Origin of the sequence: Nocardia sp. CA-128927, from assembly GCF_050955855.1 — a bacterium.
Classification (GTDB): Bacteria; Actinomycetota; Actinomycetes; order Mycobacteriales; family Mycobacteriaceae; genus Nocardia.
This window is the reverse complement of record NZ_CP192087.1, coordinates 2802074-2857442: the sequence shown is the minus strand read 5'-3', so window position 1 is coordinate 2857442 and position 55369 is coordinate 2802074. Positions and strand designations below refer to the sequence as shown.

Genomic DNA, 55369 nt, shown 5'->3' with positions numbered 1-55369 from the left:
AGCAAGCACCCCGAGCCCGATCACCGCCGCGATCGCCAGTGCGCCGAGCACAAACGGCGCGGCAAGTACACCGAGCGCGATCAGGCCCGCCACTGCGGCCAAGGTGACGACCGCGGCGAAGGCGCCGAACGCGAGCAGCGCGGGGCCGCCGAACACGGCGATCACGACCAGCGCGGCGAAGGCCAGCGCCGCGAGCGTGACCGCGCCACCGACGGCGAGGCTCGCGAGCGTGGCCAGCAGCACGGTCGCGAACGCGGCGATCACCACCACTGACGCCACCGCACCCGCGGCGACCACGATCGCCGCAACCACCGCGATGATGCCGATCACGATCAGGGCGGGCAATCCCGTCCAGCCGAGCGCCAAGAACACGATCGCTGCGGCAAGGGCAAGGACGCCGACCACGACCGCGACACCGAATGCGATGGCGGCAAGCGCAATGACCGTCGGCAACCCCAGCGCGAAGAGTGCCGCCAGCGCGGTGAACGTCACCGCGGCGATCACGATCAACGCGGCGAGGGCGAGCGCGGCCAGCGCGATCGTCTCCACCACGGCGAACACCGTCAGCGCGGTGACCGCGGCAAAGACCAACGCGCCGAGCGTGATCACGCCGACCAGACCGATCGCGGCAAGCGCGATCAAGGCGGGCAACCCGGTCCAGCCAAGCACCAGCACGACAACCAGTGCCGCGAAGGAGAGCACCGCGACCGTCGCCACACCGGCAAGTGCCAGCGCGGCCAGGGTCACCGTCCCGGCGAGGCCCAATCCGACCAGGCCGAGTACGGCCAGCGCGGGCAACGCGACGGCGGCCAGCGCGATACCGCCGAGCACCACCAGGACCGGCAGTGCAACGACAGCCAGCACGATGCCGACGACAATGAGCACGGGCACCGCGATCGCAACCAGCACGATGGCTCCGACCACCAGGGCCGCGATGATCACGGGCGCGGCCAGCAGGGCGATGGCGCCAATGGCCAAGGCGCCGACGATGCCCGCGATCACCACGGCGGCGATCACGGGTAGCGCCAGCAGCGGCAGGGCGGCATGCCGAGTGCTGAACAACCCGTCGTTGTTCAGCATGCTGCGGATCTCGGTCAGCACCGGCGCGAGGCCGGCGTGCAACGAGGCTGCCGGGTCCGCGATCAACTGCCGGATGCCTTCGGCCAAGCCCTGCAACGGATCTCCGTCACCTACGGTCTGGCCGAGCATCGGAGTCAGCAGATCACGCAGTGCTTGGGCCGGATCGGCGATGTCCTTGGGGAAGTCGAACAGCGTGCGTGCCTGGCTGATCAGGTCCTCGACGGGCGAAGCGATCGGGTCGCGGCGGGCGCCCGCCTGCTCGATCGCTTGATTGACAAACGAGAGCAGATCCTCGACGGGCTGACGCAGCGGTCCACTCGGGAAGGTCTTGTCGGCCCACCCGGCCAGTTGCCGCAGATCGACGCCGGTGCTGATGACCTGCTCGGCGACGGCGGCGATCTCGGTGACCGAGGACGGCACGAAGCCGATCGGACCCGCAGCGGCGGTGGCGCCGGGCACCGCGGCGGCGAGGGGCGCGCCGGCGGGCCGAGACTGGTCTGCGGGTGTGGCGGGTGGCGTCGTGAAGCCGCGGATCATCTCGCCCGCGCCTTCGGCCGGGGTCCCGGCGGTTACGTTGTCCAGGGCGTTCAGTGCCTGGTCGACCATGTTCTGTCCGGCCGGGCCGAGGTTCGTTGCGACGTCGCCGAGTTCAGGGACGGCCGCGGCGATGTCCGGGACAGCTCCGCCGAATTCCGTGACCGCACCGTTGACCGCGTCACCGAGACCGGGCACGGTCGAGTTCAAGCCGGGGATGAGCTCACCGGGGTTCGCCGGGATCGACGGGAATGCGGGTGCTTCGGCCGACGCCTCGCCGGTCGACACCATGGCAGTGGCCAGCGATGCGAACGCGGCCGCCGCGTAGAGGCCCTTGCGATTGCGTTTGACTACCTTGCGATGCTTCGCGGCGCTCTTGGTTGTTCGAGAACGTTCGTTGGCTACAGACATGGGGGAACCTTTCGATCGAACAGTGATGCAGCGAATACACAGCCGGATTCGGCTGGGAATGCTGAGCTCGCGCAGAGCTCTCCGAACGACGACGATTCGGGTGGGTCAGACCGGTCCGCTTTCGCCGGTCGCGCATACCGCTCGTGACCACCCGCCACTGGCTCCTACGGTGGTCCCGATCCGGGTGTGCATGACGCCGCCGATATCGCGGCAACGGATGTACGCGTGTTGCCCGACGCCTGCCCCTGGCTCACACGTGATCGTGAGCTGATTGGGCACCGCGTAATCGGAGGCGCAGCCGGCGGGAGGTGGGTCGGCCGAGGCCTCACCCGTAGCGAACACTGAACACACGATGGTCGATATGTAGATCGCAGCTAATGCTGCGCAGCTGGCGTTTCTGTTCATGCACCAAGGCTCGATTCAGCACATGGGCGAGTCAACAAACAAGTTCGGCAGTTTACACATCCTCGCAGTTAGAAGCCTTGAGACTACTAATCCGCCGCGGATTCTTCTTACGGGATATTGACGCGGACGACTCTTGACATCTCGATTCAGTGACACAGTTCACGCTTGCTGAAATCTACTCCAGCAATATTCCAGCTAACTCAATGCAGTCCGCTGTGCGCGCTCCTCGACTGCTGCCAAGCGGCTGCTACGAGTCCGGGCAGCCGTCCTCGAGCAGATCCCGCATCACATGCTCGCTGGTGCGCCGTCTGTGCCACGAGCACCTAGCCGATGTGTCCGTTGCTCAGGCCGAGTCGTTCGCCGATGTCGGCGATGCTCATGCCGTGGTCGTGGGCGTCTTCGATGGCGGTCTGGCGGATGCCGGAGAGTTCGGCGATGCGGAGTTGGTAGTGGGTGATGAGGTTGGCGGCGAGCTGGGCGCGGCGGATGGGGTGCGCCACGGAGCGGATCTCGTCGACGTCGTCGTCCAGTTGGAGGGGGTCGGGCGGGCTCACCGGCGACTGACCGACGACGAAGGTGCCGCGGCGCGGGACGGTTCGCACGAGTTGCTGATTGCTCAGCAGTTGGATTGCCTGTCGGATCACGGAACGCGATACGCCGTGCCGCTCGGACAGCTCAGCGTGGCTGGGTAGCTGAGCGTCGCCGGGGAGGGTCCCGTTGTGGATCCGTCGTGCGTAGTCGTCCGCGATGGTGACGTAAGCCGGTTCGGCCATCGCGTCGATCCCTTCGTCTGCGGTAACTGCGTTCGAGGGTACGGCGGCGGCTGCGATCGCGTCGGGGGCGATCCTGGGACCTGTTGCGTTTCAACGGTTCCTAGAGGTCGAGGTAGACCGGCGGGACGACGATGCGGCGCCACGGTAGCTCGGGAAGTTCCGCCAGTTGCTCCTTCCGGAATCCGAGCGGCACCCCATCCACGCAGGCGGTGTCCAGGTAGAGGCGTTCCAGCTGGTAGGTCCAGCCGAGCGAGGCGTCCGGGTGGCCGTCGGCCAGCAGCTTCCAGCTCAACGGGTCGCGGCGCAGGTGCCGGGCCAGTTCGGACGTTCGCAGGTCGGTGAGCAGCAGCGCCCACAACTCGTCATCGGTCATCGACGTGATGTCGGGTGCGCGTTCGCCATCCGCGAGCAGGACACCGACCAACCCGCGCATGGCGCCGTTCGCCAGCGCGTTCTCCCAGCTGCACAGATATCGCGCTTCGCCGTGCGCCAGTTCGGCCAGATAGCGAGCGGTGAATCGATCGGCGTGCACCGCGCCGTCGACCAGCCGCAGCTTCGCCAATGTCTCCGGCGGCGGTTCGGACAATCGAGCGTGCGCGCGACCGCTGCGCACGAACGACTCGAGATGATCAAGCTTGAGCGCTCCCGGCAGCCCGCACAGGACTGACACGCTGCTCGGCTCCTCCACCCGGAGCACAGCGTCCACATCCATGTCGTGCTCGGCCAGCAGCGGCGCCAGCCCACGGATCCGCTGCCGACCCAGTTCATGATGATTCAAACCGGCCACACCTTCGAAGGTGTGGCTGAACGGCAGATGCCCGATGTCGTGCAGCAACGCGGCCACCCGCCCCACCAGATCGTCCGGCGCGAAATGCACCGCCAGACTGAGCAATCCGAGACTGTGCTCGAGCCGGGTGTAGGTCTGATGCGTCGTCATCACCGCGGCACCGGCATGCGCGATGAACTGCAGCCGCCGTACCTCCCAGGTCCGCAGCAACTCCCGCTCCAACGGCGTCAGCCGAAAAGCCACGCCCCACATCGGATCCCGATACCAATCATCGCGACCCAGAATCCCGGCCACCGAGCAGGCGCCCCCAGTCAAACCAATTCCATTGCAACGCATGTCTCTAACCACCCCCGGGTCCGAAAACATTGGTACCGCACAATACTCTGCCAGACACAACCCCAGTTGGCCCTGACCGACTTGCTGCGCAAGCTGACTCAGACGTTGCCGTCCAACAGACGTTGAGTCAGCTGCCAGGACTATCCGCGGCCCGCCCACGCCAGTATTCGGCCTCGTCTCTTTCCCCACGTTCGGCAAGCAACGTGCTCAGGCCGTTCATCGCGGGAGGGTGATTTCCGTCGGCCGCCCAGCGGAACCAAGATTCGGCGTCGTCGGCCTCACCGCGTGCGACATGAATGATGGCCATGTTGGTCATCGCCTCGAGGTGCCCGGCGTAAGCGATTTGCCGGTACCAGAATTCGGCATCGTGTTTCTCGAATCGTCCGGCGCGCATGATGCCCAGGTTGACCGTCGCGTATGGGTGGCCGGTGGCGGCGGCCGCACAGAACCAGTACTCGGCGCTCCGGGTCGCACCGCGCTCGGCAAGCAAGAGGCCGAGGATGTTCATCGCCCAGGAGTCATTGGCGTTCGCCGCTCTGCGGAACCAGTTTTCGGCCTCCGCGGTCGCACCGCGCTCGGCGTGCAGGATGCCGAGGGTGCACATGGCGCGGGGGTGATCGGCGGCGAGCTGACGACGCCAATACTCGACCTCCGACGTCTCACGACGCAATGCGAGCAGGATTCCCAGATCGGTCATCGTCGCGATCTCACCCGCCTCGCAAGCGCCCGAATAGCGTTCGGCCGCAGTGCAATACCGCGAGTATCCGATCGCCCACCCGCAGTGTCGACCTGCCTGATTCGACCCGTGTGATCCACTTTCACATCCCGCAATCGTCTCCCCGCGCGTGCGCGGCCCGCCCCCGGTAGACCTCCGTGCGGCAGATGCTTCGAATCGATTCCCCACCCACAAAGTCCCGATGGCGACACTAGTACTCACTTTTGAGTACCACAACACCTGATCTACCCAGTTCCAGGCCGTTAGCGTAAGAAAACTACTGCCGCACAGTAGATCGCGGCCCCCACCGATACGCTGATCAGGTGGCGAGAGAGGACGCGTTGGACGCGACAGCGCGCGAGCGGCTCAACGCGGCCGTAGCCCGCGCCATCCGGGACCGCCGCCGCAAACGCGAGCTGACCAGGGAACAGGTGTACACGACCGCCGACCTCCCCCGCGCGACCTACGACCGAATCGAGAAGGGCGAGACGCTGCCCGACGTCGGCCGACTCGAAGCAATCGCACACGCGCTCGACACGACCGCGGTCGGAATCATCAACGAGGCCAAGCGGTCCCTCGAAGAGACCCCCGCCGTCGATCCCCCCGCGAACCGTGAGGAAACCTCCGCCCGAGCAGCCAGAATCTACGGCCGCATGCTCGGCCTGGAGTAACGTTGCGCCCCAGCAACTTCGGCTCGCAATGTACCCGAGCGGTACGCCGAGCTCTCCCCTCCTTGTGGAGCTCGGCGTACCGCTCAGGAACACTGCTCACGGCTGCTTGTCGAGTTCGTCGGCGATCTGATTCCACTTTTCCGCGCAGCCACGAGCCAATTCAGCAACGGTGGCCGCGCAGTGCGGTGGGATCGCTCGAAGGAAGTCCGTCGAGTTTTCCGGGTTGATTTGATACACGCCGAGCCACTGCAGCAGCGATCGTCCCGCGCCGGAGAATCGCACGGACGGGTCTCTGCGGAGGCTGTGCAAGGCGGTGTGCAGATCCGTTGTCGCGGGGCCGGGTTGGCCGGCGCATTTGCACTGCTCGGATTTCGGTCGCGGAACGCGAGCCTTGGCCGGCACCGGGTCGTCGCCACGGCGAATCCGCTCGCGCACATCCCGCGCGGTTTCCGGCGAAATGCCTGCCGCCCTGGCGATCTCACGGAGCGAGGCGTCGGGTCGGTCGGTGATGATGTCGCAGGCTCTGCGCCGTCCCTCGGCGCTGTCGAGCGGGCGGGTTCGCCCGTCGCTACCCACTCTGGCGTCCAACTGCGGTAATCCAGCGGTTGGACGGAGGCGAATCGCGCCAACGGTGGTGTCGGCCAGCCCGGTTACCTTGGCCACGAACCGATTCGACCACTCGGGGTGCGCGGCGAGGATGCGACCCGCGGCCGCTCGCCGATCGGCCAGCGTCAGCGGCAGTCCATGTGCCGTGTTGGCCTCGACCGCTCGGACGAACGCGTCCTCCTGGCCACCATCGAAGAACTGCACCTCGATGGTTTCGTGGCCGCGAAACCGTGCGGCGCGGAGCCGGTGCATCCCGTCGATCACTCGCATGGTTTCGCGATGCACCAGAATCGGCGGTAGCGCAGCCCTCGTCTCAGCCAGGACCCGCACGTGTTCGCTGTCGACGCCATCGAGTCGCGGCGAGTCGGCGGGCAGCAGAGCACTGATCAGCACCACGGCGGACATCGGTTCCAGCCCAACGGAATCCGCACCATCGCCGGTCGCGGCGCTCGGCTTCGGATCGCGGACCAGTCGGAGTTCTGGCGCGGCGCCACCGCCGTCGAGTCGCAACTTCTCAGGCATGAAAGACGCTCCCGGCCCGTACGAAAGACTGCGATTCGATCGGGACATGCTCGGCACGTCGAACCTGCGCGTGGGGTCCGGCGGGTTCCGCACGGCCCATGTCTAGTCTGCCACCGCATCTCACACACTAAGGCTACATAATTCCAGCAAAGAGTCCATAGTCACCGGACATGAGATCTACACAATATGAACATCTTCTACACACTTTCAACACAAACTCCGCAGAAGCCCTTCAGATGACGCGGCCAGGTCAGGTAGCATCAACAAAGGTGTAGGTATTGCTACTGTTTTGGAGTTGTTTGTGCATAGGCTCGAGGCGATGAGACGACAGAGTTGAGGGCGATGACGACAACAGATGTGGAGCGTTTCGGACACCTGGTCACCGCCCGACGACGCGAGCTGGGGCTCACGTCGCAGCAAGTGCGCGACGCAGGCGGCCCCGGCTTGGTCACCCTCGGCAAGATCGAGTCCGGTACGGCGGGCAAGCTGCACTTGGAGACCTTCGCCAAACTCGACCAGGCCCTGCGCTGGCAACCGGGCGGCGCGGCCGCCGCCTACGACACCGGCACCACGCCGATGCCGTTGTCGGCCAACGGAATCAACCAACCCGAATCGTCGACCCCCACACCCAACATTCAGTATGTGGCGTTTCCGCCCGGAGTCATCGACGAGGTGGTCGGCCTCGCGAAGCACCTCGAGGCGATGGCAGCCGATGATGAGCGGCTGGCGGTGGTGTCCGCGGGGTTGGACGCGGTCGCGGACCGGATTCTGCGCGCCTGGACCATCGCCGAAATCGAACGGATGCGAGTGGCGGGCAGCCTCACCGCGTCGATGATCGAAATGCTGCTGGGCCATTACTGGCGTCGAACTCCCCAAGCCCCGAACCCGCAGGACCAGGAGGAGCTGCTGTACATGCGATGGCTACTCGACCGCGCTCCGGACACCATCTGCGACGAGCAGGTCTCGCGGTTCGCCGCACGCTGGTCCGCCGTACAACGCATGCTCGCCAACCACCCTGCCGATTGAGGATGATTCGAATGCCACTGCCGTTGCCGGCCAAGATCGACCGGTTGCTCGAGTACTCGCACCGGTACGGCGAGCCCGCGATGACCACCGCACAAATCGCCGCCGCACTGACCGAACGATTGGGCCGCTCTGTCACATCGGCATTCATCGCTTCGCTGCGCGACGGTTCGATCACCGCAATCCCCGAAGATCTCGCCGCGGAGCTGTGTGCACTGTGCCGGTGTCCGGACCCCGCCTATCTGACACCGGTCCTGGACGAGGACGTGGACATAGATCAACGGCTCAGACTGTGGACTCTCGCGCGTGATCGCGGGCTGAAGCACCTCGCCGCCCGTGCCCCAGGGGCGATGACACACGAGATGATGGAGGAGCTGATCGCGGATATCGCGGCGCTGCCCCTGCGCGTCCGGTGAGCGTCCACTCGCGTGCCACAGCGAGAATGAATTGCTCGTCGCCGATCCAGTCGAGGGCCTTCGCGTGAGTGTCGCCGCAATCGGGGGCGCCATCGAGCAACGCAGACCGTAACGCCGCGCATACCTGTGCGGGCGTCGGCTTTTCGCCGAGGCCGGCGAGCCAGGGAGCAGCGGAAATCGTCACGTCCTCGATTTCGATCCGCATCCGATGCTCGGTCACTTGCGGTAGCGAATTGCGAACCTGTACATGCAATCGGGTTGCCGGGCGGGCCGCCATCATGTCCTCCCACATCGGGGATAAAATCCGGATGTTCCGGGTCGCTCGATCGCGCCGCAGGCGGATATTGGCAGAGGCCACGATGGACGGGATGGTCAACAGCATGAATCCAGCGACCGGCACCAAAAACAGCCAATCGTTGATGATGGCGCGGTATGCGGTGAACTCGTTGTGCACGCCCGCGAACAAGAGCCACGCCGACAGCATTCGGCTACAGCTGTCGAACACACTCAAGGCTGTGCACACCGTCGCAGTGCCTCCGAACACGGCCCGCGGCCGGCTCTGGCGCCATCGCCGCACCAGGCTCAGATATGTGATCAGAATCGGAATCTCCGCCAGCGGAGTGGGCAGGCTGTACACTATCATGTACATGGGCGTCCGCCAGTCGTGTAACTCCTCGATCGCGATGTTCGCGGTCCGGGCCGGCACCGACAGCCACGCCAGCGTCATGCCGAGCACAGCGACCACGGTGGTGATCCACGCCGCCGTGTGCCACGACACTGGCTTCTGAACTCGCCATAGCAGGCCGAGCCACAGCATTGCCCCCGCCATGGCCAGAGCGGCGATGTGCGTCGCCAGCCGGATGTCGGCCAGTGGGAGCCACGGCGTGAGCACGGATTGCACTACCCGGTCCCGCAAAACAGCCGTGGCCAACATGGCCGAGACCAGTGCCGCGACTGCCCAATCCAATCGACTTCGCTCCAGCAGCAGCGTCATTCGCAGTACCAGCGCGGCCGCGATCCACGCCATCAGCGTCGCCCCCGCAGCTTCTGGCATCGATGAGGTTGCCACTGTGGCGAGCAACGGGCTCGGCGCCACGTTCACCGCCGCATCAGCTCGAACAGCGACGCCGCGCGATGTGCCGCGCCGTCGACATCATCGGGCCGTCCACGGCTCAAACCAGCCAGGTGCGTTCCCAACCACTCTGCTGCGGCCTCCGCGTCTGTGTCGAAACTGCTGCGCAGCATGATCTCTCGGACCCAAGCCGGATCCAGCCCTTCGGTCAGCAACGATTCGGACACCTCGTAGGCGCTGCTGCCGCGGTGATCCAGCAGCACGTGGCCAACTTCGTGCATGATCTCCTGCCGCTGCCCCCGTGCCGACCTGTTCGAGTCGAACTTGATGATCATCTGGTCGTCCAGAACCCACAACGCCCCGCATCGTGACGCTGCCGGGACGTGCCTGCGCCACGGATCAAGCACGATCGTCTTGCCCACTCGATCGGACAGCCACTCGATGAGTTCCCGGACAGTCCACGGCGGTGTCAGCGGGATGCTGTCCAGAATGTCGTGTACTCGCCCCTCGTCCACCTGCGGCGAACCTCCCCGATCTGTACCAATCCCGTGATCAGCTGTTGCGATATTCCAGTGTGGCGTGCAGATTTTCGGGTTTGAGTGTCAATTGCTCGTGCACGGTCAGGGTGTAGTCGGGGTCGGGAATGAAGTTGTATCGCCGGGTCGCCAAAGCGAGGGTGAGTACCGCTTCGTGCAGCGCGAACTGGCGGCCGATACATGCTCGCGGACCGACACCGAATGGCCGGTAGGGGCCTTTGTCGCGGCCAGGCAGAAACCGGTCCGGGTCGAATGTCAACGGATCGGCCCAGTCGTCGTTGCGGTGCAACCCGAGAGTAAGCACGAAGATCGGGTCGCCCTGGCGAACCGGCCAACGCCCGCCGAGCTCGGTGTCGACGCGGGGGGCACGGAAGTAGCCGGGAGCACTGGGCCACAGGCGCAGCGTCTCATCGATGACACAGCGTGTGTAGCGCAGCTTCGCAACATGCCCGTAGGTGATCGGCGAGTCCCCACAGACCTCCCGCACTTCCGCGCGTACCCGCTCCGCGATCTCCGGCTGCTGCATCAGGTAGTGCAAGGCGAACCCGAGTGTTCCCGCAGTGGTCTCTTGGCCAGCGAGTAGGAAAGACACGATCTGGTAGGCGATGTTCTCGTCGGGTAGCTTCTCGCCGGAGTCCGGGTCAACAGTGGTGAGCATCAAGTCGAGCAAGTCTTTCGACCCCTGACGGGGCTCGACCGCACGTTGGCGGGCGAGTTCGAGGCCATACTCGTGCAGGGCCACAAGGTCGTCCTTGTACTGCTGGCCGTGCTGGCGTTCGAGCCGCACCCGGGCCATCGGCGTGGAGTTCGATACCGTGGAGATCCACCACATGGCCCTGTTGAGCTGCGTCAGGAATGGGTGTAGGTCGGTGTCCGCGCCGTGGGCGAATGCGGAGAACGAGGTCGAGAAACCGGCACGGCCGATCAGCTCGAAGGTGAGGCTGTTGAGATCCTGAGTGAGGTTGACCCGAGGCCGTTCCTGAGCGTCTCCCCAGTATTCGAACATCGCTTCGATAGCCGCGGTCATACCGTCGTGGTAGACGGCCATCGCGGACTTGACGAAGCCGGGAGTAAGGACTCGATGGGCGATGCCCCAGACCGGCTCGTCGCTGTAGGCCATGAACAGCCCGTCGCCGGTCACGTCGCGCAGCCGCTCGAGCGGTGCGGCGACATGCTTCTCGAACCGCGTCTCGTCCCAGATCTCTTGCGCGAGATCGGTTCCGGTCACCACGATCAGCCGGTAGTCGGCGCCGAACATCAACTCGTAGATCGGACCGAGTTCTCGTGCGAGCTCGTACTCGCTCTGCGTGGGACGCGCCGGATCGATCGCTTGCGCGTCACCGAACATGGGGTGACGGTCCTTGGGATGCGGGAGGGCTAAAGCGGGGGTCGCGGCACCGGTCATGCCGAACAGTCTGCCTTAAAATCCGGAGAATTCTTACTCGTGGATTCGAGGTGCGTTGTCGCCCATTGGGTTTCGTTCATCTGCCGGTAAGGTTTGGTTCATTCGGGGAGTGGTGTCAGCCCAACAAAGCGCTCGCTGCCTGCTGGTCCATGCCGACCTCGACAGCGAGCCAGCGCGGATCACCTTCTCCGGCAGCATCATCCGCGACCTGCGCCCGCTCGTCGACATCCCCCTGAGCGACAACCGCAGCGGTGAGGTTCGGCCAGCGCAACGTCTCCTTGTGTATCGCCGATGGGGAGCGCAGGATGATCATCGACGCTCGAACTCTCGTCGGGGGGAGCCGCCGCGTCCGGCTGAGAAAGGTAGACCCATGCGAAGAGGCTTCTTACTGACCGTCGTGTCCGCAGTCGCCACGATCTGTATCCCAGCGGTCGGCGCGATCGCCGAACCGAGCGGCAGCTCCGACCCTGCACCGCACATCACCGACTGCCAGGTCGGTCTCGGTCCAGTCGTCACCTACTGGTCAGACGGCTCGGTCACCGGCTGGTCGCCAGAATGCCAAGCCGTCCACGACAAGGTCCTACAGGACGAGGCCGACGCGAACCGACCGCAAGGGGAATCAGCCCAGCAGCGCAACCTCCGAGTCCGCGACATCCTGATCTCATTGGGATGCAACACATCCGGCTGCATCCAAACCTACTTCGCATGCGAAGACGGGCTCATCGATCTCCAGGACCGCGCGTGCGACTTCTACCGAGCCCACCCCATCGTTTGATCATCCGCTAGGTGACCTCGCTCTGAGCGGCAACCGCGGCGGCGAAGTTCGGGTGCGCGCGGATCACCACCGTCGCCCGGTCCACGATCGGCCGAATACGTACGTACCGGGTCGCCCGCCCGAATGCACTGGCGGCCACGACAAGACCGCATGGAAGCCAACCAGGAAAGAATATGAGAACTACCAGCATCGGTATTTCTTTTATGATTCCCGCCTGAGCTGCCATCCACAATGCGACCGCGGCGATTATGCCCAACAGCGCGAAGACGTAGCCGATCAGTCGAAACACCAGGGTCTGCCAGAGGCAACGTTTGCATACCGGCCAATCGCCATGGAGTTCGGTGTTGCCCTCCGGCATCCGGCGGTAATGTCGAAGACCCCAGAAAAAGCTTGTCGCCCAGGTACTTTGCACCCGACCGTGCGTCCCCTGGTGGAAACGCACCACTCCGGGACGGCGCTCGACGGCGGGACGGCCGTGTCGACAACACACATCAGGCAGCGGTCGACTCAGTTCCAACGCCAGATAACCCGGTACCGCACCTCGACCTGTCCTCGCCTGGAACTCCAGCGCCGTCATCGAGCCGGTGCTGGTTCGAACCGGCACGGATACGTCTTGCTTCACGCCATCCATCCACGCTGTCGGCGTTCCTGGAAATACAGATCGTCGTCGTCCGGCTCGTCGGGCGTGACGACCTGGTCACGATTGGGTTTACGCGTGCCCGCAATCACATGTCCCGAGCCAGAACTCTGCTCCTGCTGAAGATTCGGTTGGCCATCGATCGACGGCGACGGCGAGGCGGGCGCCGGGTCCACCGACTGTTGGCGATATCGTTCCAGCTCGACCCTCCCCTGCTCGGCGAGGCGATCACGCTCCTCGTCCGACATGGCCGCGAAACGTTGCAGCGCAGCAGGCATCACTCCGTCGAGTGTGCGGCTGAACGCCTCGGTGCGCGCGAAGTCGCGCACGCCGAGCTTCCCGGCGAGCACCCCCGCGGATTTGTTCCTTCATGGCCGGATCGGACGTGTTGGCTGCGAGCGTGCGCAACGCGTCGGATAGCCGGCGCGACACGGCGACATCGCCGCGGGCAACGTCGAAAATCGGTTCGGGGGTGTTCATCTCATGCTCCAGTGTGGTCGTACCCGGTGCCGGGCAACTGCGGGATCTCCTTCGATCGCACCGTCGCCACACCGTCGAGGATCGCGGCGACGGCGGTCTCGCCGGCCGTGGCGAAGGTTGCGTACTTGGTCAACGCTTGGTTCCACAGACCGACCATCTTCACCATGTCGTAAACGACCGCCGCCTCCAATCCGGCCGCCGCGATCGCGCCGACCCCGGTGCTCGCGGCCGCGGCGGCCGCCGCCTCCTCGATCAGCGCGATGACCGCGGTGTCGATGATCGACTGAATCAGAAACGAATCCCTTGGGCTGCATAGTAAGCCGAAAGGGCGAAGGTATCGATGTCCTGCGCGATGTCCTTCAGCGGGCCGACCTGGTTGTTGATCGCATCACGGAACTCACCGAAATAGGATCGGGCCGAATCGGCGGCATTTCCATGCCACGAGTCCACTTCCTTGACCGCGGAATAGATTGTGCGAGCATAACTATCGTTGTATTTCGAGAGGTTCCGGATTGCCTCACCGGCCTTTTGGATCTGCGCCCAGTCTCCCGCGAACTCGGTAGTCGCCCAGGCCAGCGGATCCTTGCCGATCACCTGGACGATGAACTGATCGACCCAATACGTCAGCGAATACACGTTGTTGTTGAGAAACAGCTCGACCGGATCCGGTATCGGATCTTGGGCTACCGCCGCCGCCAGCAGAGCCACGGGCGCGTCGCTCATCGCTTGCCTCCGGGGTACGTCCGGTCCAATGCGGCTGCGGTGGCGCGATCGGTAGTGCGATACATCTGCGCGGCCTTCGCCACCTCATCCCCCGACTGGGTCGTGAGCCGCCCCAGCTTCTCGTAGTTCGACGCCAAATCCGCACGCAGCTGCTGGATCGTGTCGGCAACCCGCCCGAAGATCACTCCGGCTTGGTCGCGCGACAGATCGACATGCTCCTTCAGGTATGCCTCCGACTGAGCGTTGTCGGTCCCGAGTTGCTTCAACTTCGTGGACAACCCATCAAGCGTGGCTGGTTCCACCGTAAGGTCGTCTGCCATCAAAGCCCCTTCTATAGTCCGTCAAAGCTATGACGCACCATGGACAGCTTCGGTTCCTTCGCCTTCGGACTCGCCCAAATCGGGATGGGACTCGGATACGAGTTCGGCCCCTGACCAGGACTACATAACTCCCGGTCAAGGGCCGTTCAGGCTCCCCCATCTGGACTCGAACCAGAAACCTGCCGATTAACAGTCGGCTGCTCTGCCAATTGAGCTATAGGGGACTATCCTCGGCTCGTCTGTGCTAGGCGGGCCGAGGAGAAACTTTAGCGTATGGGCGGGCGCCCGCCCAAATCGCGTCGCTACCTGCTGACATGTGGGATGGGGGCGAGGGTGGCGGTGGCGGCGCGGTGGTCGCTGCCGGTGGTTCGGCGGACGGTTGCGTCGAGGGGGGTGAAGCCTCGGGTGAGGATGTGGTCGGGGCGGGTCAGGGGGAATTCGGCGGGCCAGGTGAAGCCGAGGCCGGTGCGGACGTCTTGGAGGGTTTGGGTGAGGGTGGCGAGTTGGGGGTCGGTGGAGGCGGTGTTGAGGTCGCCGAGGACTAGTAGTCGGTCGGATCGGTCGCTTTGTACGAGGTCGGTGAGGGTGCGCAGGGTGCGGTTGCGGGATTCGGTTTCGCCGAATCGGACGGAGCCCAGGTGGACGGCGTAGACGGTTACGTCGCCGGTGGGTGCTTCGATTCGGGCGCGTAGGGCGCGGGCCCAGCCTTGGCCTAGGTCTAGGCGTTCGACGTCGTCCAGGGGGTAGCGGCTCCACAGGCCGATGGTGCCGACTGTGGCGACGTGTGGATGTTGGGGGTCCAGGGCCGCCGCTACGGATGTGCGGTTGCGATCGGTGAGTTCCTGTACGGAAATCACTGCGGCGTCGGTCAATTCGGCTGCTGTGGCGCCTGCACCGAGGTTCTGTGTGGCGACACGCAACGCGTTGGCGGAGGGCTCGCCGTGCGGTCGTTCGACGAGCTGCGGCACGAAGAGTATCGACCAGGCCAGGATCGGTGCCACGACGGCGGCGAGGCCGAGCTTGGAGCCCGTGGCGAGCGCGATGACGGCGAGCAGCAGCGTAGGGACCAGCAGCCAGGGCAGAAAGCTGCCGATCAGCTGGCGAACGCCGCCGATTTCGGGCAGTAGTCGATGGGCCACCAGCAGCCCGCCCAGGAGTACGGCGGACGCCGCGAGCGTGAGGTCTTTCGAAGTCCCGTGCAGCATGTCCGCAACGATGGACGCGATAGATGAGAGGCTGATGAAACGCCGCGTGTTCGACCGTTCTCACATGGAAGTAACGGTATGGCCACCATCGGGAGAGAGTATGAACACATAGTGCTGAGCAGGTGGCGAAGTGGGCACTCCTCAGCAACCCGCTGAGCAAAGGAACGAGGAGGCCGACATGAGCGAATTCGCATGCGGCGATTGCTGGCGCAACGAGAACCTGACATTCGCCCAACGACTGGACCCGGCGCTGATCCGCCGGAGCACCCGACAGCTGTGTGAGGAGCATCGGGCCAAGCGAGAAGAACTCGCCGCCTGAGCAAAGTCCGGTCTCGACCCCTGGTCGGGTCACGCGAAGTAGCCCGGCCAGGCCGACACCGGCTACTTTCGGCGAATCCACCCTTGGGCGATATCGCCGAGGTTCCACCACGAAACATGGTGCGGGTCTTGTTTTTCCAGCGACCATGAGGTGGCGAGCTGATCGAAGAACGCGTCGTCGCCGGTCTTGCCGCCTTTCGGCTCGCCGATGAAGATCAGCCGTCCCCCACCCGCCTGCTCGAATGCGTGCAGCGCGCGAGAGGCCATCGGGTCACCCCAGCCGGGCGGCCAGCACAGGAAAAGTACGCACTCCGACTGTGGTTCACCGGCAAATTCGGCTAGATCCCCGACGGGATGCCACACCCGACCACCGTTCACCACCCGACGATCACCGTCGGCCGCCACCGCCGGCCCGACGATGTCCCAGTACGGATCCGCGGACTCCCCACCCGTCATGAAGTGCACGAACCGCAGATCGAAGGCGGCATCCGCGGCAGCGTCGCCAGTGCCTTTCAGCATCGGCGCCGTGTCGAGATAGTCCGCCACCTTCGGAAACTCGGTGCGAAGTCGTTGATCATCGTCCAGCAGCGCCGCCAGTTCGTTCCGGCGCTCGGTCGTCAGCGAGAGGCCAGTCATGTGCTCGATTCTCGCTGGCCCCTACGGCTTTCCGTGATCGGTTGCCGAATTCACCGGCACAGGGTGCGCGCGGGGCCGCCCTAAGCCCCCATCCGGATCGACACGACCACCGCGCGTCGGGCAGGATAGAGCCGCGAACAGGCAACTGGGAGGAGCACATCGAGATGCTGCGGTTGATCATCGGCGTGGCGGCCGGGTATGTACTCGGCAGCAAGGCCGGGCGGGCTCGCTACGAGCAGATCAGCGCGGCGACCCGTGCGCTGTCGGAAAGCCCGGTGACCCGCAAGTTGGTGCTCGTCGGCAGGCAGAAGCTGTCGGACCGGCTCAGCACCAAACCGCGCCTGGAACCGATGGAGCCACTGGACGAGCGCACCACCATCCTCGTGCCCCAGGACCAACTGCGCCGCTGAAGTGACCCGATCCCCCGCCGCCGTGCCTGACTCGGTCCGCTGGGTGGCCTCGCTGGGTGGAGTACTCATCGTCATCCCAGTTTCCGTGGTGAACCTGTGGACCGGCAGCACCCCGACAGGTCGGCTGGGCGGCACCGGCGAAACCATCGACGACTACGACCGCGCCTGCGCGATACACGATTACGCCGCACTGATCACGGTCGGCGAGAGCGGCACCCAAGCCCTCGTACTCGGCGACGAGCCGTCCACCACCTGCTACCTTCCCGAGCACCGTTGCTTCCTGCGGCTGTACTACGCGGACGATGAAGACGAGCTCATCGCCGACGCCAAGGCGACTCTCGCGCACGACGCCATCGAGTGGCAGGAATGTGGCATCTGGGAGACCGACGGGCCAGCCGTATTGATGGACTCCGTATATTCCGGACTCGATCTGGTGGTGCCAAACCCAGACGGGGTGTTGCCGGACCAAGCGCCTATTTCACTTGGAGCCGGTCGTTGGACGGTTCGCGCCGCGCGTATCGAACACGACCGCAACGGAATGGACCTGATCCAGCTTCTTCCCGTCGGTTGAATCGCGAGTTACTAAGCCCCGGTGGCGAAGTCGTTGTGGTTGCCCATCGCCTGGGTCAGCAGGCTCTTGCGGTACTGCTCCAAGGCCACCAGGTCCCCGAACAACGCCATGTAGGCATCAGGCTGCTCTGTAGACGACACACGCTGCAGCTTCGACTTCAGCTCGGCGATCTGCCGTCCCACCCAGGCCTCCTGGGTGCGCGCGAGCACGCCCGCAACGAACCGCGGGATACCGGCCGCGTTCTTCACCGGCAACGGCTCGTTCGCGAGCTCGGAGAGCAGCGCACGCATGGTCAGGTCGTCGGTGCGGTCCGCGACGGCGTTGACCCACTCGGCACCCCCGAGCCCGGCCCCGGTGCCGCCCACCTCTGAGATGAGCAACCGGACCGCCGCGTAGGCGGGGTGGGTGAAGGCGTCGGCCTCGAGCGAGTCGAACACCGATCCGGCCATCGCTGGATATTGCAGCGCGGCGGCGAGCACCTGCCGCTGCGGCATCAGCGTCGGATCGTTCGGATTGGGCCGTGCCGCAGGATGTTCGGCGACCATCTCGGTCTGTCTGGCAGCGGGCGCCTGGCGTCCGCCGGTGTTGCCGCCGCCCATGCGGTTGCGCTTGGCTTCGTCGCCGACGCGGCGGACGACGGTCTGGATATCGTCCCAGCCGATCCATCCGGCCAGCTTCGTCGCGTATGCCTTGCGCAACGCGTTGTCCTTGATTTGCGCGACCACCGGGATCGCCCGGCGCAACGACTCGACCTGTCCCTCGGCGGTGTCCAGGTTGTGGTCGGCGAGCAGCCCGCGAATCACGAACTCGTACAACGGGGTTCGCCGCGCCACCAGATCGCGGACGGCGCCGTCGCCGGAGTGCTGGCGTAGCTCGCACGGATCCTGCCCGTCCGGCGCCACCGCGATGTAGGTCTGCCCGGCCAGCTTCTGGTCGCCCGCAAAGGCTTTCAGCGCCGCCGCCTGGCCCGCCGCGTCACCGTCGAAGGTGTAGATGATCTCGCCGCGCCAGAAGTTGTCGTCCAGCAGCAGTCTGCGCAGCAGCGCGAGGTGCTCGTCGCCGAAGGCGGTGCCGCAGGAGGCGACGGCGGTCTTCACGCCGGACAGGTGCATGGCCATCACGTCGGTGTAGCCCTCGACGACGACGGCCTGATGTCCCTTGGCGATGTCCCGCTTGGCGAGGTCGAGGCCGAACAGCACCTGAGACTTCTTGTACAGGATCGTTTCCGGGGTGTTGATGTACTTGCCCGGCATGGTGTCGTCGTCGAAGAGCTTGCGCGCGCCGAACCCGATGACGTCGCCGCCGAGGTTGCGGATCGGCCAGAGCAGCCGCCGGTGGAACCGGTCGATCGGACCGCGCTGGCCCTGCCTGGACAGGCCCGCGCCCTCCAGCTCCTTGAACTCGAAACCCTTGCGCAGCAGGTGTTTGGTGAGCGTGTCCCAACCCGCGGGCGCGTAACCACAGCCGAACTGCTGGGCGGCGGCGGCATCGAAATTGCGGTCGGTGAGGAACTTGCGCGCCGTCTCGGCATCGGGCTCGCGCAGCTGAGCCATGTAGAACTCGTGCGCGGCGGCATTGGCGGCGACCAACCGGGAGCGGGTGCCACGATCGCGCTGGACCGAGGTACCGCCGCCCTCGTAGTTGATCTGATAACCGATGCGGTCGGCCATCTGCTCGACCGCTTCGACGAAGCCGACGTGGTCGATCTTCTGCAGGAACGCGAAGACGTCGCCGCCCTCACCGCAGCCGAAGCAGTGGAAGAGGCCGTGATTCGGCCGCACGTGGAACGACGGCGACTTCTCGTCGTGGAACGGGCACAACCCCTTCATGGAGTCCGCGCCGGCACGCTTCAGCGCGACGTATTCCCCCACAATGTCTTCGATGCGGACGCGGTCACGTATCGCCGCGATATCGCGATCAGGGAGTCGTCCGGGCACGGCTGTGAGCGTACCCGTCGGCACCGACGTTCTTCACCTATGGCTCTAGCTCGACAGCAACTCCGAGGGCCCGGTCTCGAAGAAGCTGGCGTTGGCGACCGAGCCGGACCGGCGCAGTGCCTTGAGTTCCTGGTACTCCGGTGAGTCGAACCAGCTGTGTGCGGCGGCCAGATTGGGGAATTCGATCAGCACCGGGTAGGTCAGGGTCGATTCGCCTTCGACCACCTCGACGCGACCGCCGACGCTGAGGTAGCGGCCGCCATGTTTTTCTACGACTGTGCGCACGCGCGCGGCGTAGGCGGCCAGCTTGGCCGGATCGGTGACTTCGACGTTGTCGAACAGCGCGTAAGCGGTCATGGCGAATCCATCCGTTGTGCGAAGATTAATCCCGTTCGGGACAATCCCAAATGTAGTCCCGGTCGGGACTATCCCACAAGGGGCGATGTGATGGACAAGTTGTTCGGCGACCCGCGCTGGGAGAGCTACGGGATGCTGCGCGAGGCCTACCTCGCCGTGACCACGCGGATCGACGCCGATGTGAGCCCGGCGGGCGACGTCGACGCGTCCATCTCGGACCTGCTGTTCCGCCTCGCGCGCAGCTCGGATCGCGCGCTGCGCACCGTGGACATCACCAAGGCGTTGGCCACCAGCACAACCCGCACCACCCGACTGCTCGACACAGCCGAGCAGCGCGGACTGGTTACTCGTGGCGCACATCCCACCGACCGCCGCGTCATCCTCGTCACACTGACCGACGCGGGCCTGGCCGAGGCGCGCAAACGCGGCGCGCTCGCGCTCGACTCGGCACAGCGGCACATCTACGACGCACTCACGGCGACCGAGACGGCCACGATGATCCGGATCATGCGCAAGCTGCGCGACGCCAATCAGTGATCATCGGCCGTACGAACAGGTCGCCTGCGGACGACTTCAGGCACCGAGCTCGGTCGCGACCCGCTCGAGCCTGCTCTCGGTATAGGACGCGATCTGATCCACGATCACCCGCACTCGCGCGGTGTCGTTGTCAGCGGCCTCCCACCACGGCAGCAACAGCGGATCGAGACTGCGCGGCGCGGTAGCAAGCAGCCCCTCGGCGACGGCGTGAATGCGGTCGCGCTGGTCGCCTTGGCGGAGTTTGTGGTCGGGGTCGGACATGACGTAGCGGAGGGCGACGGTCTTGAGCACGGCCACCTCGGCGGCGACCACGTGCGGGACCTCGAGATCTGCGCCGTAACGGGAGAGGCTGTCACTGCCCGCGGTTTCGCGGGTGGCGATGATGGCGGCAGTCGCGAAGCGGCCGACCAACTCACTGGTAAGTCGTTTGAGCGCAACCGAACTCGCGAGCGTGCCGTCGTAGACGGTCACCGCGGCGACGACGGGTAGCTCGGATAGTCGTTGGGCGGCAGCGACCAATTCGTCCGCCGACAGGGAGTAGTGCTTGTGCCTGCCGAGGCTGGCCAGCGCTTCCTGTTCGGCCGGGTCGGCCAGGGCGCGCAGATCGATGCGGCCCGCGATCACGCCGTCCTCGACGTCGTGCACGGAGTACGCGACATCGTCGGACCAGTCCATGATCTGGCATTCCAGGCTGCGGCGACGGTCGGGCGCGCCCTTGCGGATCCACTCGAGGCGATCGGTGTCGATGTCGTAGGCGCCGAACTTGGTGCCGGAACCCGTTCTGCCCCACGGGTATTTGAGTGCGGCATCGAGGGAGGCGCGAGTCAGGTTGAGGCCCGCGCTGACACCGTCGGCATCGAGCACCTTCGGTTCGAGGCGGGTGAGGATGCGCAGGTTCTGCGCGTTGCCTTCGAAGCCGCCGTGCGCGTCGGCGAAGACGTCCAAGGCCCTTTCACCGTTGTGCCCGTACGGCGGGTGGCCGATGTCGTGGGCGAGCCCGGCCAGGTCGACCAGGTCTGCGTCGCAGCCGAGGCCGTCGGCGATGCTGCGGCCGATCTGGGCGACCTCGATCGAATGGGTAAGCCTGGTGCGCGGGGTGTCGCCGTCGCGCGGGCCCATCACCTGGGTCTTGTCGGCGAGGCGGCGCAATGCCGCGGAGTGCAGCACCCTGGCGCGGTCGCGGGCGAATTCGGTGCGGTGGCCGGACTCGAATTCGCTGCGCGGCGGCCCGAGTCCGGCGGTTTTGGCGCGCTCGACGACGAGGCGCTCGTAATCGTGTTCGGTATATCCGTCCACTACTGTCCTGCCGTGTATCTGAAGTCCGCGGCGAAATGGGTGAGCTGATACCAGAGCAAAGCGCCTGTCTCCCTGGCGATTCCGTGCGCTTGCGACTCGCGGGTGTAGACGGCGGGCCCGGTCCGGGTCGGCGCGGTCCACGCGTCGAGGCCCTCGTCGCGGGCCATGGTGCGGGTGCGCAGCGAATGCCACGGATCGCTCACCAGTACCGCGGAGCCCATGTCGCGGGCCTGCATCGCGTTCGCGACCGCCTCGATGCTGCGCAAGGTGTCCGAACCGGTTTCGACGGCCAGGATCTTGTCGCTCGGCACCCCGCGCGACTGCAGATAGTTCTTGCCGGACGCCGCCTCCGTGTACAGATCGCCCTCTTGCTTCCCGCCGACGGTGATCACTCGCGGCGCCACGCCCAGCCGGAACAGCCGGTAAGCCTGGTCGAGTCGCGCCTCGAACACCGAGGACGGTGTGCCGGAGTATTGCGCGGCACCGAGCACCACGATGGCATCAGCCGTCGCGTAATCATCGATGCGCGCCACCTGCCACACCCGGAAGCCCGTGCCGCCGACCAGCACCAACCCCATCAGCACCGACCCGACGACGAGCCGCCGAACCCAACGCCACAACCCCGCGCCGGAGCCTCGCGGCGGGACGGGACCGGGCGCCGCATCGGCTCGAGCGCGCATCGTTGGCGAATCCACTCCCCAAGTCTGCCAGTACAGGTGCCGCGCCCGGGTTGTTCGGGGATCTACCCGAGTCAGGTCGGCGCGAATCGCGGCTACCAGCCCCGTTCCCGCCACTCGGGCAGGTGCGGGCGTTCGGTGCCGAGGGTGGTGTCGTCGCCGTGGCCGGGGTAGACGACGGTGTCGTCGGGGTAGCGGGCGAAGAGTTTGGTGGTGACGTCCTGGTACAGCGAGTCGAAGTCGGCCGAGTTGGTGGTGCGGCCGAGGCCGCCGGGGAACAGGGAGTCGCCGGTGAACAGGTGTACCTGTTGGTCGCCGTCGGTGAGGGCGAGGGTGACCGAGCCCGGAGTGTGGCCGCGGAGGTGGATGACCTCGAGGGTGAGGTCGCCGATGTCGATGTGGTCGCCGTCGGCGAGCAGGCGGTCGGGGCGGACCGGGAGTGGGTCGGCGTCGAGTTCGTGTGCGGCCGTGGGCGCTCCGGTGACGGCGGTCGTCTGCTTCAGCGCCTGCCAGTGGTCGGGGTGCTGATGCGTCGTGACGATCACGCCGATCTGGCCCGGCGCCACCTGGTCGATGAGTTCCTCGACGCGGTCGGCCTCGTTCGCGGCATCGATGAGCAGCGCCGCGCCGGTGGCCGTGCATTGCACGAGGTAACAGTTGTTGTCCATGCCGCCGACGGACATCTTGATGATGCGGGCACCCGAAACGTCACGCTGCTGGGGATCGGAACCCGGCGAGACATGACCGGTATACGGGCGATCGATGTTGATCACACCGTCGATGCTATCGACCCGCGCCGTCCCCTGCCATCCTTGCCTCCCCCAGCTGGCGCAGGTACAGCTCGCGGTTCTCCATGTGATCAAGCCGCCACACCGCGACCACCCACCACTTCGAGGGGTCTGGCTCAGAACATCTGGTTGCGGCGTTGACCAGCAGCCTGATGGCGGCGTCGCGCGATAGATTCATGCCATGTCGCTGCCGAATCGTGTTGCCCGCTGGACCTCCTGGGTGGTGCTGAGCGTGCTGTTCGCCGGGGCCGTGCTGCTCGGTGCGCCGACCGGGCTGGCGGAGGCGCCGCTGCGGATGGACACCTATGTCGTGGATTCGGCGAAATCGCTGAATGGCGGGCAGCTGGATCGAGTGCGGTCGGCGGTGGATGAGCTGTATGCCGATCAGCAGGTGCGGTTGTGGGTGGTTTACGTGCGCGATTTCGGTGGGCTGGGGCCGGAGGTGTGGGCGCAGCGCACGGCGTCCGAATCCGGGTTCGGCAGTCGCGATCTGTTGCTCGCGGTCGCGACGCAGGATCGCTCGTACTGGTTCTATGGGGAATTGCCCAGCGGTGTCAGCGATGCCGACTTGAACAGTCTGCTGACGCGCGAGGTGGAGCCCGCGCTCCGCGACGGCCGGTGGGCGGATGCCGGCGTCGAGACCGCGGACGGTCTGAAATCGGCCATGCAGGGCGGCGGCGTCAACGTTCGATTCCTGCTGGTCATCGGTGTGCTGGTCGTGCTCGTGGTGGGCGGGCTGGTGCTGTTCGCACGCAAGCGCCGCCGCGACCGGGCGCAGGGCGAACTGGTTGCGGCTCGGCAGATCGACCCGGACGACACCACCGCACTCGGCGCGCTTCCGCTGGAGGCGCTGCATGCGCGCTCACGGGAGGCGCTGGTCGAGATCGACAATGCGATCCGCACCAGCGCCGAGGAGTTGGAACTGGCCACCGGCGAGTTCGGCGCGACCGCTACCCTCCCCTTCAACACCGCGCTCGATAATGCGAAAGCCGCTGCCTCCAAAGCCTTCTCGATCCGGCAGCGACTCGACGACGAGATCCCGGAGACACCGCAGGAACAGCGCACACTCCTCGTCGACCTGATCGGCACCGTCGGCCGAGCCGATCGCGAACTCGACGCCCAGGTTGCCGAATTCGACGCTATGAGGAATCTGCTGATCAACGCCCCCGACCGCTTGGACGGGCTGACAAGGGATCTCGTCGAGCTGAAGAGCCGCCTGCCCGCGTCCGAGGCGGAACTGTCCCGGCTCACCGCCGCGCACCCCGCCAGTGTGCTCGCCCCGATCCACGACAACACGACCATGGCGGGCGAACGAATCACCTTCGCGGAGCAGAACATCGACGCGGGCCGCGCGGCGCTCACCCAACCGGTGGGCAAGCAGGGCGGCGCGGTCGCCGCGATCCGCTCGGCGGAGGCGGCGGTCGGGCAGGCTCGCAGCCTGCTCGACGGTATCGACAACGCGTCCGCCAACATTCAGCAGGCCCGCGACGGGCTGCCCGCGGTACTCGACGAGCTGCGCCGCGATATCGCCTCCGCCACAGAGCTTTCCGGCTACGGCGGGCCGGAGTTGGCCGCCGCGACAGCGACCGCCCAGACCACTCTGGACAAGGCCGCTGCCGCCGGTACGGCCGACCCGCTCGACGCCTTCCACGACGCGGTAGCCGCCGACGGCGAGCTCGACCGCGCCATCGCCGCGGCCACCGATCGCAAACTCGCCGCCGAGGACCTGCGGCGCAGGCTCGACCAGGCGCTGACCGACGCTCGCTCACGGGTGAGCGCCGCCTCGGACTACATCACCACCCGGCGCGGCGGCATCGACGCCGAGGCCCGCACCCGACTGTCCGAGGCCCAACGCAATCTCGATGCGGCGCAACAGCTCAGCGCCACCGATCCCGCACAGGCACTGACCAACGCCCAGTCCGCCGCCGACCTCGCCGGACGCGCACTGCAAGCGGCCCAAGCCAGCGTGCGGGCCTGGGAGACGGCTCAACCGGTGTCCGGAACGTCGCAGGCGGGAGCCGTGCTCGGCGGCATCCTGATCGACGGACTGCTGCGTGGCGCGGCAAGTGGCGGCCGCCGATCCGGCTCAGGTGGCTGGAGCGCGGGCTCCTACGGCGGTTCCTCGGGCTCGCGGCGGATCAGCCGCGGCGGCCGATTCTGACGCGCTTGACCCTGACACCGTGTGAGGTCATAGACCAGGAGTCGTTATGTTCACCATCGGAGACTTCGCCAGACACGGCCTGGGTGTCGGTACGCATGCTGCGCCACTACGACGCGCTCGGGCTGCTACGCCCGGATCGGGTCGACGAGCACAGCGGTTACCGCTTCTACTCCGGCGGACAGTTGGCCCGGCTCAATCGCCTTGTCGCACTGAAGGATCTCGGCTTCACGCTGGAACAGGTCGGCCAGATCCTGGACGACCAGGTCAGCGGCGCGGAACTGCGCGGCATGCTCACGCTGCGCCGAGCCGAACTCGAACAGCGCATCGCGGGCGACCGCGCCAGGCTCGTCCAGGTCGAAACGAGGCTCCGCATCATCGAGAAAGAGGGCGCCATGCCTGTCCACGATGTGATGATCAAATCCATCCCAGCGGTTCGGGTGGCCGAATTGTCCGCCGTAGCCACCGATTTCGAGCCGGAATCGATCGGCCCCGTGATCGGCCCACTCTTCGAAGACATCTGCCGACGGTTGGAAAAGGCCGGTGTGCCGATGATCGGCCACGGCATCGCGTATTACGAAGAGCGCGAAGACGGCTCGATCCTCGCCCACGCCGCGGTACCCGTCGACCTCGACCCGAACGACACCCACGACTTCACGGTCGTCGACCTACCGGCCATCCCCCAGGCCGCCACGGTAGTCCACCGCGGCAGCATGAACGAGGTCCTCGAGCCCTGGCAGTCCCTCGGCCGCTGGGTCGACGAAAACGGCTACCGCCTCAGCGGCCCCAGCCGAGAGGTCACCCTGGTCTTCACCGAAGACCCAAGCGGCTGGGTCACCGAATTGCAGGAGCCAATCGTCCCGAAGTAACCCTCAGACCTGGACGGTGACGGAGTGGAAGCCTGATGGGCCGGTGGGGAACGGGGCGCGGTGGCGGCCTTCCTGGACTTCGCCGGAGCGGCTGATGGCTCTGGCTTGCACTCGGTGTTCGCCCGGCGGGAGTTCCACGGCGGTGCGCCAGCGGCGCCAGGCGGCGGGGCCGAGTTCGGTGCCGAGATCGGCTGGGTGCCAGTCGCCTTCGCCTACGCGGACTTCCACCCCGGCGACGCCGTGCGGCGGGGCCCAGGCGACACCGGCGACCGTGGTGGTGCCCGCGGCCGCTCGGCCCGGTGCGGTTACATCGATGCGGGCCTGCGGTGTTACCCACAGTGGGCCTGCGGGCCAACCGCGACGCACCCAGTAGTCGACGTGGCTGTCGTCGGTAAGTTCCAGTTCGCCAAGCCATTTCGAGCCGGTGTACTGGCCGTAGAGGCCGGGGACGAAGACGCGGGCGGGGAAGCCGTGTGCGGGGGTGAGTGGTTCGCCGTTCATGCCGATCACCACGTAGCCTGGCCATTCGCCGGAACGCAGCGGCTCGATCGGCAGCGAGATCGTGTAGCCGTCCACGGCCTTGGTGACCAGGCGGGTGGCACCGACCTCCGGGATCGCGTGTTTCAGCAGATCGGCCAGCGGCACCCCGAACCAGCGGCCATTGCCCGCCCTGCCTTCGCCGGGATGGTTGTGCACGCACACCATGACGGCATCGAATTCCACTGCGTCCTCGGCCAATTCGTCCAGCGACAGCCGCAGCGGGTGCGCGACCTTGCCGGTGACGGACAGCCGCCAGTGGGCCGGATCGATCCGGGGCGGGCGCAGATTGACGTCGGCGACGTACATTCGGTGCGCGGCGGTGACCAATGGCGACAACCCTGGCTCGTCCTCCAGCCCGTCCTGCGGCACCACACCCAGCGCGCCCATCGGGCCGATCCGGCGAATGTCGTTGTCCTGCTTGCGGTCCAGATCATGCTGCAAGGTGTGCGCGGCCGCGAACATCCCGGCGCCCGTCGCCACCCAGGCCAGCGTGCCGAGCAACCCGTGCGGCCGCCTGCGCAAGCCCGCAGCGAGCACTCCGGCGGCGGTGACCGCACCGGCGACGGTGGACATCGAGCGCGTCGGCAGTCGCGTCGCCAACGCGGCCACCCCGGCACCGGTCGCCGCCGTGACGGGCATGCGCAACCGATCAGGCAGGGCACCGAGCCCGACGGTGGCCGCGAGCACGCCCGCGCCGATGCCGAACCGGGTGGCGATCTTGTCGTGCCGACCGGACGCTGCGACGGCGGCCTCGACGACCGGCACCGGCACGGCATCAATGGCCGCCCGCCCCAGGGTGTCGATCAGCGAGCCGCCTCTGGTCGCCGCGATCGCCTCGCCGACTCCGAGCGCCGCCAGTCCGACGGCGGCCGCTCCGATCCCGCCGCCGCGTCTCCGGTCTCCGTTTGTCAGCACCGCTGGCACACCCGCTTCCAACCCGATTGTCCGCTGTCACCCAGCATTCTGCCCGAACGTAAGCACCGGCCTGCTGGTTTCACCCGCGCCAGCAGGCCGACGGCCCCAACGACCCGGATCAGCCGTACCGCTATCTCGAGGTCCGCGGCGTGATGGCGGCGGCCGAGCCTGATCCCAACGGCGACTTCTTCGATGTGCTCGCCCGCCGCTACGGACTCACCTATGCCCCCGGTCGCCGACCATCCGCGTCGCGTCGTGCTGGTCATGCGACCCAGCCGCGTCAGCTACCAGTAGCGGCCAACTCCATCGTCTCCTCGGACAACGCGGTCAACTCTTTACCCACCGCAGCGAGCAGCCGATCCGCGTCGACGCCACCGCCGAGCAGCCCGACGGTCAGCTGACCGTGAAACGTGTAGACGAGGAAAGTGACCGCGGCCGAGGCACCCGTCGAGGGCCTGGGGTGGGCGGAGAGATACACGATCTCGTAGTCGGTGAGCGCGACACCGACGGGCGTCCGGAACGCTGGCACAGCGCCGGTATTGGTGACCGCGACGTGCTCGACCAAGGTCTGAGTTCGGCCGGCGCCGAAGAAGTCGGGGAAGTGCAGCACCGACTGTTGCACGATGCCTTCGGCCAGGTCGTCGCGTAGTCGTTCCGAAATCTGTTGGCCCAGTTCGAGAACGCTCGCCGAGTGATCGACCTCGGCGGCGAACACCGCGAGCCCACCCATGTTGGTGCCCGCGGCGGGCGCCACCCTCGAGTCCAGCCGCGACCTCATATCCACCGGATACAGACAGTTCAACGACACCGGACCGCTTGTGGCATCCGATGTTTCGGACGCGTACGCGCGCAGCAGCGCGGCCGTGACCAACCCGTTGACGCTGACACCCCGATGATGGCCGAGTCCGACGATCCGCTCGGTCACCGCCGAGTCCAGCCGAGCACGCCTGGGCCGGACGATGGAACCGGGTGCCGGATCGCCAACGGGGGCAGACGCTTCCGTCGGCGGCAGTGGCCGCATCATGTCTTCGAAGCCGGAGACACGGCTGGCCGTAATGCCATGCTGCGCCGCATGCCACTCCAGCGATTGCGGATAGTCCTGCGGCACAACACTTACCAGTTCATGTCCGACGATGTCGGTGTAGAAGTCCCAGAACCGTGTCAGCAGTTCGACGCAGTGCCCGGCGTCCGCGATGCTGTGATGAGCGAACAACGTGACCCGCCACCGATCGACACCGGCCATCACCGCGTCCAGGTACGCCAGCTGCGCCGCCGGGTCCACCGGGATGCCCGGCAAACCCACAGCCGCCACGTCACCCTCGGTGACCGAAGCCTCGACTCGCGAATTCCCCGGGGGCAGTAGATAACCCGACCCGGCCGCATCCTCGACGATGCGGCAGATCACCACCGGAAAGGCCAGCTGCAATGCGGCGAAGGCCTCTTTCAACACCGTCGGATCGAGCTTCCCCGATACCGACACCGACCGGCCTGTGTAAGTGCCGTGCCGTACAAATCGCTGTTCCGACGGTGCCAATACGCGCACCACGTCGTCCTCATCCCGCAACACAACGCAAGCGTGCGGCAACACCGGCTCACTGCGCAAATGAACGAATACGGAACACTGGACGACATGAGTCTCGCCGCACATCTGGAAGAACTCGGCCGCCCTTTGGTCGAGCATCAGCTCGACCACCCGACCGTGGCGGGCATCGCCAAGGGCGATCTGCCCGAGCCGGTCTTCCGATCCTGGCTGGAGCAGGACTACCTGTTCCTGCTCGACTACGTCCGCGTGTTCAGCCGCCTGGCCTGGCAGGCCCCGCCCGCGCACCTCGGTGACCTGGTGGATCTGGCGCACGCCACCTACCACGACGAGCTCGCGCTGCATCGCTCATTGGCGGCGGAGTTCGGCGCCGATCTCGGCGGTGTCACCAAAGGCGTTGCCTGCGAGGCATATACGGGATTCCTGCTCGATTCGGCCGCGAACTACGCGGAGGGTCTCGTCGCCCTGTACCCCTGTATGTGGGGCTACTCCACCCTGGGTGCGCGCCTCGCCGAGAACCCGCCCGCCGAACCGCGCTACCGCCGCTGGGTCGACACCTACGCCGACCCTGCCTTCGCCGCCCTCACCCGCCGCTGCGCGCAGATGATCGACGAGGCAGGCGCCGACCCGGACCGCGCGGAGAAACTCTTCCTCGAAGGCATGCGCCACGAGCAAGCCTTCTGGGACGTCCCCCGCTGAGGACGCTCCGACTTCCCGCACACGATTTCATGTGCGGGAAGTCAGGAGACACGGAACTCAAGGACGCAGCACGATCTTCCCGCGCGTATGCCGCTGCTCGAGATCGCGATACGCGTCCTGCACCTTGTCGAGCGGATACACACCGGCGATCGGCACCTCGACAGTGCCCGCCGCAGCAAGGTCGGCCAGCTCGGTGAGCACATCGATGGTGCCCGCGGCAGCATTGCCGTCGCCCTTCACACCGTACTTCTCGACGGCGGCAAAGTTGATGATGGTGTCGATGCGCTCGACCGGAACACCCAGCTCAACGGCGATATCCACATAGTCGGCACCGAACGTGTCGATGAACGCGTCCACCCCATCCGGCGCGGCGGCCCGCAGCCGGTCGATCAGCCCGTCGCCGTAGGCCACCGGCGTCGCACCGACCTTCCGCAACCAGTCATGATTGCCTTCACTGGCGATACCGATCACCTCGGCCCCGCGCGCACGCGACAGCTGCACCGCGATGGAACCGACACCCCCTGCGGCACCGGACACGACGACCGTGTCCCCTTCGTTGGCCTCCACCGCCCGGATCGCCGCGAAAGCCGTTGTCCCCGCGACATATAACGCCCCGGCGACATCCCAGTCCAGCCCGGCGGGCTTCGGCGTCACCTGCGCGACGGGCACCACAACATGCGTCGCATGACTGGACCGGTCCTCGGTGAACCCGAGCACCTCGGCACCGACCTCGATCCCACCGACATCCGCCCCGAGCTCGACGATCCGCCCCGCGAAATCGGTCCCCTCCCCCGACGGAAACGTCGCGGGCCAGCGCTCGTGCAACGCACCGCTACGGATATACGCCTCACCCGGATTGATGCCTGCCGCGACCACCGCGACGACCACCTGCCCAGGCCCGGCGGTCGGCGTCGGCACCTCGACCACCTTCAACTCGTCGATCCCGCCATATCGATCGAACTTCACGGCTTTTGCCATGCTGAGCTCCTCGCATCGGTGAGTTACGGCACATCGAGCGTCAACGGCCCACTCGGCCCGGTTATTTCCCGCGGATTCGCCTCCGAAAACGTCCGCACCGAGGACAAGATCGAAGCCAGCGGCAGCGGCGCGCGCAATTGGAGCGCGGATCGCCCGCAACCCCCTTACGCTGACAACCGTGGGTGCGGAGAATGTGCGGGCGTCTGATGCCGACCGCGAGAAGATCGTCGAACAGTTGCGGCTCGCGATGAACGAGGGGCGGCTGACGCTGCACGAGTACGACGACCGACTGCAGCAGGTGTACAGCGCCAAGACCTACGGCGAACTGACGCCGGTGCTGGCCGACCTTCCTGCCCAACGCGGTTCGCGCGCGCCGGTGGCGAAGCGGGTGCCGCAGTGGGTCGTCATCATGTGGACCCCGTGGGTCTTCGTGAACATGCTGTGCCTGTTGATCTGGGTGGCCACCGGCGCGGGCTACTTCTGGCCGTTCTGGGTGGCGGTGCCGTGGGGCATGGCGCTGCTGATCCCGACGGCGATCGGTATCACCGTGCACGGCAACGGTGACGGCCCCAAGCCGGAGCGTCCGCCGACGCCGCCCATGCCACCGCTGCCGCCACGTCGCTGAACAACGAACGACCCGCACCGATCACTCGGCGCGGGTCGTTTTCGTTTCGCGAAAGGCTCAGGACCCCAGCAGATGCTGGGCCAGGTAGCCCTCGACCTTGTCGAGCGCGATCCGCTCCTGCGCCATCGAGTCGCGCTCGCGGATGGTCACCGCCTGATCGTCGAGGGTGTCGAAGTCGACGGTGATGCAGAACGGGGTGCCGATCTCGTCCTGGCGACGGTAGCGGCGGCCGATCGCGCCCGCGTCGTCGAACTCCACGTTCCAGTTCCGGCGCAGCTGCGCCGCAAGGTCTTTCGCCTTCGGCGTCAGATCCGCGTTGCGCGACAACGGAAGTACGGCCGCCTTGACCGGGGCGAGCCTCCGGTCCAGCCGCAGCACCGTGCGAGTGTCCACGCCGCCCTTGGCATTCGGCGCCTCGTCCTCGGCGTAAGCGTCGACCAGGAACGCCATCAGCGAGCGCGTCAGACCGGCCGCGGGCTCGATCACGTACGGCACGTAGCGCTCGTTGGTGGTCTGGTCGAAGAAGCTGAGCTCGGTGCCCGAGTGCTCGGAGTGCGTCTTGAGGTCGAAGTCGGTGCGGTTGGCGACGCCCTCGAGCTCACCCCACTCGTTGCCCTGGAAGCCGAAGCGGTACTCGATGTCGGTGGTGCCCGCCGAGTAGTGCGACAGCTTTTCCTTCGGGTGCTCGTAGAGCCGCAGGTTGTCCGGGTTGATGCCGAGGTCGGTGTACCAGGAGAAGCGGGTCTCGATCCAGTACTTGTGCCACTCCGCGTCCTCGCCGGGCTTGACGAAGAACTCCATCTCCATCTGCTCGAACTCGCGGGTGCGGAAGATGAAGTTGCCGGGGGTGATCTCGTTGCGGAAGCTCTTGCCGATCTGCGCGATGCCGAACGGCGGCTTCTTACGCGCGGTGGTCATCACGTTGGCGAAGTTGACGAAGATGCCCTGGGCGGTCTCGGGCCGCAGGTAGTGCATGCCCTCCTCGGACTCGATCGGGCCGAGGTAGGTCTTGAGCATCATGTTGAAGTCGCGCGGCTCGGTCCACTTGCCGACGGTGCCGCAGCTGGTGCAGGCGATCAGCTCCATCGAGACGGTGTCCGGGTCGTCGATCTTGTGCTTGAGCGCGTACGCCTCCTGCAGGTGGTCCTGCCGGAAGCGGTGGTGACAGTTCAGGCACTCCACCAGCGGATCGTTGAACACACCGACATGGCCCGAAGCCACCCACACCTGGCGCGGCAGAATCACCGACGAATCGAGGCCGACGATGTCCTCGCGGCTGGTGACCATCGACCGCCACCACTGCCGCTTGATGTTCTCCTTGAGCTCGACGCCCAGCGGACCGTAGTCCCAGGCCGACTTGGTGCCTCCGTAGATCTCACCGCTCGGGTACACCAGACCCCGGCGCTTGGCGAGGTTGGCAACGGTGTCCACCTTCGACTTGGGTGCCACTCGAGAATTCTCCATCCACTACGAGTCGGATTGTGCGTTCAGGCCATTGTTTTGCGAGTACGCAACGATACGAAGACAGACTATCGGCCCTGCCCAACAAACTTTCCACCGCACGGGCAACCTCCGGCGCTTCGCGGAAAATGCCTACTCCCCGGCGCGCCCGTTTGACATGCGCAACTGTGCATATCAAAATGGGATCGCTTTCCAATAAGGAGTTGGTGCCATGACCGCCGAGACCGCCACCGCCCATCCGCACAACCCGTACCGCTCGCCGGCCCCCGCGCCGGTACCGGCGCGGACCGTTCTGGAGGACGCGGGCGAGCTGCTGCGCGCCCTGGCCGCACCGGTCCGCATCGCCATTGTGCTGCAGCTGCGCGAGTCGCCGCGCTGTGTGCACGAGCTGGTCGACGCGCTCGGGGTCACCCAACCGCTGGTCAGCCAGCATCTGCGCATCCTCAAGTCCGCGGGCGTCGTCCACGGCGAGCGGTCCGGTCGCGAGGTGCTCTACGAACTCGTCGACGACCATCTCGCGCATATCGTGGTCGACGCCGTCGCGCACGCCGAGGAAGGGTAATTCGTGCCAGAGAACAGTGTCGTTCCGCAGAAAGCGGTCGGCATCCGCAGCACCAGACAGCGCAGTGCCATCGCGGCGCTGCTCGGTGACATCGAAGAGTTCCGCTCCGCACAGGAGTTACACGACGAGTTGCGCAAACGCGGCGAGGGCATCGGCCTGACGACCGTCTACCGCACCCTGCAGTCGCTGGCCGACGCGGGCATGGTCGACGTGCTGCGCACCGACTCGGGTGAGTCCGTCTACCGGCAGTGCTCCACCGGGCACCATCACCATCTGGTCTGCCGGCACTGTGGGCGCACGGTCGAGGTGGAGGGGCCGACGGTGGAGGCCTGGGCCGGCGCCATCGCGCGCGAGCACGGCTTCACCGAGGTCAGCCACACCATGGAGGTGTTCGGCACCTGCCAGTCCTGCGCGTCGGCAGGCAATGGCGACGGCCGGACAACGGTGTAGTCCACGCTTCGGTTCACTCAGCGGACCGAGCCCTGGTTAACACCGCGCCTTCCCGTGCAGATTTCAACGCGAACCCACGAACGCCCGGCCGACCCGGGTGTCGCGATCTGGGGTTTGCACATCTTCCGGGAGGCTCAGCGTGCGCACGACCCTGATTTCATCCGTAGTTCCGGCGCGTAGTCGCCGAATCCGCACCGCCGCAGGAGCCGCCGCGCTGATCAGCGCCGCCGCGCTGGTCCTGACGGCGTGCAATGACAAGGACGGCGCGGCCACACCGGTTTCCGCGACACCGGCGACCAGCGTGGTTGCCAACGGGTCGCCGGGCAGCAACAACGCGAGCCAGTCCACCGTGCGGACGGTCGGCAAGACCGGCTGGTACGAGGGCTTCGACATCACCGTCAACAAGGCCACCGTGGTGCCCGACGAATTCGGCGGCGCCAAGGTGCTGATCGACATCACCTACAAGAACACCACTCTCGACAACAAGACGATGAGCAACAACACCTCACTGCTGGTCGGCAACGAGGTCGACGGCGGCGCAAGCTGGGACAACCCGACGGTGCCCGGTGGCGGTTCGGCCACCGGCAAGGTGACCACGCCGGTCAAGTCCGCCAAGGACGCCGAGCACCTGATCGACACGATGACCGTGGTGTACGGGCAGGCCGCGGACAACCAGACCAAGATCCCGCTCAGCGCCGCGGGCAAGGTGGAGAGCGTGCAACCGAAGGCGTTCCCCGTCACCGGCACGCTGACGCAGGACCAGACCACGATCCAGGTGACCGCGGGCAAGCTCAGCCCGAGCTACACCAAGAACGAGCACGGCAAGAACGAAATCGCCTTGCACATCAAGATCATTGGTGGGTCCGGGGTCGCCGCGGGCGGCAGCAACATCTTCACCGAGTACTTCTCACTGAAGACACCGGACGGCCAGAACCTGGTCGCCGACGACCGCGGCACCATCAACGAACTGCTCGGCGCGGGCCAGACCATCGACAACGCGAAGAACTACGTCGTGTTCGTGGTCGCCGCCCCCGCGACCGGCAACTACGTCCTGACCTACAACAGCCAGAAGGAAGAGGGCGCGGCCACCGCACCAACCCTCGCGTTCACCGTCAACTGATCCTCGTCGGACCGAAATAGCCACAGGCCGCACACCTTTCGACCTCCAGCACACGCTCGACCGGCACCGACACAAGCGCACACCCTATTGGGTAAGCCGCACACTCCGTATAGCGGGTGTGCGGCTTACCCAATGGGTGTGCAGCTCGGACTGTTCAGCTGGCGGCGACAGGGACCCTCGCCGGAGTGGGGGTTGGCCGATCGCGCCCCACGGCTGCGGGAGCAGTTCTGGCGCGGAAGTCGCGGCGGAGAACGGGTTGCCGACGAGCAGCATGGTCAGGGCGGCGATGGCGATGCCTGCGTTTTACTTTGTAGGCATGCCCAGAGTCAGCGAAGAACACCTGGAACGCCGCAGGCAGCAGATCCTCGACGCCGCCCGCCTGTGCTTCGCGCGCAAAGGCTTCCACGAAACCTCCATGCAGGACGTCTTCGCCGAATCAGGGCTGTCCGCAGGCGCCGTCTACCGCTATTTCAAGAGCAAGAACGAGCTCATCGCGGCACTGGCCGCCCAGACGTCGGTCGCGCTGCGCGCGCTGATGAACGAGCTGATCCGCGCCGATCCGCTGCCGACGCCGGACCGCTTCGTCGCCGCGCTGGCCGAGCACATGGTCGCCAACAGCGGACCCGACGGCCCGTCGCGACTGGCCCCGCAGGCGTGGGCGCTGGCCCTCGTGCAGCCCGAAGCGGCCGAGTACGTCAAGGAGGCGATCCTCGCCATCCGTGCCTGCTGGTACGAATACACCGAGCGCATGCGCGACGCGGGCTGGCTGCCCGCCGACGCCGACGTGCACGCGGTGGCCACCGCCATCATGGGTGTGATCCCCGGATTCATGTTGCAGCACTTGATAATCGGCGATCTCGAGCCCGAGACATTGGCTCTCGGTGTCCGCACACTACTCCCCTACGGACCCGCCGCCTGACCCACCGCGCGCCACGGCCGGGGCGTGAGCTAGAGGCTGAACGCGATTCCGCGCAGGACCAGCGCGACGATGAAGACCACGGTGAATGCGAGGTCGATCGACAATCCGCCCGCGCGGATCGGCTGGAGTACCCGCCGGACCGGCGCGATCACCGGCTCGGTCGCGGCGTGCGCCAGCTCGCGGGGACGGTTGGCCCAGCTCGGGCTGTTGCCGAGCGCCAACATCCAGTCGAACACCATCCGCGCGATTAGCAACACGATGAACACCGTCAGCGCGTAACCGAGCACGGTCCCGATGAGGCTCATTCCGAACTCCTTTGTGGTGGCCGGGTCGGCCTTCTCACCAGTCTCAACGCACCAGACCGGAGGAAAAGTGTCGCGTTTGCCGGATTCTTAGATGACTATCAGCGAACCGCCGACGATTGCTCACCACACGCCGAGGACGAGCCGTTTGGTACCAGCTCGGTATGCCTCGTAGAGCTGGCCATTGATCACGGGCATCGCCTGTGTAAGTGTCGGGACGTGTCCCTTGTGGGACACATCAGTTGTCGAAAGGGAAATCTGCTGTGACAGTTTCGAAAAGGATCGCCGCCGCGGTGACCACACTCGGCGCGCTGACCGCCGCGCTCGCACTCGCCGCGCCCACCGCTGGGGCCGCGGTCACCCGCATCGATGTCGCGCCCGGACTGAGTTTCGGTAGCTCGGGTGGTTCGTTCGGCACCGGCTGCTCCTACACGGTCACCGCGACCGCGCGACCGGGCGTCGCGGTGGTCTTCCTCGACGAGGTCGACGGACTCCGGACCACGGATACGTTGAAGCCGGTCGGACCAGTTGCGGATGCGTCCGGAAAGGCGAGCACCACCTGGACGCCCGCCAAGAAGGGCGAGCACAAGATCTGGGCCGCCGAGTACATCTCGGGCGAGACCTACTTCCTCACCTCGGTGACCGTCGGAACCGGCATCAACGCCGGGCCCGCGTGCATCGTGACGCCGTAATCACTTAGCGCATAGAAGATCCCGCTGTCGGTCGGCAGGGCCGCCGCCGTTCGTGTGGCGGCGGCCCTGCCTGCGATCAGTGCGTCGGACTCGGTGTCGGTGTGGTGGTTGGCGGTACCGGTGCTGCCGGAGCCGAGCCGTTGTCGCCGGGGCTGTCCGCACGCCCCTGACGGTCGCCATGCCCTGGCCGGTCGCCGCGCTCGGACCGGTGCATCCCCGGTCCGTCATCCCGCCCGAAACGATGGGCGGCAGCCATCTGATGCCCGCCGTGGTGGTTGCCATCGCCACCGCCGACGGCCAGCCCGGCGCCGAATCCGACACCGCCGATCACCACCGCCACCAGCACCGCGCTCGCGATCCGCAACGGCCGTGATCCGCGCCAGCGCGCCGCCAGCCGCGACGGCGGCTCGGGTGCCGCTGCTATTGGGTTCGTACTCTGCACCGGGGCACTTTCCCCGGTGTTCTCCGCTTCCGCCATGACTGCGCCTTATGTGTAAGTGTCCCGACCTGAGCCCCCGACCGTACGAGCGAAGGGTGGGACACCCCTGGGGATCTGTTGTGTAAGTCCTGTGTGCTCCTCGACGGCCCATTCGAACGCGCCGTCGACGCCAACCTCGCGTGTACCGCGCAGCCGTAATCGCTTGGCGCAGAATCGATGCGACAGTCCGCAGTCAGCCGCACACCGCCGTGTACCGCGCTGCCGTAATCGCTTGGCGCAGAATCGATGCGACTGTCGGCGGTCAGCCGCAGACCGCAGGGACACGCTTGGGGCAGATCAAAGCCAACCGAGGCGTTCGGCGGCGCGGACAGCTTCGGCGCGGGTGGAGGTACCCGTCTTACCGATGGCGGCGGACAAGTGGTTCCGGACGGTGCCCTCGGAGAGGTGCAGTTTCTTGGCGATCGCGCCCGCGGTCGCACCGTCGGCGGCGGCGGACAGGACCTCGCGTTCGCGTTCGGTCAGCGGCGACGTTCCGGCAGTGAGAGTTTCGGCGGCGAGGGCGGGGTCGACTACGCGCAGGCCCATCTGGACTCTGCGGACTGCGTCGGCCAGTTCCCTTGCGGGAGTGTCCTTTACGACAAAACCGCTGGCGCCCGCGTCGATCGCGCGGCGTAGGTAGCCGGGTCGGCCGAAGGTGGTCACCATCAGGACGCGTACGGCCGGATGTGCGGCGTGCAGCTGCGCGGCGACCGAGATACCGTCCAGTCCAGGCATTTCCACATCGAGCAGCACCACATCGGGATTCGTGCGCGCGACGGCATCGACCACCTCGTCGCCGCGACCGACCTCGCCGACCACCTCCAGGTCGGATTCCAGCCCCAACAACGCCGCGAGCGCGCCCCGCACCAGCGCCTGATCATCGGCGAGCAACAGCCGGATCATCTGTCCCACTTCCTGTTTCGACTTGGTGGCAGCGCCACCATGGAACACGCACACCCATTGATCCCCCGCAGACCGAATCGCATGCGATTTCGTCTGCGGGAAGACGGTGCGTGTGCGGCTGGATCAGGCCGGCACGGTCGCACGGACACGCACGCCCCCTTCTTTCGGCGCGGACACCGTCAGCGTGCCGCCGACGGCGCGGACGCGCTCGCGCAGGCCGGTGAGCCCCGAGCCGGACGCCTGGCTCACGCCGAAGCCGCGACCGTCATCGGCCACCTCGATGCTGGTGGCCGTGACGTGCACCGTGCAGTGCCGGGCAGCGCTGTGCCGGATCACGTTGGTGATCGCCTCGCGCAGCACCCAGCCGAATAGCTGGCTGTGCGGGGTATCCGGGAGTTGCCCATCCTCCGGCAGGTCCGCGGCGATGTCCGCGGCGACCAAGGCCGTTCGCGCATTGGCGAGTTCGCCGCGCAACGAAACCTCACGCAACCCGCCGACGGTATCGCGCACCCCGGCCAGCGCCTCCCGCGCGAGCCGCTCGATATCGGCCAGCTCGGTCCGTGCCCGGGTCAGATCCACATCGATGAGCCGTTGCGCGAGTTCGGTTTTCACCGTGATCACGGTCAGCGAGTGGCCGAGGATGTCGTGCACGTCGCGCGCCACCCGGTTGCGTTCCTCTACGATGTCGAGCTCGGCTTGCTGCCGCCGGGCCAGCTCCGCGAGTCGCTCGCCACGCAGACCCAACTGCCTGGCCACCCAGATGATCGTGGGGACGAAGGCCAGGTAGAACGGCAGACCGGACATGCTCGGGATGGCTAGCGGCAGGAACAGCAGCACGAGCACGACGAGCAGTACCACATAGCCGGACTCCCGGGCCGGCAGATGGAAGATCGCCGCCACTGCGACGAAGATCGCGGTGGGCAGGGCAACGGGACCGAGCAACGCGGTCAGCGCCGCCGTGCACGCGGCCATGGCGGCGAGAAACGGCCATAGCCGTGGATCGGCCGGCCGGTCTTCCACCGATTCGGCCGGGCCGCGACGCCGGAAAATGATGAAGGTACACAGGACGAGCGTCGCGTACCCGAGCAACGTCACTACCGCGAGGACCACCCGCAGCCGCTCACCGTCCGACCAGGCCTGCACCACTGGCGCGATCATGTAGGACATCCACAACGACGACATCAGCGCGCCGATCCAGCCACGCCGCCGGCTGTTCACCGCGTCGCCGTCGCTGACCACCCGGTCGATGAAGCCCAGAACTCCACCGCCGCGTAGCGACGCGAACCACGACGTCACACCCATGCCATACCCCCGGCATGCCACGGGTCGCGAGCCAGCGCCCGCGCGCCTCGGTCGATCACGAGGAGTGACGCTACCGAACCCGCCTCGGCTCGTGCCGACCCACCGACGCCGCCCCGCCAGCAGACCTGCTGCGACGGCACCGCCTTATCGTCATCCCGTCGTACACCGACACGAGACTTCGACCCGAACACTCGATCCCAGCGCGAGCCCAGAATGACGAAATGAGCCGCGCCACAGCCATTCACCCCACGGAGACGGCCGAGACGCGGCACAGCGCACAACTCAGCGCGACGTATCACGACGGAACAGCATGGTCGAGCCCCCGACGAACACCGCGGCCCACACGACCACGTTGAGCAGCGCGAGCACGATCGATCCCGCGCTGGTGTCGCCGAACGGTATCCGCGACAGCGTGGCGACACCGTTGGTCGGGAACACCTTCGACACCGTCCCGAACCACCCGTGCAGCGGAATGAACAGCCCACCCGCGAACGACAGCACCGCGAGCACCGGCCCGAGCAGCTGCATCACGTTCTCCGACGGCAGCAGGTAGCCGACGAACAGCCCGAAGGCCGCGAAGACCACCGACGTGATCCAGGCGAGCAGGAAGCAGCTCACCCACGCGACCGGCGTCAGGTGCGCGCCGAGTACCGCGCCGACCACGAAGACCGCGCTGACCGAGACCAGCCCGAGCACCATCGCGACGGTGACCTTGGTGGCGATGTAGGCGACCGGATGCAGTGGGGTGAGCCGCAATTGGCGACTCCAGCCCTGTGCGCGTTCGATCGCCACCATGGCGCCGCCGCTGGTGTTGGCCAGCATCGCGCCGTAGACGGCCATCGACACCATGACGTAGCCGGTCACATTGCCGGAGCCGAAAGACTGTGTCCGGAAATCGGATTGCAGGCCGAAGATGACGAAGAACAGCGGCGGGATGACCAGCGTGAAGATCATCGTGCGGCGGTTGCGCAGCATCCGGCGCAGTTCCAGGCGCAGGAATCCGGTGCTGAAGCCGCCGAGCGGGGTGGGCCGGTGCTGGGTAGCGGCCTGCGGAGCAAGGGTTGTCATGTCAGTTGTCTCCGGTGGTGAGCGCCAGGAACGCGGATTCGAGGTTGTGCGAGGTGATTTCGAGATCGGTCGCGCCGGTCTCGGTGAGCAGGAAGCGGGCTACCGCGTCGGAGTCCTTGGTGTGCACGACGATTCGCTCGCCACGCACCTCGACCTCGTCGACGCCGGGCATCGCGATCAGCTCGGTCGGCACGGCACCGGCCAGGGTGGCGCTGACCGCGCGGCCCGAGGCCAGGTTCTTGATCTCGGCGGCACTACCGTCCGCGACCACCCGACCCGCCCGGACCAGCACGATCCGATCGGCGTACGCGTCGGCCTCGTCCAGGTAGTGGGTGGCGAACAGGACGGTGCGGCCGCGCTGGGAGTCCTCCCGCATCGCGTTCCAGAAGTCCCGTCGCCCTTCGACATCCATGCCGGTGGTGGGCTCGTCGAGCACGATGAGGTCGGGATTCGGTAGCAGCGCGAGCGCGAACCGCAGCCGCTGACGTTGTCCGCCGGAGCATTTGCCGACCATCCGCCCGGCGATGTCGGCGATGCCCGCCCTGGCCAGCACCTCATCGACCGGACGCGCCGTCGCGTACAGCGTGGCCACCAGCCGCACGGTTTCGCCGACGGTGAGATCGGGCAGCAGCCCGCCGGATTGCAGCACCGCCGAAATCCGGCCTACCGCAAGCGCTTCCGTCGGCGCACCGCCGAACACCTCGACGGTGCCCGAGTCCGGCTTCGCCAAGCCGAGCACCATGTCGAGAGTGGTGGTCTTGCCCGCGCCGTTGGGCCCGAGGAACGCGACGATCTCGCCCGGTTCGATGACCAGGTCCAGTCCGTCGACAGCCTGCACCGCGCCGCCGCCGGGCACCGCGAAGCTCTTACGCAGATCGTGCAGCTCGATCGCGGGCGTCGCCCGGTGGGCCGCCGAGCCCCGCTTCCCCGAACCGCCAGCCGCGGCGAAGACGGCCGCGGTCGTCAGTGCTGATGTCATGGGTTAAACGTTCGCGCATCAGCGCCCCGAATACCCCGCACGCATGTCACGTGTCTGCCATGACAGTTGTCATGGCTGCACTCTTTCCGTACAAAGGGTGCGAATCAGGCGGTCAAGGCAGCAGCAAACCCTGACGGGCGCGCCCCGCCCCGGAGAGCACGAGCACCAGCATGGTGGCCAGCGCCTGATCGTCGAGCCCGGCGGCCGGAAAGGTGTAGCGCAGGATGACGTCGGCGAGCTTCTCGCGCACGATCACGGTGAGCGAGCCGAACTGCAGCTCGTTGTTCCGCTCGGCGACCCGCTTGTGCAGCTGTGCCTTGACCGGCCGATCCCAGGCCAGCACGCAGGTCAGCGTCAGCACGTCGAGCCCGGGCGCCAGCCGCACCGCGCGCAACGAGCACAGCGAGCCCTCGTATTCGAAGCCGATCGAGCCCTCGGGGTCGACGCGCACGTCGATGTCGTAGATCGACAGGCAGGCGCCGGCTCGCGCCTGCAGTTCGTGTTCCGGACTCACCGTTGATTCCATGTCCGTGCCACCGTTCATTTGGCGCCGCCGAACCGGCGGTCACGCGAAGCGTACTCGAGGCAGGCCTGCCACAGGTTGCGCCGGTCGAAATCGGGAAACAGGGTGTCCTGGTAGACGAATTCGGCGTAGGCGGACTGCCAGATGAGGAAGTTCGAGCTGCGGAATTCGCCGGAGGGGCGCAGGAACAGGTCCACGTCCGGCATGTCCGGCTCGTCCAGGTACTTCGCCACCGTCGCCTCGGTGACCTTCTCCGGGTCGATCTCGCCCGCCGCCACCCGCCGCGCGATTTCCCTTGCCGCATCGGCGATTTCGGCGCGGCCGCCGTAGTTGACGCACATGGTGAGGGTCATCACCGTGTTGTCCTTGGTCAGCGCCTCGGCGACCTCGAGCTCGTTGATCACGCTGCGCCACAACCGCGGCCGCCGACCGGCCCAGCGCACCCGCACGCCCATCTCGTTCATCTCGTCGCGGCGGCGCCGGATCACGTCGCGGTTGAAGCCCATGAGGAAGCGCACCTCCTCCGGACTGCGCCGCCAGTTCTCGGTGGAGAAGGCGTAGGCCGACAGCCACTTCACGCCGATCTCGATGCAGCCCTCGACGGTGTCCATCAGCACGGCCTCGCCGCGTTCGTGGCCCGCGGTGCGCGCCAGTCCGCGTTCCTGCGCCCACCGGCCGTTGCCGTCCATCACCAGTGCGACATGGTTGGGTACCAGCACGGCCGGGATTTCCGGCGGACGAGCGCCCGAGGGATGCTGCGAGGGCGGCCGAACGGTGCGGGTTGCGCCCGACTTGGTCGCGGTGGAGGAGTCTCGGCGGAGGATCACGGCCCCTATCCTGCCTGATGGTTGTGGAGGCCCTGTGAAGGTCTCCACCGACCCCGGGGATCAGGCGGGGGCGCGCACCGGGCTCGACCGCTCGATCAGCGGCAATGTGCGCAGCTGCCGTTCCAGATGCCATTGCAGATGCGCGGCCACCAGGCCGCTGGCCTGCCTGCGCACCCCGTCGGGCACCGTCTCGACGTACTCCCACTCGCCGCGCAGCAGCGCGACCAGCAGATCGAGCACACCGGGCGCCGGTGTCGCCGAACCGGGCGGACGGCAGTGCACGCACACCGCACCCCCGGCCGCGACATGGAACGCCCGATGCGGGCCCGGTGTCGCGCACTTGGCGCATTCGTCCAGCGCGGGCGCCCAGCCCGCGAAACCCATGGCGCGCAACAGGAATGCGTCCAGGATCAGCTCGTGCGGTCGCTGTTTGGCGGCGATGGCGCGCAACGCGCTCGCGGTGAGCGCGTGCAGCCGCGGCGCGGGCGCGCGCTCCTCACCGGCCAGTCGTTCGGCGGTTTCCAGCACCGCGCAGGCCGTGGTGTAGCGGCCGTAGTCGTCGATGATGTCGGAGGCGAACGCCTCCACCGTGTGCACCTGGGTGACCACGTCCAGCGTGCGTCCCGGATGCAGCTGCACGTCGATGTAGGCGAACGGCTCCAGCCTGGCCCCGAACCTCGACTTGGTGCGGCGCACCCCCTTGGCCACCGCGCGCACCAGGCCGTGCTGGCGCGTCAGCAACGTGACGATGCGGTCCGCCTCGCCCAGCTTGTGCTGGCGTACCACCACCGCCACATCCCGATACAAACGCACGCCTCATCCTCCCACGAAGACCCGACAGCCCCCGGCAGGCGCGGCACCACCTCGGTCACTTCCCCGACGAATCGACCATGCCGGTCGGCGCGCTGACCTATCCTTTTTCTCTACCGTACTGCTGGGGAGGGGTTTTCGGATTTGGACGACCTACTTGGTACCGGAACCGCCGCAGGTTTCCGGGCCACTCGTGAACTACTCGGTTTGCCGGTGCCCTGGTGCGCCCGGCTCTTCGCCGTGGCCGAGCGCACCGTGGAACGTTGGGAACGGGGGGCCTTCCAGATTCCGGACGCCGCGGCCCGCGAGCTCGCCGAGATCGCCGACGAGACCGAGCAGGTGGTCGAGGCGATGGTCGACGCCATCGGCGCGGGTGAGATCTCCGCGCGCCTGCACACGTATCGGACCAACGACGACTACGCCCGGCACGAGCCGGACACGCGTTATCCGGCCACCTGGCATCGCGCCGTGTGCGCCCGGGTGATGGTCGAATTACCGCAGGTGGAGCTGCAATTCGTGGAGTAGGTCAGCGGTACAGCTTCGGTTCGATGACGAGCTGGAAGACCGGGGTGTCGACGCGTATCGGGGTCAACGCGGTCGCGCCGAGGTCAGCCGGGTCGGCGCCTGCCCCGTCGAACAGGCAGTGACCGTTCGGGTTGATCACCAGCGCCCGGCCGTCGGCCGCGCCGGGCACGGTGATGCGTGCCGCGCCCTGCACCTCGACCGCGGTATTCGGCGCGATCGGGATCAGGTTGTGCACCCATGGCGCGAGGTAGGGGTGCGCGACGATGGTCGTCGCGTCGGTATCGTGCTGCACCTCCGTCGTCGGCACCTGGATCGGCGAGATCGCGGGCGTGAGGGACGGACCGTCGGTCGCGTCGATGCCGTTCGGGGCCTGTGCGTAATCGGGGGTGAGCGGCTGCGCCTGTGCCATTCCGGCCAGACCGAAGCCGACCGCGAGGCCGACACCTATCGCTACGAGCTTCATCTCGCCGATTCTGGGTGCCCGCACGAGCAGGCACGACCATTGCGCTCGAGCTGATTCAGGTCCGCACGATGCCGGAGATCAGCAGCAGCACCGCTTGCTGCGCTTCGGCGCGGGCACTGTCCGGATCGGCGGCGTGGGCGACGATCAACGCCGACTCGGTGATCGAGCTGAGCAAGAGCTGCGCGAGCATCTGAATGGGACCCTCGGCGATCAGGCCCGCGGCCTGCGCGCGTTCCAGCAACGCGGTGATCATGCCGAGGCCGTGCCGTCTTTCGAATTCGCGCCAGGCCTGCCAGCCCATCACGGCGGGCGCGTCGGTAAGGGCGATCCGCAGCATCGCGGGGCGCTGGCAGATCTCCAGAAAGACGCTGAGCCCGACTGCCATTCCGGCCATCAAATCGTCGGGATCGACTGCGGCGATGGCTGTTTCGATCTCCACGGTGGATTCGACCTCGATCTGTTCCAAGACCTCGAGGAACAGGCCGCGCTTGTCGCCGTAGTGGTGCTGCAGCGCGCCCCGGGTGACCCCGGCCTCGGTGACGAGCTCCTCGGCCGAGGTAGCCGCGAAGCCGCGCTCGGTGAACAGCCGACGTCCGGCCTGTTCGAGCGCGGCCCTGGTGGTGCGGGAGCGGTCCTCCTGGCTACGGCGTGGCATGCAGCCGAGTGAACTCCAGGATCGACTCCGTGAGCAACTCGGGCTGGTCTTCCGAGATGAAGGTGTACGAGTCGTCGATGACCTTCAACGTCGCGTGCGGCAGATCCTTGATCAGCCGTTCGGCATACGACATCGGGAAGATCTTGTCCTCGCTAGCCCACACCACCAACACCGGAAACTGGACCTCCCCGAAATGGGTCGCGGCCTCCAGCGTGTGGCGGCTCTTCGCGTTCTTCAGGAACAGCCGCAGGTTCTTCCGCACGGCGCCGGACGCGCGGCTGCCCGCTAGATACGAGTCGGCGATCTCCGGCGGCACCGGCTTCTTGGCGACCAAGCCGAACACCAGTGGCGTCGAGTGCAGCGCCCGAATCCGCGCCACCTCGGTCACCAGGCGCATCGAGCCCGGGATCCTGGCCAGCCAGGTGAACACGTTGAACGGCGGTGGCATGAGCGCTTCATAGCTGTCGACCGCGGCCAGCACCACGCGGCCGATCCTGGCCGGATGGCGGGTCATCAGGACCTGGGTGAGGGCACCGCCGGTGTCGTTGGCGACCACGGTGACGTCGGTCAGCTCCAGTCGTTCGAGGAAGGACGCGATGAGGTCGGCGAGGCCGGGCAGGGTCAGGTTCGCGTCCGGCACCGGGATCTGGTGCGCACCCAGCGGCCAATCCGGGGTCAGGCAGCGGTAACCCGCGGCGGCGATGCCGGGGACGACCTTGCGCCACAGGTCCGCGTTGACGAGCAGACCGTGCACGAAAACGACCGGCGGACCCTCCCCCGTGTCGTGGTAGCGGATGCGGCCGCAGGGCAGGTCCACCTCGTGTGTGCGGCCGAGTTCGGTGCTGATTCCCATCGTTCCTCCAGTGCGTCGCGGTGTGGCCAGCCTTACATACATTCGGTATGTATGTCCATAGTTCGGCCGGTTGAGCGGCGGAAATCGATCACGCGAGGGTTCGGCGGGCGCAAAAGCCGGAGGCGAACTAGTCACTTGTCCAGGTCCGCGATACCGTCTTCCGAAAGCACGACGAGACGGAGCTCACAATGACGGACCCCACTCGGCAAACATCCGAGGTGCAGACCGGCAACCTCGGATTGGCGGAGCACGCCGCCGCCATCGCCCAGGGCACGATCAGCTCCGTCGCCGCCGTCGGCGCCGCCCTCGACCGCATCGACGCGTCGCAGTCGACGCTCAACGCGTTCCGGATCGTGCGCCGCGAACGGGCGCTCGCTGAGGCAGCCGACGCCGACCGGCGCCTCGCGGCAGGCGAACGGCTACCGCTGCTCGGTGTGCCGATCGCGGTGAAGGACGACACCGATATCGCCGGTGAGCCAACAGCATTCGGCTGCGGTGGCGACTTCGCGCCGAAAACCGAAGACGCCGAGTCGGTTCGGCGGTTACGCGCGGCGGGCGCGGTGATCGTCGGCAAGACCAACACCTGCGAGCTCGGGCAGTTGCCGTTCACCAGCGCGGCCGCCTTCGGGCACACTCGCAACCCGTGGTCCGCCGACCGCACACCGGGCGGCTCCTCCGGCGGCTCGTCGACGGCGGTCGCGGCCGGATTGGTGCCCGCCGCACTGGGTTCCGACGGTGCGGGTTCCGTCCGCATCCCCGCGTCCTGGACCAATCTCGTCGGCATCAAACCGCAGCGCGGCCGGATCTCCACTTGGCCGCACGCTGAGGCGTTCTACGGACTCACAGTCAACGGCCTACTGGCCCGGACGGTCGCCGACGCCGCCCTGCTGCTCGACGTGGCCGCTGGACCGCATCAAGGCGATTTACACACTCCCGCAACGATTTCCGCCCGCGATGCCGTCGGCCGTGATCCTGGCCGACTGCGCATCGCGCTCTCGCTACGTACGCCGTTCACCGCGACAAGGACCGCACTGGACCCCGAGGTCGCCGCGGCGGTGCGCCGCATCGGCGACACCCTGCGCAAGCTGGGCCACACGGTAACCATCGCGGATCTGCACTACGGCCTCATGATCGGCGCGTCATTCCTGCCACGATCGATGGCCGGTATCCGCGCGGTGCACCAGAAGATGCCTGGCGCTCAGGTAGATCCGCGCACGATCGCCAACACCCGCTTCGGCAGGCTCCTCGACGGCCCCGCCCTGTTCGCGGCCCGCCGAGCAGAACCCTTGCTGCACAAGCGCATCGGCAACTTCTTCCACGACTACGACCTGGTCCTGGCCCCCACCACCGCAACCCCTCCCCCACGCGCCGAGGACATCGACGGCATCGGCGTCCACGCCACCAACAACCTCATCACCGCCGCCTGCCCCTACACCTGGCCGTGGAACGTACTCGGCTGGCCGAGTGTGAATGTCCCCGCCGGATTCACCGAGGCGGGCCTACCGGTCGGCGCACAACTGATGGGCACAGCATCTACCGAGCCGCTACTGATTTCGGTTGCCGCACAACTGGAATCGGAGCTGCACTGGGAGCGTGAACGGCCTGCCCCGTGGTGGCAGGCCGCCTGATCGCGCCATCAGGGTCGCACTGCCGGGCTAGAGCGGTGCGTCCCGCCACCATCGGTCGACAAGATCTCGGCCCGACGTACCACCGAATACCCGCAGCTGACAGTAACCTCGCTCGCCGCCGTCGAAGCCGATCTGCACCGCGCCCGCCGGTTGACCGGCCGGGTCGCGGGTGTCCTGCCAGATCACCCGGCCGCTGCCGGTGGGGCGTTCCCATCGCTCGTCCCCGCCGGGGGCCAGATCGTGGTACGGCCCGATCTTGCTGAGCGTGCGGTTGACATTGCACTCGACCTGCAGCAGCGCCACCGGATTGCGATCCCCGTTGCACGACAGGGTGGTCGTCTCGCCCGCCTGCTGGTTCACATCGATCGGCAGCTTGTCCTTGCCGATCGCGACGCACCGGATGCCTTGATAGCCGCTGTCCGCAGGCGTCTTTGGGAGCAGCTCGGGCAACGCCCGGACCATGTAGTTGTGGCTGCCCCAGGATGGTGGCGCCGCGACCGGAGACCTCGGCGGCACCACGGTCGGGCCACCTACCGGTGTGGATGTGCTCGGCGCCACCGGGGTATCACCCGAATTCCTCGTCAGTGCAACAGCACTCGCGGCAGCGGCCAAGGCGAGCGCCAGAGCTGCGACGATGACGAACCCGGTCCGGCGTCTGCGTGCCTTCCCCGCTGGAGCCCGGACGTCGAGTGTGGGCTGTTCCGTGACGCCGAAGGCGGCCAGCGCCGCGTCCGCCAGCGCACCGCAGGAGCCGTACCGATCCTCCGGCCGCTTCGCCATGGCCTGCGCGACCACGGCATCGATCGCCTGCGGCAGAGCAGGATTCATCATGGTCGGTCGCGGCGGCGGATCCTGGAGGTGCGCCTGCATCACGGCGAGCGGGTTGGCTCGCGGAAACGGCTTGCTGCCGGTGAGCAGTTCGTAGAGCGTGCAGCCCAGCGCGTAGATATCCGCCCGATGGTCGACGACCTGTCCGGCGAGCTGTTCGGGCGCGGCATAGGCCAACGTCGCCAGCACCGTTCCGGTCTCGGTGAGTTTGGTGGTTTCCGCTGCGGCCCTGCCAATTCCGAAGTCGGCGACCAGGACACGTTCCGGTCCCGCCGGTCGACGCTCCAGCAGGATGTTCGCCGGTTTGACGTCGCGATGCAGCATCCCGGCCCGGTGCGCCTCGTCCAGGCCGTGCGCCGCCTCGGTGATGATGTGCAGCACCCGGGTGGGCGGCAGCTCCGCCGCGCCGCGACGGATGAGCTCGGCGGCATCGACGCCGTCGACGAACTGCATGGCAATCCACGGACGGCCGTACTCGACCCCGCGGTCCTGTACCGCAACGATATTGGGATGATCGAGCCGCGCCGCCAGCTCCGCCTCGCGCAGGAACCGAGCCCGGAACTCGGCGTCCGCGCTGTGCGCCTGCGAGAGCACCTTCAATGCGTCGCGGCGCGGCAACCGGGGATGGCGAGCCAGATACACCGCGCCCATGCCACCGCTGCCCAGCTTCCGCTCGATCAGGTAACCGGCGAAAACTGTGCCCGGCAACAGACTTTCAGCCATCTGTCCTACTCGCTGCCCACCAGCAGCCCGAGCTGCGCGGTCGCCTGCTGATGGGCGTCTTTGATGTCGTGGCCGTGCACCGTCGCGGTGTAGCGACCGTACAGAATCTCACAGATGAACCGGATGGGGTATTGCGATGGCACGTCCAGTTGTTCGAAGCACCGGGCATCCGGGACACCGGCCGGTCCCGCGGCAGGCCGCAGCACCGGGTCATCAGTGATGCTCGTATCCATAAAGGCTCGACGGGCGGCGGTCGCGTCCGAAAACTGCAGGAGGCCATTGGAAATGGTGAGTGCATAGAGTTCGGCGGGTGGATCCTGCTTGCGTCCGCGGTACAGCCGGGCACCCCGGGGCCCCAACACCACGCCGGACATGTCGATCGCCGCATGCCAACCCGCGTTCTTCTCGTACGCGCGCGTGATCACCACGGGATATGGCCATCGGCCAGGCACCTCCGGCAGCATCCTGGCGAGCAGGCGATCGCGGTCCAACGGCAGGGTCGCGAGCTTGTCGCGCGGCGTGGCGGAAAACTCGCGCAACCGCGGCATCTGAGCGTCGAATGCCTTGCGCGCCACCCCGGTCATTGCACCGAGATCAGGCGTCGTGTGCCCGATCAGCAGCGTCACCACGAAGGATTCGTACGCGATAGTCGCGGCCAGCGTCGGCACGTTCGGCCGCCAATGCCCCAGCGCGGCGGCATGATTCGGGATTGCGACCGCCACATTGTCCGGGCTCACCGCGGCATCGACCGCATCGATCTCCCGCGCCGCCTGCTGTGCCGCGGCGGCGTCGGGAAAGCGCAGCACCAGCACGGTCAGCACGCGCGACCGGCCGACCACCGGGCGCTTCTCGTCCTGCTCGACGTCGGTACCGCTGACCGAACCGGCTTCGCGAGAAATCGGGTCGCCTTGGCCGACGTCGGCAGCGGAGCGAATCCGCCACGGACATTGAACGTCAAGGCCGGATCCGCCTCGATGGGATCGATCATCACTTCGACGAGGCCACTTCGCTCGTTGCAGTCGGCGAGCCGCTGCTGCGATACCTGCCGAGGAATCTCGACGACATACCCGACTCGAGCGCGATGACGACGGTACGGACGGCGGCGCTCATTGGTGGACCGGCCTCATTGCGATTGCTGGGTAGCTACGCCAAGGACAGGCGACAAGAGATACAGCAGGAGCTGATCAACACGTGGGATTACTACGATCCGACCGAATATGCCGATGAAGTACTCGCCAACTTTCCGGCACAGCCCGGCCTCGATCTCTGGCTGTTTCGTCCGCGCCAGTGGAAGCCCATCATTCGGCTCGGCAACCTTCGATCCCTGATCGTCGAATTCCCATCGAGCATCGGCACGCTGGCAGCCGACGGACTACCTGCGGCACCCCTGCTCTCGTTGTTCCGGCTGACCGGAGTCAACGATCTGGGGGTGCTTGCCGCGTCGTGTGAACTCAGCCACCTCCGCGAGCTAGTTCTAGCCACGAATGACCATCAGGCAGTGCTCAACGGCCTGGACGCGCTGGCAACGTGCACCGGCCTGCGCCGCCTTCAGCTAGTGGGATGGAGATCGCTGCCCCAGTTGGCCGCAGCATCGCTCCCGGTACAGCTGCGATCACTCAGCCTCGAGCCGGTTCCCGTGGAATACAACCTGACCTGCCTCGTGGATCACGGGCTGACTGTCCTAAGTCTTAGTGAGCGTCCGGGAACTTCGGTCATGCTCGGGTGAGTCGGCGTGACATGGTCATGATGGTGGCGATGTAGACCATGGCTTCGTGGTGCTCGGGTCGGGTTTCGTAGTCACGGACGCAGCGGCGGTGTTTGCTGATCCAGGCCAGTGTTCGTTCCACGACCCAGCGGCGCGGCAGTATGACGAAGCCGGGATCGGTGCGTTTGGCGATCGTCACGGCCAGGTCCAGGACCTGGTGCGCCCAGGCCACCAACCTGCCCCTGTAGCCGGAATCCGCCCAGGTCAGTGCGATGGTGGAGAACCGCTCCCGTAGCTCGGCCAGTAGCGGGACCGCGCCGTCGCGGTCCTGGGTGCTGGCGGCGGTGACCACGACCCCCAGTAGCAGGCCCATGGTGTCGGTGGCGATATGACGTTTGCGTCCGCCGACCTTTTTGCCGTTGTCCCATCCGCGTGAACCGGTGGGCACGGTGTCGGCCCCGCGCACCGACTGGGAGTCGATGATCGCCGCCGTCGGGATGGGCCGCCGGCCCGCGCGGACTCGGATCCGGTCACGCAACACATCGGTAATTCGTTGCCACACGCCGGCTTTGGTCCAGCGACAGAAGATGTCGTAGACCGTCGTCGGGGGCGGGAAGTCGGTGGGCAACGCTCGCCAGGCGATGCCGCCACGCACCAGGTAGAAGATCGCGTCGAGCACCAGGCGGCGGGGATGTTTCTCACCGCGCCCACCCTTACCCGCGGTGTTGCCCGGCGCGGGTAACAGCGGTTCGAGCAGCACCCACTGCTCGTCGCTGCACGAAGATGGATACGCCGGACACGGCGTCGGCGACTTGCCGTGGGCCGGGCATGACGAACACAGACAACTCGGCAATACTGGCACACGAACTCCTGGTGGAACTTGGTCTCGACAACCGTTGATCTACCAGGAGTTCTTCATGTTCGGGCTACGCCACGCCGACCCGAATATCATTCACCCGCAACCACATTCATCGATCCAGCATCCCGGCCCCCGGCGTGGGCGCATCCAAGGGCAACCCACCACCAGCCGCCGCTGGCGAGAGTTCCCGGACGCTCACTTAGTGGCGAGGGCGCACCCGCAGCACTCGCCGCAGCCGGCAGAGCGCCGCACCTAGAACGTCTGACGCTAACCGACTGCGATCTCATCGACAGGCTGCCCGCGCTGACCGCCGCGCTACCCCGGCTCCGGTCGCTGAGCATGTCCGGGGTCACACTTCCGGACGATCTGGCACCACTTGGCGTTCTCCCCTCGCTGGAAAGGATCTGGCTGAGCTTGTGATTTAACCAGTGCGAGCCGGTGGTGTGACCCCGGTTGATCATGCAAGCAGCCCTTGGCTGATGATTCCTGTTGCGACACAAGGAACTTCAGACAAGGGCTGCATTGATCAGTATGACCGATGGCGGGCGCGGCAGCGCGCTCGGGGAACTTGTAGCGTTCCGGCAGGGCTTTTATGACTGCCTGACCGCGCGGGCGGATGCGTTGTTCGAGCTGTGCGAGGCGGTGCTGTGCACCGACGGGCCGGTCCGGTCGCTGGTCGGGTTGTCCCTCGCGCCCGAACACCGCCGCGGACACGGTGCCCTCTACGACGCGGTGAACCACGGCAAGGTCGAAATCGAACGTCTCCGAACGGCTTTGGCCGGTGTGCGGTTGCCGAGGGCGGCCGGTGGGCGCCTGGTGATGGCCGTCGACGTCTCACCATGGTTGCGTCCGGATGGCGCGACGTGCCCGGATCGGTCTTTCTGCCACACCTACGGACGTGGCCGCAACGAGCATCAGATGATCCCCGGCTGGCCGTACTCGATCATCGCTGCCCTCGAAACCGGCCGCACCTCATGGACCGCGCCGCTGGATGCGCAGCGATTGGCACCCGGCGCCGACCTCGCCGCGGTGACCACCGCCCAGATCCGCGACCTCGCGCAGCGGCTTATCGCCGCCGGTCAGTGGCGCGAGGAGGACCCGCGCATGCTGTTCGTGCTCGACGCCGGCTACGACGCCCCGCGCATCGCCTACCTGCTGCGTGATCTGCCGGTGCAGATCCTGGCCCGCATGCGCTCAGACCGGGTGCTGCGCCGCGCGGCCGGAGAACACCGACACAACCCGGCCGGCGGACGCCCGCCCAAACACGGGGCTGAGTTCGTGTTCAAAGATCCCAGCACCTGGGGCGGTGAGGACGTCGTGACCAGCACCGACACCCGCCTCTACGGAACCGCGGCCGTCCAGGCGTGGGATCGTGTTCATCCGATGCTGACCCGCCGCTCGGCCTGGAGTACTCACGAGGGCGAACTGCCGATCATCGAAGGCACCGTGATCCGGCTACGGGTCGAGCATCTGCCCAGCGGCGGGGTGAACAAACCGGTGTGGCTGTGGTGGTCCGGGGTCGAGGCCACCGCCGACGATGTGGACCGATGCTGGCGAATGTTCTTGCGCCGCTTCGATATCGAGCACACATTCCGCATGTGGAAACAAACCCTCGGATGGACCCGCCCGCAGTTGCGCGACCCGCAAGCAGCCGACCGATGGACCTGGTTGACCTTGGTGGCCTACACCCAGCTACGGCTGACCCGGCCACTCGCCGAAGACCTACGACGCCCGTGGGAGAAACCCGCTGAGCCACAAAGACTTACACCAGCAAGAGTGCGGCGCGGGTTTCGCTACATCCGCACGAAGACCGGATCTCCCACGGCTGCACCGAAACTCACCCAGCCCGGTCCAGGACGCCCCACGGGCTCGAAAAACCGCCAGCGCGCCACCCGTCACGACGTCGGACTCATCCTGGCTACCGGCCAGGCGCACACCCGCCCCACCCACCACAAGAAGGGCACCAAGCCGAGGCGGGCAGGTTAAATCACAAGCTGAGAGGTTGTGCTGGAATGGATGGCCGCCCGGTCCATCTGGCATCCATTACACAGCCGATTGCGCCGCGGCGGTTGTTCGTATCCGTCGACCATGCCACAGCGACGGCCGAACCGATGGTGTCGAAGGGCGGCATTGTGTTCCATCAGCTGATTACCCCGTCGGACGACGAGTAGTCGTTCGCCCCCTAGAACCCCAACTTGCCCAACTGTTTCGGATCCCGCTGCCAATCCTTGGCGACCTTCACGTGCAAATTGAGGTAGATGCGCGTACCGAGGATGTGTTCGATTTGGTGGCGGGCGTTGGTACCGACCTCTTTGAGGCGCGCCCCACCCTTACCGATGACGATCGACTTCTGGCTGGGCCGTTCGACATACAGAATGGCGTGCACGTCGAGCATCTCCTCGTTCTGCTCGTACGGCAGGATCTCCTCGATCACCACGGCCAGCGAGTGCGGAAGTTCATCGCGAACACCTTCGAGTGCCGCCTCCCGAATGAGCTCGGCCATGAGGGTCTCCTCCGGCTCGTCCGTGAGCTCCCCATCGGGGTAGAACGCAGGCCCCTCAGGCATTTTCGACGCGATGACATCGATGAGCACCTCGATCTGCTCACCCTTGACCGCGGACACCGGAACCACGTCGCAGTCGGGCCCGAGCAGTTTCGAGAGGGCGAGCAGTTGCTCACCGATCTGATCCCGGCTCACCTTGTCGATCTTGGTGACCACACCGAGCAGGGTGGTCTTCGGCGCCATCTGCTTGATCTGCTGCACGATCCACTTGTCGCCGGGACCGATCTTCTCGTCGGCGGGGATGCACAGCGTGATCACGTCGACTTCCGAATACGTATCGCGCACAAGGTCGTTCAGCCGCTGGCCGAGCAAGGTGCGGGGGCGGTGCAGGCCGGGGGTATCGACCAGAATGAGCTGGGTGTGCTCGCGGTGCACGATACCGCGAATGGTGTGCCTGGTGGTCTGCGGACGCGAGGAGGTGATCGCGATCTTCTGACCGACAAGGGCATTGGTCAGCGTCGACTTGCCGGTGTTCGGCCGGCCGACGAAACAGACGAAACCGGAACGGAATTCGCCGTCAGCCACCGCGCACCTCGCTGACCGAGTCCGCGTCGACGGCGAGCTGCGAGTCGTCGACGATCTCGAATACCGCACCGTCCCGGTCGGTGAAGATGATCCTGGCCGCCGGCGACACCTCACGCACCGCCGCGACCCCGAAGTCGGACAACCGTCCGCCGACCACCACGGCCGCCTCGAATCCCTCTGCACCACTGGAGATCGCGGCCGCGACCGAGGCCTGCAGCGCGGTCAGCCGCAGCGCCGTCAGGGTCACCTCGCCCGCCGCGTAGGTGCGGCCGTCGGTGTCGCGCACCGCGGCACCGCTGGCACCGCCCGCGCGGCCCATCGCCCCGCGCGCCAGCACCAGCAGTTTGTTGTCCTCGGGATCCA

The 55369-nt window shown here is 66.7% G+C and carries 63 protein-coding genes and 1 tRNA gene (2 of these 64 cut by a window edge); 20 read left to right on the top strand and 44 right to left on the bottom strand.

Annotation, left to right across the window (positions count from 1 at the left end):
- The 4 genes from ACQPW1_RS13610 to ACQPW1_RS13595 all read right to left on the bottom strand — a co-directional run.
- A protein-coding gene (locus ACQPW1_RS13610) for a hypothetical protein (RefSeq protein WP_433663072.1) crosses the window boundary here: on the bottom strand, positions 1-2025 show its start. The gene continues 2982 nt to the left of window position 1, outside the view; only the first 2025 of its 5007 coding nucleotides appear in the window; its start codon is at positions 2023-2025; the stop codon falls past the left edge of the window.
- 728 nt (positions 2026-2753) lie between these two features.
- Positions 2754-3203, bottom strand: coding sequence for a GntR family transcriptional regulator (locus ACQPW1_RS13605; protein WP_433663071.1), 450 nt, complete (start codon positions 3201-3203; stop codon positions 2754-2756).
- 100 nt (positions 3204-3303) lie between these two features.
- Positions 3304-4305 carry an HD domain-containing protein gene (locus ACQPW1_RS13600; protein WP_433663070.1) on the bottom strand — a complete coding sequence of 334 codons (1002 nt, stop codon included), beginning with the start codon at positions 4303-4305 and terminating at the stop codon, positions 3304-3306.
- A 148-nt stretch (positions 4306-4453) separates the two neighbouring features.
- Positions 4454-5023: a tetratricopeptide repeat protein gene (locus ACQPW1_RS13595; RefSeq protein WP_433663069.1), complete on the bottom strand. Its 570-nt coding sequence runs from the start codon at positions 5021-5023 to the stop codon at positions 4454-4456.
- A 341-nt stretch (positions 5024-5364) separates the two neighbouring features.
- Between ACQPW1_RS13595 and ACQPW1_RS13590 the strand changes: the two genes are divergently transcribed.
- A complete protein-coding gene (locus tag ACQPW1_RS13590; RefSeq protein ID WP_433663068.1) occupies positions 5365-5712 on the top strand; it encodes a helix-turn-helix domain-containing protein in 348 nt (115 codons plus the stop codon).
- A gap of 96 nt (positions 5713-5808) precedes the next feature.
- On the opposite strand, the gene ACQPW1_RS13585 is transcribed toward ACQPW1_RS13590, so the two are convergent.
- Positions 5809-6840, bottom strand: a complete 1032-nt coding sequence (locus ACQPW1_RS13585; RefSeq protein WP_433663067.1) for a ParB N-terminal domain-containing protein — start codon at positions 6838-6840, stop codon at positions 5809-5811.
- Between the two features lie 342 nt (positions 6841-7182).
- On the opposite strand from ACQPW1_RS13585, the gene ACQPW1_RS13580 reads away from it, so the two are divergent.
- Entirely contained in the window at positions 7183-7866 is a 684-nt protein-coding gene (locus ACQPW1_RS13580; RefSeq protein ID WP_433663066.1) for a hypothetical protein, read from the top strand.
- Between the two features lie 282 nt (positions 7867-8148).
- Here ACQPW1_RS13580 and ACQPW1_RS13575 read toward each other — a convergent pair whose 3' ends face one another.
- The 4 genes from ACQPW1_RS13575 to ACQPW1_RS13560 all read right to left on the bottom strand — a co-directional run bounded on the left by ACQPW1_RS13575 (position 8149) and on the right by ACQPW1_RS13560 (position 11605).
- Positions 8149-9306: a DUF6545 domain-containing protein gene (locus ACQPW1_RS13575; RefSeq protein ID WP_433663065.1), complete on the bottom strand. Its 1158-nt coding sequence runs from the start codon at positions 9304-9306 to the stop codon at positions 8149-8151.
- A 71-nt stretch (positions 9307-9377) separates the two neighbouring features.
- Positions 9378-9866 carry a hypothetical protein gene (locus tag ACQPW1_RS13570; RefSeq protein WP_433663064.1) on the bottom strand — a complete coding sequence of 163 codons (489 nt, stop codon included), beginning with the start codon at positions 9864-9866 and terminating at the stop codon, positions 9378-9380.
- 37 nt (positions 9867-9903) lie between these two features.
- A complete protein-coding gene (locus ACQPW1_RS13565) occupies positions 9904-11292 on the bottom strand; it encodes a cytochrome P450 (RefSeq protein ID WP_433663063.1) in 1389 nt (462 codons plus the stop codon).
- A 115-nt stretch (positions 11293-11407) separates the two neighbouring features.
- Positions 11408-11605, bottom strand: coding sequence for a hypothetical protein (locus tag ACQPW1_RS13560; protein ID WP_433663062.1), 198 nt, complete (start codon positions 11603-11605; stop codon positions 11408-11410).
- Positions 11606-11662: 57 nt separating this feature from the next.
- Here ACQPW1_RS13560 and ACQPW1_RS13555 point away from each other — a divergent pair, with 57 nt between their 5' ends.
- Complete coding sequence (locus ACQPW1_RS13555; protein ID WP_433663061.1) at positions 11663-12067, top strand: hypothetical protein; 405 nt, start codon at positions 11663-11665, stop codon at positions 12065-12067.
- Positions 12068-12074: 7 nt separating this feature from the next.
- On the opposite strand, the gene ACQPW1_RS13550 is transcribed toward ACQPW1_RS13555, so the two are convergent.
- From ACQPW1_RS13550 to ACQPW1_RS13520, 7 genes are all read right to left on the bottom strand, one after another.
- Positions 12075-12689: a hypothetical protein gene (locus ACQPW1_RS13550; protein ID WP_433663060.1), complete on the bottom strand. Its 615-nt coding sequence runs from the start codon at positions 12687-12689 to the stop codon at positions 12075-12077.
- Positions 12686-13054: a hypothetical protein gene (locus ACQPW1_RS13545; RefSeq protein WP_433663059.1), complete on the bottom strand. Its 369-nt coding sequence runs from the start codon at positions 13052-13054 to the stop codon at positions 12686-12688. Before ACQPW1_RS13545 ends, ACQPW1_RS13550 begins: the two co-directional genes overlap by 4 nt.
- A gap of 131 nt (positions 13055-13185) precedes the next feature.
- Positions 13186-13350 (bottom strand): hypothetical protein, encoded by a 165-nt coding sequence (locus tag ACQPW1_RS13540; protein ID WP_433663058.1) that lies wholly within the window; start codon positions 13348-13350, stop codon positions 13186-13188.
- A gap of 122 nt (positions 13351-13472) precedes the next feature.
- Positions 13473-13907 carry a hypothetical protein gene (locus tag ACQPW1_RS13535; RefSeq protein ID WP_433663057.1) on the bottom strand — a complete coding sequence of 145 codons (435 nt, stop codon included), beginning with the start codon at positions 13905-13907 and terminating at the stop codon, positions 13473-13475.
- On the bottom strand, positions 13904-14227 hold the full coding sequence (locus ACQPW1_RS13530) for a type VII secretion target (RefSeq protein ID WP_433663056.1): 324 nt from the start codon (positions 14225-14227) through the stop codon (positions 13904-13906). Before ACQPW1_RS13530 ends, ACQPW1_RS13535 begins: the two co-directional genes overlap by 4 nt.
- Positions 14228-14378: 151 nt before the next feature.
- Positions 14379-14451 (bottom strand) — tRNA-Asn (locus ACQPW1_RS13525).
- A 78-nt stretch (positions 14452-14529) separates the two neighbouring features.
- Entirely contained in the window at positions 14530-15432 is a 903-nt protein-coding gene (locus tag ACQPW1_RS13520) for an endonuclease/exonuclease/phosphatase family protein (RefSeq protein ID WP_433663055.1), read from the bottom strand.
- Positions 15433-15610: 178 nt separating this feature from the next.
- Between ACQPW1_RS13520 and ACQPW1_RS13515 the strand changes: the two genes are divergently transcribed.
- Positions 15611-15751, top strand: coding sequence for a hypothetical protein (locus ACQPW1_RS13515; protein WP_191094305.1), 141 nt, complete (start codon positions 15611-15613; stop codon positions 15749-15751).
- A gap of 62 nt (positions 15752-15813) precedes the next feature.
- On the opposite strand, the gene ACQPW1_RS13510 is transcribed toward ACQPW1_RS13515, so the two are convergent.
- Positions 15814-16386 (bottom strand): hypothetical protein, encoded by a 573-nt coding sequence (locus ACQPW1_RS13510; protein WP_433663054.1) that lies wholly within the window; start codon positions 16384-16386, stop codon positions 15814-15816.
- A gap of 164 nt (positions 16387-16550) precedes the next feature.
- On the opposite strand from ACQPW1_RS13510, the gene ACQPW1_RS13505 reads away from it, so the two are divergent.
- Positions 16551-16796, top strand: a complete 246-nt coding sequence (locus ACQPW1_RS13505; RefSeq protein WP_396967417.1) for a hypothetical protein — start codon at positions 16551-16553, stop codon at positions 16794-16796.
- 22 nt (positions 16797-16818) lie between these two features.
- Positions 16819-17367, top strand: coding sequence for an Imm21 family immunity protein (locus ACQPW1_RS13500; protein WP_433663053.1), 549 nt, complete (start codon positions 16819-16821; stop codon positions 17365-17367).
- 11 nt (positions 17368-17378) lie between these two features.
- Here the strand turns inward: ACQPW1_RS13500 and dnaG are convergent, their stop codons facing one another.
- Together dnaG and ACQPW1_RS13490 are read right to left on the bottom strand one after the other, a co-directional pair.
- Complete coding sequence (gene dnaG, locus ACQPW1_RS13495) at positions 17379-19304, bottom strand: DNA primase (protein ID WP_433663052.1); 1926 nt, start codon at positions 19302-19304, stop codon at positions 17379-17381.
- Positions 19305-19349: 45 nt separating this feature from the next.
- Complete coding sequence (locus ACQPW1_RS13490) at positions 19350-19661, bottom strand: DUF1330 domain-containing protein (protein WP_433663051.1); 312 nt, start codon at positions 19659-19661, stop codon at positions 19350-19352.
- Positions 19662-19751: 90 nt separating this feature from the next.
- On the opposite strand from ACQPW1_RS13490, the gene ACQPW1_RS13485 reads away from it, so the two are divergent.
- The gene (locus ACQPW1_RS13485; protein ID WP_433663050.1) at positions 19752-20198 is read left to right on the top strand and encodes a MarR family winged helix-turn-helix transcriptional regulator; all 447 of its coding nucleotides are present in this window, start codon (positions 19752-19754) and stop codon (positions 20196-20198) included.
- 36 nt (positions 20199-20234) lie between these two features.
- Here ACQPW1_RS13485 and ACQPW1_RS13480 read toward each other — a convergent pair whose 3' ends face one another.
- The 4 genes from ACQPW1_RS13480 to ACQPW1_RS13465 all read right to left on the bottom strand — a co-directional run bounded on the left by ACQPW1_RS13480 (position 20235) and on the right by ACQPW1_RS13465 (position 23137).
- Entirely contained in the window at positions 20235-21494 is a 1260-nt protein-coding gene (locus ACQPW1_RS13480; RefSeq protein ID WP_433663049.1) for a deoxyguanosinetriphosphate triphosphohydrolase, read from the bottom strand.
- On the bottom strand, positions 21494-22174 hold the full coding sequence (locus tag ACQPW1_RS13475) for a YdcF family protein (protein ID WP_433663048.1): 681 nt from the start codon (positions 22172-22174) through the stop codon (positions 21494-21496). The genes ACQPW1_RS13480 and ACQPW1_RS13475 overlap by 1 nt, the downstream gene beginning before the upstream one ends.
- A 92-nt stretch (positions 22175-22266) precedes the next feature.
- The gene (locus tag ACQPW1_RS13470) at positions 22267-22944 is read right to left on the bottom strand and encodes an MBL fold metallo-hydrolase (protein ID WP_433663047.1); all 678 of its coding nucleotides are present in this window, start codon (positions 22942-22944) and stop codon (positions 22267-22269) included.
- Positions 22945-22954: 10 nt separating this feature from the next.
- The gene (locus ACQPW1_RS13465) at positions 22955-23137 is read right to left on the bottom strand and encodes a hypothetical protein (protein WP_433663046.1); all 183 of its coding nucleotides are present in this window, start codon (positions 23135-23137) and stop codon (positions 22955-22957) included.
- A 3-nt stretch (positions 23138-23140) separates the two neighbouring features.
- Between ACQPW1_RS13465 and ACQPW1_RS13460 the strand changes: the two genes are divergently transcribed.
- Both ACQPW1_RS13460 and ACQPW1_RS13455 read left to right on the top strand, forming a co-directional pair.
- On the top strand, positions 23141-25120 hold the full coding sequence (locus ACQPW1_RS13460; RefSeq protein WP_433663045.1) for a TPM domain-containing protein: 1980 nt from the start codon (positions 23141-23143) through the stop codon (positions 25118-25120).
- 83 nt (positions 25121-25203) lie between these two features.
- Positions 25204-25986 carry a MerR family transcriptional regulator gene (locus tag ACQPW1_RS13455; protein WP_433663044.1) on the top strand — a complete coding sequence of 261 codons (783 nt, stop codon included), beginning with the start codon at positions 25204-25206 and terminating at the stop codon, positions 25984-25986.
- A 3-nt stretch (positions 25987-25989) separates the two neighbouring features.
- Here the strand turns inward: ACQPW1_RS13455 and ACQPW1_RS13450 are convergent, their stop codons facing one another.
- A complete protein-coding gene (locus ACQPW1_RS13450; protein WP_433663043.1) occupies positions 25990-27441 on the bottom strand; it encodes a molybdopterin-dependent oxidoreductase in 1452 nt (483 codons plus the stop codon).
- A gap of 280 nt (positions 27442-27721) precedes the next feature.
- Positions 27722-29008 carry a phthiocerol/phthiodiolone dimycocerosyl transferase family protein gene (locus tag ACQPW1_RS13445; protein ID WP_433663042.1) on the bottom strand — a complete coding sequence of 429 codons (1287 nt, stop codon included), beginning with the start codon at positions 29006-29008 and terminating at the stop codon, positions 27722-27724.
- Positions 29009-29044: 36 nt separating this feature from the next.
- Between ACQPW1_RS13445 and ACQPW1_RS13440 the strand changes: the two genes are divergently transcribed.
- Entirely contained in the window at positions 29045-29680 is a 636-nt protein-coding gene (locus tag ACQPW1_RS13440) for a TenA family protein (protein WP_433663041.1), read from the top strand.
- Positions 29681-29737: 57 nt separating this feature from the next.
- Here ACQPW1_RS13440 and ACQPW1_RS13435 read toward each other — a convergent pair whose 3' ends face one another.
- A complete protein-coding gene (locus tag ACQPW1_RS13435) occupies positions 29738-30658 on the bottom strand; it encodes an NADP-dependent oxidoreductase (RefSeq protein WP_433663040.1) in 921 nt (306 codons plus the stop codon).
- Positions 30659-30836: 178 nt separating this feature from the next.
- On the opposite strand from ACQPW1_RS13435, the gene ACQPW1_RS13430 reads away from it, so the two are divergent.
- A complete protein-coding gene (locus ACQPW1_RS13430) occupies positions 30837-31283 on the top strand; it encodes a DUF1707 domain-containing protein (protein WP_433663039.1) in 447 nt (148 codons plus the stop codon).
- Between the two features lie 57 nt (positions 31284-31340).
- Here the strand turns inward: ACQPW1_RS13430 and ACQPW1_RS13425 are convergent, their stop codons facing one another.
- On the bottom strand, positions 31341-32732 hold the full coding sequence (locus ACQPW1_RS13425) for a glycine--tRNA ligase (RefSeq protein ID WP_396989357.1): 1392 nt from the start codon (positions 32730-32732) through the stop codon (positions 31341-31343).
- A gap of 223 nt (positions 32733-32955) precedes the next feature.
- Here ACQPW1_RS13425 and ACQPW1_RS13420 point away from each other — a divergent pair, with 223 nt between their 5' ends.
- The 4 genes from ACQPW1_RS13420 (at position 32956) to ACQPW1_RS13405 (ending at position 35795) form a co-directional block, all read left to right on the top strand.
- Positions 32956-33306 carry an ArsR/SmtB family transcription factor gene (locus ACQPW1_RS13420; protein WP_378680133.1) on the top strand — a complete coding sequence of 117 codons (351 nt, stop codon included), beginning with the start codon at positions 32956-32958 and terminating at the stop codon, positions 33304-33306.
- Between the two features lie 3 nt (positions 33307-33309).
- Positions 33310-33756 (top strand): Fur family transcriptional regulator, encoded by a 447-nt coding sequence (locus ACQPW1_RS13415; RefSeq protein WP_433663038.1) that lies wholly within the window; start codon positions 33310-33312, stop codon positions 33754-33756.
- A gap of 139 nt (positions 33757-33895) precedes the next feature.
- Positions 33896-34876 carry a hypothetical protein gene (locus tag ACQPW1_RS13410; protein ID WP_433663037.1) on the top strand — a complete coding sequence of 327 codons (981 nt, stop codon included), beginning with the start codon at positions 33896-33898 and terminating at the stop codon, positions 34874-34876.
- A gap of 316 nt (positions 34877-35192) precedes the next feature.
- The gene (locus ACQPW1_RS13405; RefSeq protein WP_433663036.1) at positions 35193-35795 is read left to right on the top strand and encodes a TetR/AcrR family transcriptional regulator; all 603 of its coding nucleotides are present in this window, start codon (positions 35193-35195) and stop codon (positions 35793-35795) included.
- A 29-nt stretch (positions 35796-35824) separates the two neighbouring features.
- Here the strand turns inward: ACQPW1_RS13405 and ACQPW1_RS13400 are convergent, their stop codons facing one another.
- A complete protein-coding gene (locus ACQPW1_RS13400) occupies positions 35825-36100 on the bottom strand; it encodes a YggT family protein (RefSeq protein WP_433663035.1) in 276 nt (91 codons plus the stop codon).
- A 260-nt stretch (positions 36101-36360) separates the two neighbouring features.
- Here ACQPW1_RS13400 and ACQPW1_RS13395 point away from each other — a divergent pair, with 260 nt between their 5' ends.
- Complete coding sequence (locus ACQPW1_RS13395) at positions 36361-36789, top strand: hypothetical protein (protein ID WP_433663034.1); 429 nt, start codon at positions 36361-36363, stop codon at positions 36787-36789.
- A gap of 76 nt (positions 36790-36865) precedes the next feature.
- Here ACQPW1_RS13395 and ACQPW1_RS13390 read toward each other — a convergent pair whose 3' ends face one another.
- The 8 genes from ACQPW1_RS13390 to recO all read right to left on the bottom strand — a co-directional run bounded on the left by ACQPW1_RS13390 (position 36866) and on the right by recO (position 43682).
- The gene (locus ACQPW1_RS13390; protein WP_433663033.1) at positions 36866-37267 is read right to left on the bottom strand and encodes a hypothetical protein; all 402 of its coding nucleotides are present in this window, start codon (positions 37265-37267) and stop codon (positions 36866-36868) included.
- A 297-nt stretch (positions 37268-37564) separates the two neighbouring features.
- Entirely contained in the window at positions 37565-38170 is a 606-nt protein-coding gene (locus tag ACQPW1_RS13385; protein WP_433665225.1) for a response regulator, read from the bottom strand.
- 123 nt (positions 38171-38293) lie between these two features.
- Complete coding sequence (locus ACQPW1_RS13380; protein ID WP_433663032.1) at positions 38294-39472, bottom strand: sensor histidine kinase; 1179 nt, start codon at positions 39470-39472, stop codon at positions 38294-38296.
- 282 nt (positions 39473-39754) lie between these two features.
- Positions 39755-40540, bottom strand: coding sequence for an ABC transporter permease (locus ACQPW1_RS13375; RefSeq protein ID WP_433663031.1), 786 nt, complete (start codon positions 40538-40540; stop codon positions 39755-39757).
- A gap of 1 nt (position 40541) precedes the next feature.
- Entirely contained in the window at positions 40542-41519 is a 978-nt protein-coding gene (locus ACQPW1_RS13370; protein ID WP_433663030.1) for an ABC transporter ATP-binding protein, read from the bottom strand.
- Between the two features lie 112 nt (positions 41520-41631).
- Positions 41632-42045: a YbjN domain-containing protein gene (locus ACQPW1_RS13365; protein ID WP_433663029.1), complete on the bottom strand. Its 414-nt coding sequence runs from the start codon at positions 42043-42045 to the stop codon at positions 41632-41634.
- A 14-nt stretch (positions 42046-42059) separates the two neighbouring features.
- Positions 42060-42878, bottom strand: a complete 819-nt coding sequence (locus ACQPW1_RS13360; protein WP_433665224.1) for an isoprenyl transferase — start codon at positions 42876-42878, stop codon at positions 42060-42062.
- A gap of 51 nt (positions 42879-42929) precedes the next feature.
- Positions 42930-43682 carry a DNA repair protein RecO gene (gene recO / locus ACQPW1_RS13355; protein WP_433663028.1) on the bottom strand — a complete coding sequence of 251 codons (753 nt, stop codon included), beginning with the start codon at positions 43680-43682 and terminating at the stop codon, positions 42930-42932.
- Between the two features lie 141 nt (positions 43683-43823).
- On the opposite strand from recO, the gene ACQPW1_RS13350 reads away from it, so the two are divergent.
- Positions 43824-44204 carry a DUF1870 family protein gene (locus ACQPW1_RS13350; RefSeq protein ID WP_433663027.1) on the top strand — a complete coding sequence of 127 codons (381 nt, stop codon included), beginning with the start codon at positions 43824-43826 and terminating at the stop codon, positions 44202-44204.
- A gap of 1 nt (position 44205) precedes the next feature.
- Here ACQPW1_RS13350 and ACQPW1_RS13345 read toward each other — a convergent pair whose 3' ends face one another.
- Genes ACQPW1_RS13345 through ACQPW1_RS13335 form a run of 3 tightly spaced genes read right to left on the bottom strand, consistent with a single transcriptional unit; the run spans position 44206 to position 46175 of the window.
- On the bottom strand, positions 44206-44667 hold the full coding sequence (locus ACQPW1_RS13345; RefSeq protein WP_433663026.1) for a hypothetical protein: 462 nt from the start codon (positions 44665-44667) through the stop codon (positions 44206-44208).
- 55 nt (positions 44668-44722) lie between these two features.
- Complete coding sequence (locus tag ACQPW1_RS13340) at positions 44723-45322, bottom strand: TetR/AcrR family transcriptional regulator (protein ID WP_433663025.1); 600 nt, start codon at positions 45320-45322, stop codon at positions 44723-44725.
- A complete protein-coding gene (locus ACQPW1_RS13335; protein WP_433663024.1) occupies positions 45309-46175 on the bottom strand; it encodes an alpha/beta fold hydrolase in 867 nt (288 codons plus the stop codon). The genes ACQPW1_RS13340 and ACQPW1_RS13335 overlap by 14 nt, the downstream gene beginning before the upstream one ends.
- 188 nt (positions 46176-46363) lie before the next feature.
- Here ACQPW1_RS13335 and ACQPW1_RS13330 point away from each other — a divergent pair, with 188 nt between their 5' ends.
- The gene (locus ACQPW1_RS13330; RefSeq protein ID WP_433663023.1) at positions 46364-47803 is read left to right on the top strand and encodes an amidase; all 1440 of its coding nucleotides are present in this window, start codon (positions 46364-46366) and stop codon (positions 47801-47803) included.
- A 27-nt stretch (positions 47804-47830) separates the two neighbouring features.
- Here the strand turns inward: ACQPW1_RS13330 and ACQPW1_RS13325 are convergent, their stop codons facing one another.
- Both ACQPW1_RS13325 and ACQPW1_RS13320 read right to left on the bottom strand, forming a co-directional pair.
- A complete protein-coding gene (locus ACQPW1_RS13325) occupies positions 47831-49354 on the bottom strand; it encodes a serine/threonine-protein kinase (RefSeq protein ID WP_433663022.1) in 1524 nt (507 codons plus the stop codon).
- Between the two features lie 5 nt (positions 49355-49359).
- Positions 49360-50253, bottom strand: a complete 894-nt coding sequence (locus ACQPW1_RS13320; protein ID WP_433665223.1) for a DUF7373 family lipoprotein — start codon at positions 50251-50253, stop codon at positions 49360-49362.
- 182 nt (positions 50254-50435) lie between these two features.
- On the opposite strand from ACQPW1_RS13320, the gene ACQPW1_RS13315 reads away from it, so the two are divergent.
- Complete coding sequence (locus ACQPW1_RS13315) at positions 50436-51080, top strand: hypothetical protein (RefSeq protein WP_433663021.1); 645 nt, start codon at positions 50436-50438, stop codon at positions 51078-51080.
- On the opposite strand, the gene ACQPW1_RS13310 is transcribed toward ACQPW1_RS13315, so the two are convergent.
- Positions 51067-51900: an IS5 family transposase gene (locus tag ACQPW1_RS13310; RefSeq protein WP_433665222.1), complete on the bottom strand. Its 834-nt coding sequence runs from the start codon at positions 51898-51900 to the stop codon at positions 51067-51069. The genes ACQPW1_RS13315 and ACQPW1_RS13310 overlap by 14 nt on opposite strands.
- Before the next feature lie 549 nt (positions 51901-52449).
- On the opposite strand from ACQPW1_RS13310, the gene ACQPW1_RS13305 reads away from it, so the two are divergent.
- Positions 52450-53904 (top strand): NF041680 family putative transposase, encoded by a 1455-nt coding sequence (locus tag ACQPW1_RS13305; RefSeq protein WP_433658095.1) that lies wholly within the window; start codon positions 52450-52452, stop codon positions 53902-53904.
- Positions 53905-54100: 196 nt separating this feature from the next.
- On the opposite strand, the gene era is transcribed toward ACQPW1_RS13305, so the two are convergent.
- Positions 54101-55006, bottom strand: a complete 906-nt coding sequence (gene era / locus ACQPW1_RS13300; RefSeq protein WP_433663020.1) for a GTPase Era — start codon at positions 55004-55006, stop codon at positions 54101-54103.
- On the bottom strand, positions 54999-55369 hold the 3' portion of the coding sequence (locus ACQPW1_RS13295; RefSeq protein ID WP_433663019.1) for a cytidine deaminase. Its footprint extends 10 nt past the window's final position; 371 of the gene's 381 nt are visible here — the last part of the coding sequence; its start codon lies beyond the right edge, outside the window — the gene reads right to left on this strand; its stop codon occupies positions 54999-55001. Before ACQPW1_RS13295 ends, era begins: the two co-directional genes overlap by 8 nt.

Bases quoted from the DNA above. Each gene is read 5' to 3' on its own strand.
- ACQPW1_RS13605 (WP_433663071.1), bottom strand. From the start codon at position 3,203: ATGGCCGAACCGGCTTACGTCACCATCGCGGACGACTACGCACGACGG.
- ACQPW1_RS13595 (WP_433663069.1), bottom strand. From the start codon at position 5,023: ATGACCGATCTGGGAATCCTGCTCGCATTGCGTCGTGAGACGTCGGAG.
- ACQPW1_RS13585 (WP_433663067.1), bottom strand. From the start codon at position 6,840: ATGCCTGAGAAGTTGCGACTCGACGGCGGTGGCGCCGCGCCAGAACTC.
- ACQPW1_RS13580 (WP_433663066.1), top strand. From the start codon at position 7,183: ATGACGACAACAGATGTGGAGCGTTTCGGACACCTGGTCACCGCCCGA.
- ACQPW1_RS13575 (WP_433663065.1), bottom strand. From the start codon at position 9,306: ATGGCGTGGATCGCGGCCGCGCTGGTACTGCGAATGACGCTGCTGCTG.
- ACQPW1_RS13565 (WP_433663063.1), bottom strand. From the start codon at position 11,292: ATGACCGGTGCCGCGACCCCCGCTTTAGCCCTCCCGCATCCCAAGGAC.
- ACQPW1_RS13560 (WP_433663062.1), bottom strand. From the start codon at position 11,605: ATGATCATCCTGCGCTCCCCATCGGCGATACACAAGGAGACGTTGCGC.
- ACQPW1_RS13555 (WP_433663061.1), top strand. From the start codon at position 11,663: ATGCGAAGAGGCTTCTTACTGACCGTCGTGTCCGCAGTCGCCACGATC.
- ACQPW1_RS13540 (WP_433663058.1), bottom strand. From the start codon at position 13,350: ATGGTGAAGATGGTCGGTCTGTGGAACCAAGCGTTGACCAAGTACGCA.
- ACQPW1_RS13535 (WP_433663057.1), bottom strand. From the start codon at position 13,907: ATGAGCGACGCGCCCGTGGCTCTGCTGGCGGCGGCGGTAGCCCAAGAT.
- ACQPW1_RS13530 (WP_433663056.1), bottom strand. From the start codon at position 14,227: ATGGCAGACGACCTTACGGTGGAACCAGCCACGCTTGATGGGTTGTCC.
- ACQPW1_RS13520 (WP_433663055.1), bottom strand. From the start codon at position 15,432: ATGCTGCACGGGACTTCGAAAGACCTCACGCTCGCGGCGTCCGCCGTA.
- ACQPW1_RS13515 (WP_191094305.1), top strand. From the start codon at position 15,611: ATGAGCGAATTCGCATGCGGCGATTGCTGGCGCAACGAGAACCTGACA.
- ACQPW1_RS13510 (WP_433663054.1), bottom strand. From the start codon at position 16,386: ATGACTGGCCTCTCGCTGACGACCGAGCGCCGGAACGAACTGGCGGCG.
- ACQPW1_RS13505 (WP_396967417.1), top strand. From the start codon at position 16,551: ATGCTGCGGTTGATCATCGGCGTGGCGGCCGGGTATGTACTCGGCAGC.
- ACQPW1_RS13490 (WP_433663051.1), bottom strand. From the start codon at position 19,661: ATGACCGCTTACGCGCTGTTCGACAACGTCGAAGTCACCGATCCGGCC.
- ACQPW1_RS13485 (WP_433663050.1), top strand. From the start codon at position 19,752: ATGGACAAGTTGTTCGGCGACCCGCGCTGGGAGAGCTACGGGATGCTG.
- ACQPW1_RS13475 (WP_433663048.1), bottom strand. From the start codon at position 22,174: ATGCGCGCTCGAGCCGATGCGGCGCCCGGTCCCGTCCCGCCGCGAGGC.
- ACQPW1_RS13465 (WP_433663046.1), bottom strand. From the start codon at position 23,137: ATGAATCTATCGCGCGACGCCGCCATCAGGCTGCTGGTCAACGCCGCA.
- ACQPW1_RS13460 (WP_433663045.1), top strand. From the start codon at position 23,141: ATGTCGCTGCCGAATCGTGTTGCCCGCTGGACCTCCTGGGTGGTGCTG.
- ACQPW1_RS13440 (WP_433663041.1), top strand. From the start codon at position 29,045: ATGAACGAATACGGAACACTGGACGACATGAGTCTCGCCGCACATCTG.
- ACQPW1_RS13435 (WP_433663040.1), bottom strand. From the start codon at position 30,658: ATGGCAAAAGCCGTGAAGTTCGATCGATATGGCGGGATCGACGAGTTG.
- ACQPW1_RS13420 (WP_378680133.1), top strand. From the start codon at position 32,956: ATGACCGCCGAGACCGCCACCGCCCATCCGCACAACCCGTACCGCTCG.
- ACQPW1_RS13405 (WP_433663036.1), top strand. From the start codon at position 35,193: ATGCCCAGAGTCAGCGAAGAACACCTGGAACGCCGCAGGCAGCAGATC.
- ACQPW1_RS13400 (WP_433663035.1), bottom strand. From the start codon at position 36,100: ATGAGCCTCATCGGGACCGTGCTCGGTTACGCGCTGACGGTGTTCATC.
- ACQPW1_RS13390 (WP_433663033.1), bottom strand. From the start codon at position 37,267: ATGGCGGAAGCGGAGAACACCGGGGAAAGTGCCCCGGTGCAGAGTACG.
- ACQPW1_RS13385 (WP_433665225.1), bottom strand. From the start codon at position 38,170: ATGATCCGGCTGTTGCTCGCCGATGATCAGGCGCTGGTGCGGGGCGCG.
- ACQPW1_RS13380 (WP_433663032.1), bottom strand. From the start codon at position 39,472: ATGGGTGTGACGTCGTGGTTCGCGTCGCTACGCGGCGGTGGAGTTCTG.
- ACQPW1_RS13375 (WP_433663031.1), bottom strand. From the start codon at position 40,540: ATGACAACCCTTGCTCCGCAGGCCGCTACCCAGCACCGGCCCACCCCG.
- ACQPW1_RS13370 (WP_433663030.1), bottom strand. From the start codon at position 41,519: ATGACATCAGCACTGACGACCGCGGCCGTCTTCGCCGCGGCTGGCGGT.
- ACQPW1_RS13365 (WP_433663029.1), bottom strand. From the start codon at position 42,045: ATGGAATCAACGGTGAGTCCGGAACACGAACTGCAGGCGCGAGCCGGC.
- ACQPW1_RS13345 (WP_433663026.1), bottom strand. From the start codon at position 44,667: ATGAAGCTCGTAGCGATAGGTGTCGGCCTCGCGGTCGGCTTCGGTCTG.
- ACQPW1_RS13340 (WP_433663025.1), bottom strand. From the start codon at position 45,322: ATGCCACGCCGTAGCCAGGAGGACCGCTCCCGCACCACCAGGGCCGCG.
- ACQPW1_RS13335 (WP_433663024.1), bottom strand. From the start codon at position 46,175: ATGGGAATCAGCACCGAACTCGGCCGCACACACGAGGTGGACCTGCCC.
- ACQPW1_RS13330 (WP_433663023.1), top strand. From the start codon at position 46,364: ATGACGGACCCCACTCGGCAAACATCCGAGGTGCAGACCGGCAACCTC.
- ACQPW1_RS13325 (WP_433663022.1), bottom strand. From the start codon at position 49,354: ATGGCTGAAAGTCTGTTGCCGGGCACAGTTTTCGCCGGTTACCTGATC.
- ACQPW1_RS13315 (WP_433663021.1), top strand. From the start codon at position 50,436: ATGACGACGGTACGGACGGCGGCGCTCATTGGTGGACCGGCCTCATTG.
- ACQPW1_RS13305 (WP_433658095.1), top strand. From the start codon at position 52,450: ATGACCGATGGCGGGCGCGGCAGCGCGCTCGGGGAACTTGTAGCGTTC.